Raw genomic sequence first — 51,880 nt, forward strand, 5'->3', positions numbered from 1 at the left:
AACGCGTTCCGCCGGGTGCGCTCGGCCGCGGCGCGGGAGGAGGCCGCGGCGGCGGACCGGCGGCTGGCCGCCGGGGAGCGGCTGCCGCTTCTGGGCGTGCCGGTGGCGGTGAAGGACGATGTGGACGTGGCGGGCGAGCCGACCGCCTTCGGGTGCGCGGGCGCTTTCCCGCCGAAGCGCGCCGACAGCGAGGCCGTGCGCAGGCTGCGGGCCGCGGGTGCGGTGATCGTCGGCAAGACGAACACCCCGGAGCTGGGGCAGTTTCCGTACACGGAGGGGCCGGCCTTCGGGGTGACGCGCAACCCGTGGAGCCCCGCGCACACCCCCGGCGGTTCGTCGGGCGGGGCCGCGGCGGCGGTCGCCGCGGGGCTGGTGGCGGCGGCGCTGGGTTCGGACGGGGCCGGGTCGATCCGGATCCCGGCCGCCTGGACGCACCTGGTGGGCATCAAGCCGCAGCGCGGCCGGATCTCGACGTGGCCGGAGCCGGAGTCCTTCCGCGGCATCACCTGCCACGGGCCGCTGGCGCGCACGGTCGCCGACGCCGCCCTGCTGCTGCACGCGGCGAGCGGCTCGCACGAGGGCGACCTGCACCGGCCGGAGCCGGTGGACGTGCTGGAGGCGGTCCGGCGGGAGCCCCGGCGGCTGCGGATCGCGCTGTCGCTGCGGCCGGCGTTCGCGCTGACCCGGCACCGGCTGGACCCGGCGGCGCGGGACGCGGCCGTGGGGATCGCCGAGCGCCTGGAGGCGCTGGGGCACGAGGTGGTCGCGGAGGAGCCGCGCTACGGGCCGATCGGGCTGACGTTCGTGCCGCGCTCCATGGCGGGGATCCGGGACTGGGTGGACCGGGTTCCGGACCGGCGGCTGCTGGACGCCCGGACGAGGGTGAACGCGCGGGGCGGGCTGCTGCTGGGCGGGGGCGTGCTGCGGGCCGCCCGGGCGGCGGAGGGGCCGCTGCGGTACCGGGTCGGGGAGATCTTCGACCGGTTCGACGTGGTCCTGACGCCGACGACGGCCGTGCCGCCGCTGCGGACCGGCGAACTGAGCGGGCTCTCCAGCCGCGACACGGACGCGGCGATGATCGCGGCGTGCCCGTACTCCTGGCCGTGGAACGTGCTGGGATGGCCGGGAATGAGCGTGCCGGCGGGATTCACGGAGGCGGGGCTTCCGCTGGGTGCGCAACTGCTGGGCCCGGCGGCCGGCGAACCGCTGCTGATCTCACTGGCGGCCCAGCTGGAGGCGGACCGACGCTGGTTCGACCACCACCCGCCGGCTTTCACGACGGCCGCGTAAACGGGGCGGGGGCCGCGGGAAGGGGCGCGGGGAACGGCGCGACGAGCCGCGACGGACCGGCAGGTGAGGCGCGCGGCTGCGGTTGGCGCGCTGAGGCGGACCGGGACCGGCCGGGGACGGGAAGCTGCCGCGCCCGAAGGGGCGCGGGGAACGGCGCGACAAGCCACGACGGACCCGCAGACGACGACGCGCCCGAAGGGGCGCGGGGAACTGCGCGCCCAGCCACGACGAACCCGCAGACGACGACGCACCAGAAGGGCCGCGCGCCCAGCCACAACGGACCCGCAGATGACACACCCGCACCCCAGCGGAGCGCTAGCGCGTCAGCAGTGCCAACACCACGATGGCCACGACCGGAGCGATCATGATCAAGGCGAGGCCGCTGGGGTTGCGGTGGTGGTACACCCAGCGGGTTCCGTACCGCTGGCGCATGAAGGCCGGCTCTTGATCACTGTCGGGTCGCATGACACCAGGCTACGGACGGGTGTTCGGAGATGCGATGTTTTTGTCGTATCTCCGGCGTGTTGTGGCGTAGCTAAGACCGTTTGCCGACCGCTTCGACATGCGAACAGCATGCGAACGGTCATACGAACAGGCGAGCCACCCCCGCAACTACGGCGCGAGAATGTCCAGTTCCGCCATGGCGCCGGCCGTGATCTCGCGGGTCAGCGCCTCCGCGCGGGCCGCGTCCCGCTCCCGTACGGCCTCGGCGACGCGCACGTGCAGGGTGACGGCGGCCGGGTCGGGGTCGGTGAACATCACCTGGTGCTCGGTGCGGCCGGTCAGGACCTCGGCGACCACGTCCCCGAGCCGGGCGAACATCTCGTTCCCCGAGGCCCGCAGGACGACGCGGTGGAAGGCGATGTCGTGGACGAGGTACCCGGCCAGCTGCTGGCCGCGCGAGGTGGCGACCATCCCCAGGGCGTGCTCGGTCAGCTCCGCGCACTGTTCGGGGGTCGCGAGCCGGGCGGCGAGGCCGGCCGCGACGGGCTCCACGGCCGACCGGAGCACGGTCAGCGAACGGAGCTGGCGCGGCCGGTCGGCGCCGGCCAGCCGCCAGCGGATGACCTGCGGGTCGTAGACGTTCCACTCCTCCGTGGGCAGGACCGTCACCCCGACCCGCCGCCGGGAGCTCACCAGGCCCATGGACTCCAGGACGCGGACCGCCTCACGGATGACGGTGCGGGAGACGTCGAAGCGCCCCTCCATCTCGTCGGTGCGCAGCACCGTGCCCGGTGGGTGCTCGCCGGCCGTGATCGCGGGCCCGAGGGACTCCAGCACGCGCGCGTGCAGCCCCTGCCCCTGGTTTTCCATGGGGTCAGCCTACGGTTTCCCGCCTCCGTGAATTAAGTATGACTTTTAAGTCACGGGGTCTTGAATACGTCGTATCAATCGGCTTGAGTGGGCGCATCGCGACGGCGCCGAGGCCGACGCCGAGGTCAACGGAGACAGCGAGGTAGCGATGCAGGCCCCCCACACCCCCCACGTCGTGGCCGTCATGGGAGTGTCCGGCACGGGCAAGACCACGGTCGGCCCCCTGGTGGCCCACGCCCTCGGCGTGCCCTACGCCGAGGGCGACGACTTCCACCCGCCGGCCAACATCGCCAAGATGGCCTCGGGCACCCCGCTGGACGACGCCGACCGCGCCCCCTGGCTGGACGCCGTCGGCACCTGGGCGCACAGCCGCGCCGGACTGGGCGGGGTGGTGAGCTGCTCGGCCCTCAAGCGCGCCTACCGCGACCGGCTGCGCGCCGCCGCGCCCGGCATCGTGTTCCTCCACCTCACCGGCGACCGCGAGCTGATCGCCGGGCGGATGGCCGCCCGCAAGGGCCACTTCATGACGGCCCGGCTCCTGGACTCGCAGTTCGCGACCCTGGAACCGCTCGGCGCGGACGAGGCGGGCGTCGCCGTGGACGTCACGCCCGGCCCCACCGCCGTCGCCGAACAGGCGACCGCCGCGCTGCGCGAGCTCTGAGCCGCACCGGAACCCGGCCGGCACCTCTGAAGACGCGCCCCTCTGAAAGACGCGCACCCGTCAAGACACGCACGCACCGCCCCCGACCTCCTTAGGAAGCCCCCGTGAGCACTCTCAGCGTCGAGATGCTGGCCGCGGCCCCCGCCCAACCGATCACTTCGGCGGGTCACGCACAGCTGGGGATAGCCGTACTCGTCGGCATCGCCACCATCGTCCTCCTCATCACCCGCCTCAAGCTGCACGCCTTTCTCGCCCTGACCATCGGCTCGCTGGTGCTCGGCGCCGCCGCCGGCGCCCCCCTGGACAAGGGCATCGCGAGCTTCACCGCCGGCCTCGGCTCCACGGTCGCCGGCGTCGGCGTGCTCATCGCGCTCGGCGCGATCCTGGGCAAGCTGCTCGCCGACTCCGGCGGCGCCGACCAGATCGTGGACACGATCCTCGCCAAGGCGGGCACCCGGGCCATGCCGTGGGCGATGGTGCTGATCGCGGGCATCATCGGGCTGCCGCTGTTCTTCGAGGTCGGGATCGTCCTGCTGATCCCCGTGGTGCTGCTGGTGGCCAAGCGCGGCAACCACTCGCTGATGCGCATCGGGATCCCGGCGCTGGCCGGGCTGTCTGTCATGCACGGCCTGGTGCCGCCGCACCCCGGCCCGCTGGCCGCCATCGACGCCATCCACGCCGACCTCGGGGTGACGCTCGCCCTCGGCGTGCTCGTCGCCGTGCCGACGGCCGTGATCGCCGGGCCGCTGTTCTCCAAGGTCGCCGCCCGGTGGGTGGACATCGCCCCGCCGGAGAAGCTGATCCCGCAGCGGCCCTCGGAGGAGCTTCAGCGGCGCCCGAGCTTCGCCGTCACCGTGGGCACGGTGATGCTGCCGGTGATCCTGATGCTCGCCAAGGCGCTCGTCGACGTCGTCGTGGACGACCCCCGCAACCACGTCCAGCGGGTCACCGACGTGGTCGGCTCCCCGCTGATCGCCCTGCTCGCGGCCGTGCTCGTGGGCCTGGTCACCCTCGGCCGGGCCGCCGGCTTCGGCCGCGACCGGCTGGCCGCCACCGTGGAGAAGTCCCTGGTGCCGATCGCCGGCATCCTGCTGATCGTCGGCGCGGGCGGTGGCTTCAAGCAGACCCTGATCGACGTGGGCGTCGGCCGGATGATCCTGGACATCTCCGCGGACTGGTCGGTCTCCGCGCTGCTCCTGGCCTGGCTGATCGCCGTCGGCATCCGGCTGGCGACGGGCTCGGCGACGGTCGCCACCATCTCCGCCGCCGGGCTCGTCGCCCCGCTCGCCGCCGACATGAGCAGCTCCCACACGGCACTCCTCGTCCTGGCCGTCGGCGCGGGCTCGCTGTTCTTCAGCCACGTCAACGACGCCGGGTTCTGGATGGTCAAGGAGTACTTCGGGATGAACGTCGGTCAGACGGTCAAGACGTGGTCGCTGATGGAGACGATCATCTCGGTGGTCTCCCTCGGCTTCGTCCTGCTGCTCTCGCTCGTCCTGTGACCGCTCGTCCTGTGACCGCTCAGCCTGTGACCGCCTGTCCTGCGACCGCTCGGCCCGACACGGCCTCCAGGTAGGCGCCGACGTCCGCCGGGTCGTCCGTCGCCAGGCCCACGTAGCCGTCCGGGCGGATAAGGAACAGCCCCGAGCCGTACGCGGCCTTGATGTGCCCGTCGGGATCCGTCAGCTCCGACAACTCCGTCAGCTCCGGCGCCCCGGCCGGGCCGGCCGGGGCGCCGCCCACCCGGTACGCCCGCACCCACCCCGCCTCCGGCAGGGACAGGGGTGCGGGCGTACCCGTGAGGTCCAGCAGGGTGAAGTGCGGGCCGCGGAAGACATCGAAGAGGCGGACGGCCGCGCCCGAGGTGTCCACGCAGGGCGCGTCGGGCGCCCGGTCACCCGCGCGCAGGGCGTCCTCGGGCAGAGCGCCGCGCCGCTCCCGGGCCAGCGGGCTCTCCCGGTAGTTGACCCCGAGCTGGAGCGTCTCGCGGCCGCGCAGGGACAGGCCCCGGTGCGAGGCGCGGTCCTCCACGTGCGTGCGGGAGGCCAGCCCCAGCACGTCGGCGGCGACCCGCACCCGCTCGGCGTCGTAGGTGTCGAGCAGGGCGGCGGGCGCGCCGTGCCGCAGCACCGCGCCCAGCTTCCAGCCGAGGTTGTACCCGTCCTGGACGCTGGTGTTCAGCCCCTGGCCGCCCGCCGGCGGGTGGACGTGCGCCGCGTCCCCCGCCAGGAAGACCCGGCCCGCGCGGAAGCGCTCGGCCATGGCGGCCCGCGCCCGGTAGACCGAGGACCAGCGGACCTCGGTGACCCGCAGCCCCGGCCACCCGGTGCGGCGGACGAGCAGCTCCGTCAGCGCTCCGGGGGTGGCGTCCCGCTCGGTGGTCGGCTCGTACGCGGCGTCCTCGAACCTGACGGCGAGCTGGAACGCCTCCGTGCCCTCCAGCGGCCGCAGGGCGACCAGCCCGGCTTCCGCGTCGGGCCACATGTGCCAGTGGTCGCGGTCGAGGCCGTCCAGCACGACGTCCGCCACCAGCGCCGGGAGCGGGTCGGCGGGGCCGCCGGTGAACGGCACGCCGAGGGCCCGGCGGACGGTGCTGCGCCCGCCGTCGGCGGCGACGAGGTAAGCCGCCCGGACGGTCTCGGTGGCGCCGTCGGCGTGTTGCAGGGTGGCGGTGACGCCGTCCGCGTCCTGGGTGAAGTCCGTCAGAGCGGTCCGGAAGCCGACCTCGCCGCCGAGCTCCACGAGGCGCTCGTGGAGCAGCTCCACCGTGCGGTACTGAGGCACCATCAGCAGGTCGGGGCAGGGCACGGCGGGCGAGGGCTCGGCCGGGGTGACGAGGTCCCACACCCGGCCGCGCGTGGTGCCCTGCCACGTCTGCATCCGCTGGCAGGGGCCCCCGGCGGCCCGCAGCGCGGGGAGCACGCCCAGGTCGTCCAGGAGCTCCTGGGTGCGGGGCTGGATGCCGGCGCCGCGCGAGCCGGGGAAGCCCTCGGGGGAACGCTCGAAGAGGCGGTGGCGGATGCCGCGCCGGGCCAGGTCGACGGCGAGTACGAGACCGGTGGGGCCCGCGCCCGCGATCAGAACCTCGGTGTCCATGGAGACCGTCCTTAACGTTGTTAAGTTCGCTGTGCCCCCAGCGTGTACTGAACACCGTTAAGCTGTCAACGTGGCTACTCGCATCGACCGCGCCCTGGTGGCGGACACCGCACTGCGCCTGCTGAACGACGTGGGCCTCGAAGGGCTCACGCTGCGCAGGATCGCCAAGGAGCTGAACGTCCAGGCCCCCGCCCTGTACTGGCACTTCAAGAACAAGCAGGAGCTGCTGGACGAGATGGCCACGGAGATGTTCCGGCGCATGGCGCCGGACATGGCGGCCGTGGCGGACACGGCGGGGATCTCCTGGCAGGAGTACATGCGGCGGACCGCCCACGTGGTGCGGCGCGGCATGCTCGGCTACCGCGACGGCGCGAAGGTCTTCAGCGGCACGCGCTTCACCGACACCTCCTACGGCGGCGTGGTGGAGGACATGCTGCGCGTCTGCGTGGCGGCGGGCTTCACCGCGCGCGGCGCCGCCCGCGGCTGGTTCACCGTGAACACCTACACGATGGGCTACGTCATCGAGGAGCAGTCGGTGTACCCGGTGCCGGGGGAGCGGGACCCCGCCTACGACCGGGCGCTGCGGGAACTGCGCCTGGGCAGCACCCCGCTCGCCGCCCGGGCGGGGGACGAGTTCTTCGGCGACCTCGACGCCGGCTTCGAGGACGGGCTGCGCGCCGTCGTCGCCGGCGTCGAGGCCACGCTGCTACCGGGTGCGGACCGCCGTCAGTGACCGGCGCAGCAGGGGCGTAAGACGCCGCTCCACGTAGCGGTGCAGCAGCCAGGCCAGGCCCAGCATCAGCGCGATCGTCAGCGGGAACGTGACGGCGGCGGGGATGCCCAGCCCCCGGTGCAGCCCCCCGATCACCACCCAGCCCAGGTGCTCGTGCACCAGGTAGAAGGGGTAGGTCAGCGCCCCGGCGACGGTCAGCCACCGCCAGTTCGCCCGGCGTGCCTTGCCCAGCGCGATCGCCGCGACGGCGGCGTACCCGGCGGCGACGACGGCGATGATGACGTACGGGGAGCGGTAGGAGAAGTACTGCGGGCCCGGCGGGTGCCACAGCCCCGCCACCGCGTAGTGCTGGCCCACCAGGAAGCTCACCGCCACGATGCCCCAGGACAGCGCGTCGTGGCCGAAGCGGTGCACCAGGTACAGGCCGATGCCGCCGATGAAGTACGAGGAGTACTCGGGCATCACCACGACGCGCAGCACCTCCACGTGCGAGGCGGTCGTCACCACCGTCGCCAGGGTCCACACCGCGCAGAAGAGCACCACCCGGCGGCGGGTGGCGCCCGGCAGGACGACGAACAGCGCGAAGAGCGCGTAGAACCGCAGCTCCGCCCAGAGCGTCCAGCACACCCCGAGCACCCTCCGGGCGCCGATCGGCTGCTGGAGCATGGTGAGGTTGACGAGGGTGTCGCTGGGCGAGACGGTCTTGTACGCCACCCACGGCAGCGCGAACGCCAGCGTGACGAGCACGATGGCCGCCCAGTACGCGGGGTAGAGGCGGGCGACGCGGGAGGCGAAGAAGGAGCGCAAGGGCCGCCCCCAGCCGCTCATGCAGATCACGAAGCCGCTGATGACGAAGAAGATCTCCACGCCCAGGCAGCCGTAGGCGAACACCTCCGACAGGGTGGGGAATTCGCGCCGCGGTGACGCCCCCCACGCCCGGCTGACGTCACCGCCCCGCCCGCCGTAGTGGTACAGCGCGACCATCAGCGCCGCGACCAGCCGCAGCCCGTCGAGCGCCCGCAGGCGCCCCGGGCCCTGCTCCTGAAGGGGCTGCTTCTGAAGGGGCTTGGTGGCCGCCGGGGCTGTGCGGACGCCGGGCAGCGGCGGCGCCGTCACGCCGACACCGTGCTCTTCGCGGGTTTCGCGGGTTTCGCCGGCTTGGTCGCCCTGAGCGCCTTCCGGGCCAGCCGCCGCTGTACCGCCCGCGCCCGGCGGGCCACCTTGCGCACCGTCGGGTTGCGCGGCAGGAAGGCCAGCTGGGAGGGGACGGCGCCGGGCAGGGCCAGGGCGGTGAGGCGGCGGCGCTTGAAGTAGCGGCGGGTCCGGGCGTCGAGGTGGGCCGCGAGGTAGCGCTCGGCCGCCTCGCGCAGCGCCGGGTAGATCTGCGGCTGCATCGCGAAGCCGACGGCGGCCAGCAGGCCGGTGAGCTCCCCGCCCGCCGGCGGGGCCGCCGCGGAGCCCTCCGGGGCCTCCAGGTCGGGCAGGAGCGCGTCCACGAGCGTGACGGGGACGCGGTTGCTGTTCTGGTACGGGGTGAGCCGCTCCAGCAGCAGGTCCGTGCCGGTCCGGGCGACCGGCAGCCCGTAGAGGGCGCGCGCGGTCAGGAGCGCGGTGGAGTAGCAGCCGGCCACGAGCGCGGGCCGGGCCCGCTGGTACACCACTTCGGCCAGCATCGGCGTGTCCAGGACGGTGAGTTCGACGCCGAGTCGCTCCGCCTCGTCCTCCAGCATCCGCGACCAGCGCGCCGGCGCGGAGGGGTGCGGCTTGAAGACCACCGCGCGGTGGCCGCGCCCGGCGGCGCCGCGCAGCATCCGCAGGTGCAGCCGCTCCTCCTCCTCGGGGGTGAGGATGTCGAGCGCGGACAGGTACTGGCCGAGCAGCAGCGCGGCACCCGCGGGCGCCTCGATCTCGGGAGCCGCGGCGGCGAGTTCGCCGAGCACCGCGGTGAACGCCTCCGTCGGCACGAGCTCCGCTTCGACCCCGAACTCCGTCAGCAGCAGCGGCACGAGCCCCGGCACCAGGTCCAGGTGGAGCAGGCGGCGGACCCGGGTGCCGACGAGCGGGTCGAGCTTGTTGCGCGTCGGCCCGTAACTCATCAGCCCGTCGGCGTAGACATCCAGCGGCGCGTCGGGAAAGCACAGGGCGAGCGCGTGGGCCGGGCTGACCTGGAGGGACTCCACGACAAGCTCCACGTCGTCGGACCCCAGCCCCCACAGCAGCCTCAAATGCCGCTCCCACAGCGGCGCGTCGTCCGGGCGCGGCGACCAGCCGGAGGGGTGGAAGGGGCTGATCGTCTCGTTCCAGGACAGCACCCCGTCGAACCGCTCCCGCAGCAGCTCGAAGCCGGGCGCGGCGTCGAGGGACGGGGTGGTCTCGGGGACCGCGGCGCTGTTGGCGACGAGCAGCAGCCTGCGGCCGGCGGGGGAGAAGCACCCGGCGTCCAGCGCGGCGGCGAGCGTCGCGGCCCCGTACAGCGTCGACGCCAAAAAGATCTGGGTGCGCGGGCGGCCGGGCATCACAGCGCACCGCCCACGGGGCGCGGGGCGGCGGGCCGGCGGCGGAGCCTGCGCAGCCGGGCCGCGCGGTCGTAGTCCATGGAATGCAGTGCGTCCTTGACGAGGTCCGGTGGCATCCGCCGCAGAGCGGACGCGCTCATCGACCGCAGCGCCCGGGCCACGTCGGGTTCGAATCGTTCGAGGGAACCTAGATGGTGGGAAATGATTGCGCAATAGGTGCGGACGGCTTTCGGGAGCAGCCGGTCCGCGTCCGGGTCTTTCGCCGTCTCTTCGATGACCTGATCGAATGCGCGCAGGAAATCCAGCTGCCGCACATCGCCGATCTGGGTGAGCGACGTCGGCACTCCGCGCCGGTAGAAGACGCCGAGCAGGCCGGCGACGGCGAAGGTCCGCGCCTCGCGGTGCAGCCGCCAGATCCACGGCCGGTCCTCGGCGGTGCGCAGGCCGGGCGTGAAGTGCAGCAGGCCCTCCTCCAGCAGCCGCCGGTGGTAGACGCCCGCCCACGCGAAGGGGTAGTCGACGGAGGTCGAGCGGTCGGCGGGGAGGATGGCGGCGCGCGGGTCGAGCACCACCCCGCGCCGGCCGTGCGGCACCCGCTGGACGGTCCGGGCCCGGCCGGTGCACTGCACGTGGTCGGTGCGGACGAAATCGACCGCCAGCTCCTCGATCACGGCCACGAGCCGCTCGAAGTGGCCGGGCGCCAGCCAGTCGTCGCCGTCGAGGAAGGTGAGGTACTCGCCTCGGGCCGCGTCCAGCCCGGTGTTGCGGGCGGTGGCGAGGCCGCCGTTCACCTCGTGGCGGACGAGCACGGCGCCGGGCACCTCGCGCTCGGCGCGGTCCAGCAGCTCCGGCGTACCGTCGCTCGAACAGTCGTCCACGAGAATGATTTCGAAATCTTCACGGGCATTCGCACACAGACTTCTCAGTGTGTCCGGCGCATACGTCTGCACATTGAAGAACGGCACGATAACGGAGAGCTTGACCACCTCGGTGACATTAGGCGGCCCCCCGGCATTCGTCTTGACGCCGGGCGGGCGCGAAGGTGAACGAAGCACGGCGGAATGATGAACCCGGCACGCTGCCGGGCCGATTCCCCGATCGTCGGTGTGCTGTTTACCGGTTGTTGCACTCGCGTTGGGCAACGAAACCGAATGGATTCCTATCGTCGGCGACGTGCCATCACGTACCGAGAAACCGCTGCGCGTCGCCGTGCTCGCCGACTCCGACACCCGGTGGAAATGGGGCGCGCTCACCGCGCACCGCCTCGCCCCCGGAGCCCGGCTCGACGGCTGCCTGCTGCGCGGGCGGGCCACGCCGACGGGCCGGCAGCTCGCCGAGGTCGGGGTGCGCGCGGAGACGCTGCGCGAGGTCACGATGACGGAGTTCGTCCGCACGGCCGACCGGAGCCGCTACGACGTCGTCGTCCTGGCCTGCGTCGGCGGAGCGGTCCAGGCCGCGCTGCACGGGCTGGCCCACGCCTGGGGAACCGGCCCCGCCCGCCCGGTCGTCGTCACCGGCTACGTCGGCGTCGTCTACGAGAAGCTGGCCGACGGGCTGCTGCTGCGCCACGGTGCGGACGTCGTCCTCGCCAACTCCCCCGACGATGCACACCGGTTCCGCGCGGTGTACGAGGGCGTGGGGGCCCCTGCGGACAGTGTGGCGGAGTGGGCCCTGCCGTTCCTGGCGGACACAAGCGACGCCGGCGACAAGGTGATCGACGCCGAGGGAGCCCGACTCGGCCCGTTCACCGTGGTGTTCGCCGCCCAGCCCTCCGTACCCGAGCGCCGCGCCGACCGCGCCTACCTCCTGCGCCGCGCCGCCGCCCACGCCCGGCTGCACCCCGGCCGCGAGGTCCTGATCAAGCTCCGCAGCAAGCCCGGCGAGCACACCACCCACATCGAGGAACACCCCTACCAGAAGCTCGCCGCGAAGCTCCCGGGCGGCCTGCCGCCCAACTGCCGCCTGGTGTACGGGCACATGGGCGACGTCCTCGACCGCACCGACCTCCTCGTCACCGTCAGCTCCACCGCCGCCCTGGAGGCCCTCCACCGGGCGATCCCCACCGCCGTCCTCACCGACCTCGGCATCCGCGAGGGCCTCGGCAACCACCACTTCCTCGGCTCCGGCTGTCTCGCCTCCTGGGACCGGCTCGACGCCGGCCACCTGCCCGTGCCCGACCCCGGCTGGACCGCCCGGCAGGGCGTCGCCACCGACGGCCCCTACGCCCACGGCACGGCCTTCGACGCGGCCCGCCGCCGCGTCGCCGCCCTCGCCGCCCGCCCCGGCCTCCCGCCGCTCGCCCCCTACTACACGGCACGGACCGCCCCCGGCTACCTCCCCGGCATCCTCGCCCGCCACGGCCTCGACCCCGAGGGCCGCCCCCTCCCCGGCCGCGCCGGCGCACCCGCCGAGGCCGGCGCCCTGCGCCGCGCCGTGCGCGAGGCCGCGCGCGGCGCCTACCGCCACGGCGTCCAGCGCGTCGCCCCCGTCATCCGCCGCCTGGGGGAGCTGTGAGCACCGGCGCCCGGCCGCCGGCGCTCACCGGCCCCCACGAAGGAGCCAGCATGCCCGCCCGCCCCCCGGCCGTCCTGGCCGTCATCCCCGCCCGCGGCGGCTCGAAGGGCGTCCCCGCCAAGAACCTCGCCGAGGTCGGCGGCGTCCCCCTCGTCGCCCGAGCGGTCCGCGCGTGCCGGGCCGCCCGCCTGGTCACCGACGTCGTCGTCTCCACCGACGACCCCGCGATCGCGGCGACGGCCCGCGGCGCGGGAGCGGTGGTCGTCCACCGCCCCCCGGCCATCGCGGGCGACACCGCGACGAGTGAGGCCGCGGTGCTGCACGCGCTGGACGCCTTCGAGGCGATGAGCGGCACCCCGGTGGGCACCGTGCTCCTCGTGCAGTGCACCAGCCCCTTCCTCACCGGCGGGGACATCGACGCCGTGGCCGCGGCCGTCGCCGAGGACGGCGCGGACAGTGCGCTGACGGTGGCTCCCTTCCACGGCTTCGTGTGGCGCGCGGGCGAACCCGACGGTGCGTTGCCGGGTGAGTCCTGGCGCGGGGGCGAGCCTGCCGCCGCCCTGCCGGGTGCGCGAGGGCGCGAGGACGCCGAGTCGCTGCCGCTGGGCCGTCCGGCGGAGAGCGGGGCCGCTGCCCCGGCGTGCGCCCCGCGGCGTGCGGGGGATCGGGCCGCAGTCGAATTGCCGCCGCCGGCCCGCGTTGCGGAGGGGTGGACGGGCCTTCGCGAGGGCGGCTCCGTCGGAGCCGAGTCGCTGCCGTCGGCTCGTCCGGCGGAGGGTCGGGCGCCCCGAGGCGAGTTCGCCCCGGCCGAAGGCGAGCCGTCGGCGGCTCGTTTGGCGGAGAGCGGGGCCGCTGCCCCGGCCGACGCCCCGCGCGCAGGGGGCCGCGCAGCGCAGGGCGGCGGCACGGCCCCGGCCGGCGCCCCCCGGCGCGAGGCGGGCCGGGCGGCCCACCAGGCCACGGCGCCCCCCGCCGGAGGCCACGGCGTCAACCACGACCGCTCCCACCGCCCCCGCCGCCAGGACCGCCCCCAGGACCTCCTGGAGACCGGCGCCGCCTACGCCATGCGCGCCGACGGCTTCCGCGCCGCCCGCCACCGCTTCTTCGGCCGCACCGAGCTCGTGCGCACCGACGCCGCCCGCGTGCTGGAGATCGACGATCCGCACGACCTCGCCCGGGCCCGCGCCCTCGCCCCCCTGCTCGACCCCGCCGCCGACCCCGCCCGCCCCCCGGGCGCCCTCCCCGACCGCGGCGCGATCGACGCCGTCGTCATGGACTTCGACGGCACCCAGACCGACGACCGGGTGCTCATCGACGCGGACGGCAGGGAGCTCGTCGCCGTCCACCGCGGCGACGGGCTCGGCATCGCCGCCCTGCGTGACGCGGGCCTCGCCCTGCTCATCCTCTCCACCGAGACCAACCCCGTCGTCGCCGCCCGCGGCCGCAAGCTCCGGGTGCCCGTCCTGCACGGCGTCGACCAGAAGGACCGGGCGCTCAAACAGTGGTGCGACGAGAACGGCATCGCGCCCGACCGCGTGCTCTACGTCGGCAACGACGTCAACGACCTGTCCTGCTTCGGCCTCGTCGGCTGGCCCGTCGCGGTCGCCACCGCCCACCGAGCCGTCCGCGACGCGGCCCGGGCCGTCACCACGGCCCCCGGCGGCAGCGGCGCCCTCCGGGAGATCGCCTCCTGGATCCTCGGCCCGACCCTGGCCCGCTGAGCCCTCCCCCTGCACCCCAGCCCGTCCCTCCCGAACCGAAGGAACCACCCCACATGAGCCTCGCCCTGCGCACCCGGCCCCTCGGCACCAGGACCGCCGGCCCCGGCCACCCCGTCTACATCACCGGCGAGATCGGCATCAACCACAACGGTGACCTCGACAAGGCCCTCGCCCTCATCGACGCCGCCGCCGACGCCGGCTGCGACGCCGTCAAGTTCCAGAAGCGCACCCCCGAGATCTGCACCCCCCGCGACCAGTGGGACGTCGAGCGCGACACGCCGTGGGGCCGGATGACCTACATCGCCTACCGCCACCGGGTGGAATTCGGCGAGGCGGAGTACCGCAGCATCGACGAGCACTGCCGCACCCGCGGCATCGCCTGGTTCGCCTCGCCGTGGGACACCGAGGCCGTCGCCTTCCTGGAGAAGTTCGACGTCCCCGCCCACAAGGTCGCCTCCGCCTCCCTCACCGACGACGAGCTGCTGCGGGCCCTGCGCGCCACCGGCCGCACCGTCATCCTCTCCACCGGCATGTCGACGCCCCAGCAGATCCGCCACGCCGTCGAGGTCCTGGGCAGCGAGAACATCCTGCTCTGCCACGCCACCTCCACCTACCCCGCCAAGGCCGCCGAGCTCAACCTCCGGATGATCCACACCCTCCAGGCCGAGTACCCCAACGTCCCCATCGGCTACTCCGGCCACGAGACGGGCCTGCAGACCACCCTGGCCGCCGTCGCCCTCGGCGCCACCTTCGTCGAGCGGCACATCACCCTCGACCGGGCCATGTGGGGCTCCGACCAGGCCGCCTCCGTCGAGCCGGGCGGCCTCCAGCGGCTCGTGCGCGACATCCGCGTCGTCGAGGAGTCGCTCGGCGACGGGGTGAAGAAGGTCTACGAGAGCGAGCTCGGCCCGATGAAGAAGCTGCGCCGGGTCCCGGGCGTCGTCGCCCAGGCCGGCGCCCGCGAACCCGTCACGGTCTGACGGCACCCCGGTGACCCCGCCCCCACCGCCCCCGCCGCCCCGTCCACCTGCCGGCGCCCGCACCCTGGCATTCGTCGAGAGCCCCGTACAGCTCCTGAACGTCCTCGAATGGGCGTACGCCGCCGGGGCGGACGACCTGGTGGTCGTCGTCCTCGCCCCGCACGACCCCATGACACGCGGTCAGCTGCGCCGGATGGCCGAGCTGGCCCGGGGCCAGGGGTACCGGGTGCGCTGGGAGGAGGCCCGGGGTGGGCCGGGGGCGCCGGTGCGGACGGTCGGGGGGCTCGCCGGGTCGCTGCGCCGGGCGCGCCGCGTCGTCATCGGCGACCCGTTCTCGCGCTATGTGCAGCTGCTGCTGACCATCACCCGGGCGCCCGATCTGGTCGTCGTGGACGACGGCACGGCCACCATGGAGTTCGTCTCCCAACTCGCGCGCGGGGAGCGCCTCGTACGGTGGCACCGCCGGGGCAGTCGAGGGGCGCGCGATCTTGCCTTCGCGCCTGTGTCCGCTTCCGCGCGCCGTCGGCTCACTCCGAACAACCGCCGGAGCGTTGCGGTGTTCACCTCGATGCCGGTCCAGGCCCCGCCCGGGGTGGAGGTGCTCCCCAACGACTTCGCCTGGACCCGCGCCTCCTTCGGGCCGCCCCGGCTCACCCGGGGGACGGACCTCGTCGGCACCTCCCTCGTGGAGACCGGCGTCGTGGACCCCGAGCGCTACCTGGAGGCCGTCGCGGCCCTGGCCCGCGCCCACGGCGCCACCCGCTACTTCGCGCACCGCCGGGAGAGCGCGGAGAAGCTGCACCGCATCGCGGCCCGCCTCGGCCTGGAGGTCGTCCGCCCCGACCTGCCGCTGGAGCTCATCGCGCGCCGCGGCCCGATCGGCCGTACGGTCCTGAGCTTCCCCTCGACCGTGGTCCACACCCTGCCGCTGGCCCTCGCCGGGACCGGTGTCACCGTGGCGGTCTGCGGCGTCGACCCCGGGTGGCTCACCGAGCGGGCCTCGCCCCGGGCGGAGGGATTCCTGGCCGAGGTGACGGACACGGCCCCCGGTGTGCGGCGACTTCCGGTCAGGCCGCTGACGGCTCCCTGAGCCGTAAATACTGGTCATACCCTTCGGATGGCCCATCCATGCGGCTGAACTTTTCTTGATCTGGGGGCAGTTGCATGGCCCGGGGCTCTACGCTTCAGTTCGTGAACCATCTGATGCCGCTGGACGCCGAAGCCGAGACCGCCGACCGTGAGCTGCCCGGTGCGCTCCCCGCCGCGCTGCGCGATGAACTCATCGCCTTCCGCCGGGACTTGCACATGCACCCCGAGCTGGGGAACCGCGAGTTCCGTACCACCGCGGCGGTCAGAGCGAGGCTGGAGAAGGCCGGGCTCACCCCCCGCCCCCTCTCCACCGGCACCGGGCTCTTCTGTGACATCGGCCGGGACGTCGTCCGCGACGGCGGCGGCGGGGGAGCGGCGCGGCGCAGCACCAGCGCCCGCGGCATCCTGGCCATCCGGGCGGATCTGGACGCCCTGCCCATCCCGGACACCAAGTCCGTCCCGTACCGCTCGACCGTCCCCAGGATGGCCCACGCCTGCGGCCACGACGTGCACACCACCGTCGTCCTGGGGGCCGGGCTGGTGCTGGCCTCCCTGGCCGAGCAGGGCAAGCTGCCGCAGCCCGTCCGGCTGATCTTCCAGCCGGCCGAGGAGGTGCTGCCCGGCGGCGCGCTGGACGCCATCGAGTGCGGCGCGCTGGACGGCGTGGGGCGGATCATCGCGGTGCACTGCGACCCGAAGGTCGAGGTCGGCCGCATCGGGCTGAAGCAGGGCCCGATCACCTCCGCCTGCGACCGGCTGGAGATCTCGCTGGACGGCCCCGGCGGCCACACCGCGCGTCCGCACTTCACCACCGACCTGGTGACCGCCGTGGCCCGGGTGGCCACGGACGTCCCGGCGGTCCTCGCCCGCCGGGTGGACGCCCGCGCCGGGCTCTCCCTCACCTGGGGGCGGATGGAGACGGGCCACGCGTGCAACGTCATCCCCCAGCACGCCGAGCTCTCCGGCACCGTGCGCTGCCTGGACCTGCACGCCTGGCGGGACGCCCCCGACCTGGTGCACGCCGCGATCGACGAGGTCGCCACCCTGCACCGCGCCAAGTCGGAGATCAATTACGTGCGCGGCGTGCCGCCCGTCGTCAACGACCCGGACGTCACCAGCCTCCTGCGGCGCGCCATGACGGCGCGCCGCGGACCGTACTCCGTCGAGGACACCGAGCAGAGCCTGGGCGGCGAGGACTTCTCCTGGTACCTGGAGCACGTGCCCGGCGCGATGGCCCGGCTCGGGGTCCGCCCGGTGGGCGACAACACCCGCCGTGACCTGCATTGTGGCGATTTCGACGTGGACGAGGGCGCCATCCAGGCCGGGGTCGAGTTCTTCACCGCCGCGGCATTGCTCGACGGACGCCACCTGTAGGCAATCCGGCGGCATTCGGGGCAAGGCGGCTTCGCGACGATCCGATAACGGCTTTGAAGCACCCCTTTTATCTGCATCTACGCGCGTTACGATGCCCGCGAACCAGCGCCGACGGAGGCGCTTCGAGTGAAGGGGCCCCTTCGTGCGCCGGGTATCCACAATCACTGTCGCGGGCATCACCACCGCGGCTCTCGCATTCACCCTCACCGCTTGTGGTGAGTCCTCGACCGAATCCGGTGGAGACGGCGGCAGCAAGGGTGTCGGCCTTGCGTTCGACGTCGGTGGCCGTGACGACCACTCCTTCAACGAGTCCGCCGCCCGCGGTCTCGACCGGGCCGAGAAGGAGCTCGGCATCAAGAACCGGATGATGACCGCGAAGAACGGCGAGACCGAGGCCGAGCGCGAGCAGCGCCTGACCTCCCTCGCCGACGCGGGCTACAACCCGGTCATCGGCGTCGGCTTCAACTACTCGAAGTCGATCGAGAAGACGGCCAAGGAATTCCCGAAGACCACCTTCGCGGTCGTCGACTCGGTTGCCCCGGGCAAGAACGTCGACAGCATCACCTTTGCCGAGCACGAGGGTTCCTACCTCGCCGGTGTCGCCGCGGCGCTGAAGTCCAAGACCGGCAAGGTCGGTTTCATCGGCGGTGTGAGCAACGAGCTGATCAAGAAGTTCGAGGCCGGTTTCGTCCAGGGCGCCAAGGCGACGAACCCCAAGATCGAGGTCTCGCCCGAGTACCTGTACACGAGCAACGACAAGGGCTTCAACGACCCGGCGGCCGCCAAGGACAAGGCCAAGGGCATGCTCGACCGTGACATCGACGTGATCTACACCGCGGCCGGCCTCTCCGGCAACGGCTCGATCGAGGCCGTCGCGGCCAAGAGCGGCGCCTGGGCGATCGGCGTGGACTCCGACGCGTACCAGCAGCCGGGCCTGGCCAAGTACAAGGACTCGATCCTCACCTCGGTCGTGAAGAACGTCGACGTCGCGGTGTTCGACCTGGTCAAGAGCGTCAAGGACGGCAAGCCGCTGACCGGCCCGCACGCCTACCTGCTCAAGGACGGCGGCGTGTCGCTGTCCACCTCGGGCGGCCACATCGACGACATCAAGGCCAAGATCGAGGAAGCGAAGAAGAAGATCGCGGACGGCGAGATCAAGGTCAAGTCCACCCCGTGACCCCGGGGCCGGCCCCGGCCGGCCGATACGGCTCAGCGTGACCCCGGGCCCGGTGGCGAGGGAGACCCCCTTGCCGCCGGGCCCGCCCACGCGAACGATAGCTACGCGCGTAGCTTCCCGCCGACGCGGTAGCGTCGCCCCCGCCCAGCCGGAGTCCGCCGGTCCCCGCCCGGCCGAACCCGGCTTCCTCCCGCTCCCTTCCCCGAGGAGAGTGCGCCATCAAAGCGTCCAGCAGTACCGCCCCCGCAGTAGAACTCGCGGGCATCACCAAGCGGTTCCCCGGTGTCGTGGCCAACCACGACATCCACCTCACGGTCCGCCGCGGCACCGTCCACGCCCTCTGCGGCGAGAACGGCGCCGGCAAGTCGACCCTGATGAAGATCCTCTACGGCATGCAGAAGCCGGACGAGGGCACCATCACCCTCGACGGTGAGCAGGTCACCCTGCACACCCCCGGCGACGCGATCTCCCGCGGCATCGGCATGGTGCACCAGCACTTCATGCTCGCCGACAACCTGACGGTCCTGGAGAACGTCGTCCTCGGCGCCGAGAAGCTCCACGGCATCGGCGGCAAGGCCCGCACGAGGATCAAGGAGATCTCCGACTCCTACGGCCTGGGGGTCCGCCCCGACGCCCTGGTCGAGGACCTCGGTGTCGCCGACCGCCAGCGCGTGGAGATCCTCAAGGTCCTCTACCGCGGTGCCCGCACCCTCATCCTCGACGAGCCCACCGCGGTCCTCGTCCCGCAGGAGGTCGACGCGCTCTTCGACAACCTGCGCGAGCTCAAGGCCGAGGGCCTGACGGTCATCTTCATCTCGCACAAGCTCGGCGAGGTGCTCTCCGTCGCCGACGACATCACCGTCATCCGGCGCGGCACCACCGTCGGCACCGCGGTGCCCAGCGAGACCACCCCCAAGCAGCTCGCCGAGCTGATGGTCGGCAGCGAGCTGCCCTCGCCCGAGACCCGCGAGTCGACGGTCACCGACACGCCGATGCTCACCGTCGAGGGCCTGAAGCTCTCGGCCACCGACCCCGACGGCGTCGTCCGGGCCGTGCTCGGCGGCATCTCCTTCACCATCCACAAGGGTGAGGTCCTGGGCATCGCGGGCGTCGAGGGCAACGGCCAGGCCGAGCTCGTCGAGGCCATCATGGGCATGCGCGACCCCGACGGCGGCACCGTCACCCTCGACGGCACCGACATCAGCCACACGCCGACCCGCAAGCGGCGTGAGGGCGGCATCGGCTACATCCCCGAGGACCGCCACCGCCACGCCCTGCTGCTGGAAGCCCCGCTGTGGGAGAACCGCATCCTCGGCCACGTCACCGAGCGGCCCAACAGCAAGCGCGGCCTCCTCGACCTCAAGGCCGCCCGCGCCGACACCGAGCGCATCGTCGAGCAGTACGACGTGCGCACCCCCGGCATCGAGGTCACCGCGGCCTCCCTGTCCGGCGGCAACCAGCAGAAGCTGATCGTCGGCCGCGAGATGAGCCACCTGCCCAAGCTGCTCATCGCCGCGCACCCCACCCGGGGCGTGGACGTCGGCGCGCAGGCCCAGATCTGGGACCAGATCCGCGAGGCGCGCCGGGAGGGCCTGGCGGTACTGCTGATCTCCGCCGACCTGGACGAGCTCATCGGGCTCTCCGACACCCTGCGGGTGATGTTCCGCGGCCGCCTGGTCGCCGACGCGGACCCCGCCACCATCACCCCGGAGGAGTTGGGCTCGGCCATGACCGGCGCCGCTACCGGCCACCTCGAACACGCCGAGGACGCCGCCGGGGACACCCCGGCCGACGAGAGCCGCGAAGGGGGCGACTCGCAGTGAAGAAGCTCGACAAGAACAAGCTGATCCTGGGCTTCGCCGCCCCGGTCCTGGCGATCGTGACCGCCCTGGTGATCACCTCGATCATCATCGCCGCCACCGGCAAGGACCCCTTCCACGCCTACCAGGTCATGGTCGACTTCGGTTCGAAGAGCGACTCCCAGGTGTGGATCGTCAACAAGGCGACCCCGTACTACCTGTCCGCGCTGGCCGTCGCCATCGGCTTCCGGATGAACCTCTTCAACATCGGCGTCGACGGCCAGTACCGCATCGCGGCCTTCTTCGCCGCCGTCGTCGGTGGTGCGCTGACCCTCCCGGGCTTCATCCAGATCCCCGTGATCATCATCGTCGCCATGCTGGTGGGCGCCGTGTGGGCCGGCATCGCCGGTCTGCTGAAGACCACCCGCGGCGTCAGCGAGGTGATCAGCACCATCATGCTGAACGCCATCGGCGGCGCGGTGATCGTCTACTTCCTCCAGGACGGGCGGCTCGGGGAGAAGGAGGGCAACTTCCTCCACACCCCCTACCTGCCGGACTCCGCGCACTTCTTCGAGATCCCGACCGAGCCCAAGCCCCTCTACGGCTTCGTCGTCGTCGCGGCCCTCGCCGGACTCGCCTACTGGTTCGTCCTCGGCCGTTCCCGCTTCGGCTTCGACCTGCGCACCGTCGGCCGGTCCGAGTCCGCGGCGCAGGCCAGCGGCGTCAACGTCAAGCGCATGGTCATCACCTCGATGGTGCTCTCCGGCGCCATGGCGGGCCTCGTCGGCATGCCGACCCTGCTCGGCGTCTCGTACAACTACGGCACCGACTTCCCCACGGGCATCGGCTTCACCGGTATCGCCATCGCGCTGCTGGGCCGTAACCACCCCATCGGCATGGCGCTCGGCGCCCTCCTCTGGGGCTTCCTGGACCGCACCGGCACCCAGCTCGAATTCGAGGGCTACGCGCAGGAGATCGTCGGCGTGATCCAGGGCGTCATCGTCCTGTGCGTCGTCATCGCCTACGAGATCGTCCGCCGGTACGGCCTCAAGATGCAGCAGCGCAAGGTCGGCGAGGAGCTCGCCGCCCAGGCCCGTAAGAGCGACAAGGCGGAGGTTTCCGCGTGAGTACGAGCTTCACCGCCGCCCTCGCCTCCCTTTCCGGGGGCCTCAGCGGCAAGAACAAGCCGGAGCGCCGCAAGCTCTCCTACCCGGTCGTCCTCCTGATCATCGCTGGTGCGCTGATCCTGCTGTCCGCCCTGCGGATGCTCACGGACGCCAACGACCTGACCTCCTCGGGCCAGTACAGCTCCGCGCTGGGCGCGGCCGTGCCGATCGGCCTCGCCGGCCTCGGCGGGCTGTGGGCCGAGCGCGCGGGCGTCGTCAACATCGGCCTCGAAGGCATGATGATGCTCGGCACCTTCAGCGCCGGCTGGATCGGCTGGCAGCACGGCCCCTGGGCCGCGGCGCTCGCCGGTGTCATCGGCGGCGCCCTCGGCGGGCTCGTCCACGCCCTGGCGACCGTCACCTTCGGCGTCGACCACATCATCTCCGGTGTGGCCATGAACATCCTGGCGCTCGGCGTCACGCAATACCTCGCCAAGCTGTGGTTCGGCGCGGAGGGCAGCGAGGCCCAGCAGGCGGGTGGCAACGACAAGCAGTCGCCCGTCATGGAGAACATGCCGAACTTCTCGATCCCCGGCCTGTCGGACTGGCTGAACGACATCGAGAAGCACCACTGGTTCCTGCTCTCCGACCTCGCCGGCATCCTCGACGGCCTCGTCACCGACGTGTCCTGGCTGACGATCGTCGCCGCGCTGCTGTTCATCGGCACGTTCTACGTGCTGTGGCGCACGGCCTTCGGTCTGCGCCTGCGCTCCTGCGGCGAGAGCCCCGTCGCCGCCGAGTCCCTCGGCGTCAACGTCTACAAGTACAAGTACGCGGCCGTGGTCGTCTCCGGCGCCATGGCGGGCCTCGGCGGCGCGTTCCTCGCCATCGGCACCCACATGTACTCCGACGGCCAGACCGGCGGCCGCGGCTACATCGGCCTCGCCACGATGATCTCCGGCAACTGGCGGCCGGGCGGCGTCGCGATGAGCGCCGGCCTGTTCGGCTTCATGGACAGCCTCCAGCTGCGCTCCGGCGGCCCGACCGTCCACGCGCTGCTGCTGCTCCTCGCGGTCCTGCTCGTCGGCCTCGCCCTGTGGCGGCTGCGCGGCGGCAAGCCCCGCGCCGCGATCATCTCCGGTGCCGTCGGCGCCGCGCTCGTCATCTGGTACGCGCTCACCAAGACCGTGCCGCTGGAGCTCGTCGACGCCACCCCGTACGTGGCCACGCTGCTGGTCCTCTCGTTCTCCGCACAGCGATTGCGGATGCCGAAGGCCAACGGCAAGCCCTATCTGAAGGGCCAGGGCAAGTGACCTCTCCCATCCCCTGGGAGGACCTGCGGACGCAGGCCCGGGACGCCATGTCCCGGGCCTACGCCCCGTACTCGGACTTCCCCGTCGGCGCGGCCGCCCTCGTCGAGGACGGCCGGACCGTCACCGGCTGCAACGTGGAGAACGCCGCCTACGGCGTGACCCTCTGCGCCGAGTGCGGCATGGTCTCCGCCCTGATCGCCTCGGGCGGCGGCAAGCTCACCGCCTTCACCTGCTGCGACCGCCACGGCAACGTCCTCATGCCGTGCGGCCGCTGCCGGCAGCTGCTGTGGGAGCACGGCGGGCCCGAACTGGCCGTGGACACGACGCAGGGCGTCCGCCCGCTGTCGGAGCTCCTGCCGGACGCGTTCGGCCCCGCCGACCTGAATCGCTAAGAATGTCCTTGAACGCCGGATGGGCTCGTGAACCGGGCCCATCCGGCCGTTGTGGACACATCACACGTAAGGAAGTCTGCCGATGGACGCCATTTCCGTAATCCGCACCAAGCGCGACCGCGGCCGCCTGACCGACGAGCAGATCGACTGGGTCATCGACGCGTACACGCGCGGCGCGGTCGCCGACGAGCAGATGTCCTCGCTCGCCATGGCCATCCTGCTCAACGGCATGGACCGCGCGGAGATCGCCCGCTGGACCGCGGCGATGATCAAGTCCGGCGAGCGCATGGACTTCTCCTCCCTGCCCGTGCCGACCTCGGACAAGCACTCCACCGGCGGCGTCGGCGACAAGATCACCCTGCCGCTGGCCCCGCTCGTCGCCGCCTGCGGCGCGGCCGTGCCGCAGCTCTCCGGCCGCGGCCTCGGCCACACCGGTGGCACGCTCGACAAGCTGGAGTCCATCCCCGGCTGGCGCGCGCTGCTCTCCAACGACGAGATGATGGACGTCCTGCGCAACGTCGGCTCGGTCATCTGCGCCGCGGGCGACGGCCTCGCCCCGGCCGACAAGAAGCTCTACGCGCTGCGGGACGTCACCGGCACCGTCGAGGCCATCCCGCTGATCGCCTCGTCCATCATGTCGAAGAAGATCGCCGAGGGTACGGGCTCGCTCGTCCTGGACGTCAAGGTCGGCTCCGGCGCCTTCATGAAGAACATCGAGGACGCCCGCGAGCTGGCCTCCACGATGGTCGGCCTGGGCACGGACCACGGCGTCAAGACGATCGCCCTGCTCACCGACATGTCCACCCCGCTCGGCCTCACCGCGGGCAACGCCCTGGAGGTCCGCGAGTCGGTGGAGGTCCTCGCGGGCGGCGGCCCGGCCGACGTCGTCGAGCTCACCCTCGCCCTGGCCCGCGAGATGCTCACCGCCGCCGGCCTGCCCGACGCGGACCCGGAGAAGGCCCTGCGCGACGGCACCGCCATGGACCACTGGCGCCGCATGATCCAGGCGCAGGGCGGCGACCCGGACGCGCAGCTGCCCGTGGCCCGCGAGCAGCACGTGATCAACGCGTCGGAGACCGGCGTGCTCACCACGCTGGACGCCTACGCGGTGGGCGTCGCGGCCTGGCGCCTGGGCGCCGGCCGCGCCCGCAAGGAGGACGCGGTCCAGGCCGGCGCCGGTGTGGAGCTCCACGCCAAGCCGGGCGACAAGGTCGTCGCGGGCCAGCCGCTGATGACGCTCCACACGGACACCCCGGAGAAGTTCGCGTACGCGCTCCAGGCGCTGGACGGCGGCGTGCTCGTCTCCCCGGAGGGCACGGACTTCACCCCGAACCCGATCGTGCTGGACCGTATCGCCTGAATCGACTGAAGCGCCTGAATCGCGCCTGAACGAGGCGCGCACCGGTGGAAGGCCCCCGCTCCGGCGGGGGTCTTCCGCGTTTTCCACCGTCCCGGCGCGGTCAGGCGACGACGGCCTCGGCCAGCGCCGAGGAGAGCGGCTCGCCGCCGAGCGCGTCCCGCAGCTCCGCCACCCCGGCCCGCCGCTGGGCCGGGGTGAGGGAGACGTAGCGCTCGATCCGCTCGTTGAACGTCCGCCGGAACCGGGCGTAGAGCCCGTCGTCCTCCCGGATCCGGCCGGCGATCTCCACCAGGGCCGCGGTCCCGGCGACGTCGTCCTCGGGTATCCGCTGCTCCGGCAGGACGTCCGCGAACCGGCCGGCCGTCCGGCCGAAGAGCGTGCCGCCGAGCCGCCGCACGGTGAAGACGTGCGCGTAGTGCTGCTCGTGGAGCGCCAGGGGCAGCCGCCCGAGCGCCACCGCCTCGTGGAGCGCCGTGAGCCCCGGAGTGAGCAGGTAGTGGGGAGTGCCGGCCACCTGCCGCAGCAGGGCGCGCTGCGGCAGGAAGCGGCAGGTGGCGTGCCGTCCGGCGGCCGAGATGTCCTGCTCCCGGTGCTCGCCGAAGGGGCCGCCGCAGACCAGCACGCGCGGGAAGCGGGGCCAGTCGCGCAGCAGATCGCCGGTCCACCGGTGGAGCAGCCGCAGGTAGTCGTTGTTGACGTCGAAGTCCAGGAGGAAGTTCTTGAACCCGCCGATGTTGACCAGCAGGTCGTACTCGGGCTCCGCCCTGCTCCGCGCCGTGTGCGGGAGTCCGCGCAGTCCGTCGACGTCGATGATCGGGCCCGTCACGTGCACCACCGGGCCGGTGCCCCCGGGGCCGGCGAGCTCGGCCGCGCGTTCCCCGACCCCGGGGAAGTTCTGCACCACGCTGTGCGTGGCGAGCAGGTGGGCGGCGATGACGCGCTCGTGCGCCGAGAGAGAGCTCAGGTGCCGGTCGGCGGCGTGAAAGGAGGAGCGCGGCATGCTCGCGCACAGGGCGCGGATCCCGGCGAGCGGGCGCGTGAGCTGCCAGAAGCTCAGCAGGCTGTCCACCATGACCACCGGCCGGCCCGCCACGACGGCCCGCAGGGCCAGTGCGGCGTCCATGACGGAGACGACCCGGTCGCTCGTCCTCAGCAGCTCGTCGATCGCCGCGGGCCCGGCGCCCGCGGTGTCGCGGACGGCGTCGAAGGCGTCCGCGTTCCGGCGGGCGAACGCCGCCGCCACGCCGTCGCCGACGAAGATCCGCTCGTGCCCGGCCAGCAGCCGGGACACCGCGACGAGCCCGGCCGCCGGACCGAAGCCGCAGTTCTGGGCCCCCATCACGATGCGCATGACGTCAGCCTCCGGGTCCGCGTGCGGGTCCGCGCGCGTGCGGGACCGCCGCGGGCGCGGCGGTCAGGACGCCGTCGAGCCGCCGGGCGAACTCGGCCGGGTGCTTCGCGTAGCCGGCGTGCCTGCCGGGGAACTCCGCCAGCTCACGGCCGAGCAGCTCGGCGAGGGCGGCCGCGGGCCGGTGGATGACCTGGGCGCGTGAACCCCGGCCGCCCGCCACGACGACCCGGTCCGCGACCGCCGTGAGCGCGGCGAGGTCGGGGACGAAGCGGGTGGACGGCCGCATCATGTGGGCCAGGAAGAAGGCGCTGTTGTCGTACGCCTCCGGCAGCGCGGGCGCCGGCCGGCCGCCGAACAGGGGCTGGAGCTTTCGCAGGGCCGGTCCGACGCCCTCGCGACGGTAGTCCTCGTGGACGTCCTCGAAGAACGCCCGGTAGCGGGCGGCGTCCGGAAGCAGCTCCATCGCGGGCGGTTCGTGCGCGACGACCGACCGCACGAGGCCCGGATGGCGCGTCATCAGGGCGAGCGCGACGAGCCCGCCCGAGCAGCTGCCGAACACCTGCGCCGATCCGTCCGCCCCGCCCGTCGCGGACAGGTGGTCCAGGAGGCGGCGCGCGTCGTCGGCGTGCACCTCGATCCGCTGATCCGCCGGCGGGCCGTCGAGCGGGCTGCGCGAATAGCCCCGCGGATCGTAGGTGACGACGCGACGGCCGGCGGCGAGGGCGACCGCCAGGCCCTCGAAGACGGCCGCGTCGGAATTCCCGCCGGGAATGAGCAACAGGAGCGGCCCGCTGCCGCGCACTTCGAAGTAGAGCCTCGCACCCGGCACCGCCAGGGTGCCGATCTCCAGGGCGTTCATCCCTGGCCACCCTACGGACGGTGCGGGCGGTGGGGAACCGCCCCGGTCGGGTCCGCGGGCGCCTGTGGGGTGGTTTCCGCGGGGGCGGGGGCGCGCCTCCGCGGATGCGCGCCTCATCGCGACCGCCCCTGCCGATCCATCACCCCCGCGAGCGGGTCTCACGGCCGGGCGGGCGGGGCATCGCACACCTCACGCGTACCGCTTACCGCGTACCGCTTACCGCGTACCGCTCACTGTGAAGGAGACCGATCATGGCCGTCAGCAGATCGTGGACGCGTTGCGCAGCCGTGGCGGCAGCCGCCCTGCTCGGTGCGGCCGCGCCGGGTACGGCCCCCGCCCACGCCGGCTCATCGACGGCTGTGCAGTGCAAGGGGACGGAGTCCGTCACGTACCGGCCGGGGGTCACCTTCGCGCCGCGGAACGTCGAGATCACGACCGAGGGAAGGTTCACGACCTGCGCCGACAGCGCGGGCGAGGTGACGAGCGGGGCGTACGGGGAGCGGTTCACGGTCTTCGCCGGCTGCAACGACCTCCTGGGCGACTTCAAGGACCGGCGGACCGTCAAGTGGAGCACCGGTGAGAGCAGCGTCATCGACGCCACCGGCAACAGCACCGCCGTGGCCGGCCAGGTCATCACCACGATCACGGGCACGGTCGAGAAGGGCCGTTACCAGGGCCGGTCCGTGGTGCAGACCGTCACCCTCCCGCAGCCCGACCTGCTCCAGTGCCTGAGCACGGGTCTCACGGGGGCCACCGGAGTGACCACCCTGTCGATCGGCTGAGGCCGGCCCCCGGCCCGCCCCCCGGCCCGTTCACCGGCCGGCAGGAGGGCCGCCGTCCGCCGCCAGGGACTGGTGGGCCGGGGCAGTGGAGCGCACGAACTCCGTCAGGTCGTCCACGGTGAGACCGATGTGGGCGGCCCGGTGGACGGCCATGAGGAGAAGGTGGGCGGTGATCTGCTCGTTCCACTCGCCGTTGAGCCACTCCTGAGGCTTCTCGACCCCCGCGTCGTTGAGCAGCACGCCGTGCTTCCCGGCGACCTCCGCGACGACGCTCGCGATCGCGTGGAACCGGGTCGGCGCCTCGCGGCTGCCGGTGACGCCCGGGTACTCACCCCAGGTCGTGTACGAGAACGTGAAGCCTGCGGGTGGGTCGGCGGCGAGAGAGGCGAAGTAATCAGGCTGCTTCTCGGGCCAGTTGTCGTGAACCAGTGTCACGTCGTGGGTCTTCATGTGGCGAGCATCGCAGCGACCACTGACAATCGGCCGCCGGGCTTTCGCGGCCACGGAGCCGGTACGGGCCCCTTCTTGCCCGCGGCGTGCCCGTCTCCTCGATCACGGGCCGAAGTCGGGGCCGATGTCATGCACGGGCCTGCCGAGCGGGGCAGGGCAGGTCGGGGGCAGCGCGGTTCGGGGAGCACGTCACGAGGGCGACCGAGTGGTAGACAGTGCCCTTCAGATAGTGGCCAAGGGACACGTCTCCTCCCCATGTCAGCCTGTCGGCTGCGGCCTGCACCAGAAGAGCCAATCTGGTCACATCCCGGTCCTCCTCAGAGGCGAACCGGGGGGCGAATTCCGCTAATTGGTTGCCCAGCCATTCGCCGGCTTCCTTGGGTTCCTCCCATGTCCCTCGGATCATCGAGGGCGGCTTGATGAGCCAGTGCGCCGTCTGGATCGGGGGCACGTCGGAGGTCGGGAACACAGCCAGGGCTTCCCGGTAGCGGTCATGTACTTCCTTCTCGCTGCTCGCCGTCGGGGCCTGGCCGGGAGGTCTGCGGATGCTCTCCTTGTCAAACGCCTTCTTCTCCCCGAGCCATGCGTAACCGTGGTGGTGCACCGCTGCTCCGTCCCATGGGATGACGACGGCCCCGCCCGTCGGCGTGAGGGCGGGGCCGTCGGTTCAGGTGGTGCCGTGGTCAGGCGGAGAGGTCGAAGCGGGCGGGGTCGATGCCTGCCGCGTCCAGCTCGGCCGTGGTGAAGCGCAGCGGATCGGCGTCCGGGCGCTTGCTGTCACCCATCGCCCACGCGTCCGGTCCGATCTTCGCGAGCGTCACGCACGACTCGCCGTCCGGGTGCGTGTTGCCGCCGCACGCCTTCGAGAACTCGGCTCCCCCAACGGGGAGTCCGTACAGGTCGGTCATCGTGGTGCCCCTTCCTGATCTGCTGACGGCCCCGAGAAGGCCGTCCCCCGCCCCTATCGGGCGGAAGTTTCCGTGACCCTCATGGCCTCGGCTATTGCGCACAGAGGCAGACCGGGCACCTCTCCCGGGGGCGCGTGGGTCACGTACTCCCACTCATCGGTCCCGGTGCCATCGCGTACCCCTTCACCGCGGCTCGGTGTGCTGATGACGTTAGGGAGGGGGCCGACTGTGCATCCACGTTGTTGCACGCCGTTGCATGGATTCACCCGAGCGCGGCCAATGCTTTCGTGATGAGGGCTCTGGCGGGTGCTCCGCGTACGGCCGTCTGTGACAGCTCGGCGAACGCACGGAGGTACGTACGGATTTCTCCGGGCGTGGTCAGGTTGATCTCTGCGGTGAGGGTCTCCACCGCTACCTGTTTGTCGTCGAAGGCGTAGAAGGCTTCGAGGGGCCACACGGTCCGCTGTGCCCTGGCGGGGAGGATGCCGAGCGAGACGTTCGGCTGCCCCATGATCGTGAGCAGGTACTCCAGCTGCTCAGCCATGGCCGCATCGTCGCTGACCCGGTAGTAGAGAACCGTCTCTTCAAGGAGCAGCGCGAAGCGGTGGTCGCCTTCCCTGATAACCCGGGAACGGGCCTGCCTCGCCTGTACTGCGTCGGCCACATCGTCGGGGGTCCCCTGAAAGTTGGTGATGGCCTTCAGGAGTCCCGTGGCGTAGCCGGAGGTCTGGAGCATGCCCGGTATTACGTTCGAGGCGTAGACGCGAAACGAGCGCGTGCGCTGGTAGAGCGGGACCGTCCTTTCATGGATACGGCGCATGCCGTCGCGGTGGATCTGCTTCCACTCGACGTACATCGACTCTGCGTTCCGGGAGGCGGCGATAATGTCGGCCGCCTGGTCCTCGGAACCGCAGGCCGTGCACCATGCCCGGATGTCTGCATCCGAGGGGGCCGTCTTGCCTCGGGCGATGCGGGACGACTTCGACTTGTGCCAGCCGCACCTGGCGGCCAGCTCATGCCCTGAGAGCCCGGCGTCCTTCATGAGCCCTTGCAGGCGAGACGCGACAGCGGCGCGCGCGGCTTGGGCACTGGAGAGCGGAGAGGTGGGCATGGACTGACCGGCCAGGGATCAGATGGTGTACTTCTCGTGCGGGATGCCGCGCTCCCACACCGCTTCGAACGCTGAGGTACAGAACGCCGCTACGGCGGGGGCTTCCGTCTGGTCGGTGTGCACCCACCGGCCGTCCCCATCGAAGATGTTGAACTGGACCAGGCGGCCGTCGAAGAGCCAGAAGTCGTTGCCCGGGAGGGCGAGGTCCGAGGCACTGCGGCGGGGAAGCCAACGGATCTGTTCCCCGGCTGCCAGGTTCGTGAAGGTGCCGGAGTGCTCGAATGCGATGTAGTCGCTGACAGGCTCCGAGATGATCCGGGCCCGCCGGATGAGGACACCTTTAGCCGTGACCTCTTGCACGAGGTCGAGCCAGGGGCGCCACCATGAAGCACGGTCATCGGGATTGAGCCGGTGGCCCTGCTTCCATGCTGCGAAGCCTTCGATCTCGTTGTCGACGCCGTATCCGTCGCGCATCTCCAGATGAACGGCTGACTCTTGAACGGACCTGATGAGATTGGAGAAGTCAGTCAGACTCTGCGACACGAAGCGCCTCCCGGAGAAGCGGGATCATCCGCTTCGGAACCCTGATCACTGACTCGTGGTCCGGGATCGGAACATCTTTCGAGCTCTCGCTCGTCGTCTGATCGTCTGCCGTCCGCCCTTGAACGAGAAGATCCTTCGTGTCCTCGTCCACCCATACAGCGGGTGATCCGTGATCTCCGGACTCGGGATCTTTACCGATGAACCGTAAGGCCATGGGGTCCTCCCCGTCGAGCGCGTTGCGCCTGGTTCCACGACCTTCACTCTGCCGGACAACGCTGGTCAAGGGGGCGGGAATGTCACGTCGTGGCGGTCACTCGCTGTTGGTCGCACCAGGGTCTGACAACCGGCCCGGGGTCTGGGCCGATCAGGCTGTACGCCGGGCCCACTCGTTATGCCGGTGAGCCGACGATCCGCCGCCCACGGGTCCGCTGCCGGAGCCACCCGAGGTGGGTGAACCCTCGGGAGTCGACGGCGGCCTGTGCGATGTTCACGGCGGCCGCCCGATCAGCGGCGCGCCGGTGCGCCCTGGACGGGGTGAGCGCGGACGGCAGCCCCGACGGCCGGACGGCGCCGTAGCCGGTGAATCGCCGCACCCCGCACCCGTCGCACCGGGATTCGCCTCCCTAGTGCGTCCAGCCCTCCTGATGAAGGCACCGGGTCATCAGCGCGTCACCGCCGGGAGGATGTGGACGCTGCGGAAGTGACTGCGGACGGCGACGGTCGCGTCCGTGATCTGCTCCTCGTCCCCGCCGTCCACGGCCCGCTGCCGGGCCGCGCGCAGCGCGACGCACTCACCGCAGGGACCCACCGCTTTCGGCTCGTCGCCCAGGACGAACCACATCGCTTTCCCCGGCCCCGGCCCGTGCGCGCACACGCCCCAGGCGTCGGAGCCCGCCGCGATCAGGGTGAGGCCGCGCCCGGACTCGTCGTCCAGCGAAACGGAGGGCCGCCGCACGGGCAGCCCGCCGGCCCCGTCGTGGACGGAGACGCGCAGCCGGCCGGTGTCGGTCCACTCGGCGTGGAGGGTGACGGGGCTGGTGCAGTGCTTGGCGCGACAGGCGTTGACGGCGTTGGTGACGGCCTCGGAGGTGAGGGCGACGGCGGTGTCGGTGAGGTCGGTCCGATAGGAGGAGAGGAGCAGGGTCCGGACCGCTTCCCGGGCGGTACGGACCCAGGCGGGGTGCGGCGGGAAGGCGAGGGAGCAGGTGGAGGGTGGGAGGGGGTGCATGGGGTCTCCTGGGGGGCGGGTGCGGTGGGGCGAGCGGAAGGACGCGGTGGCGTTGCCGGGCCCAACTCGCGTTGGGTCAGGTGCACTTCCGCGTATGGGGCGTGGCGGAGGGATCGCACCGACGGTATGGGCAGGAGTGCGTAGGGTCCAACCGTGTCCCGGGAATGCCACCCGCAAGGGTGACGCGGGCGTGAGCTGATGGACCGGCGTGTGCCCTGAGCGCAAAACTGCGCGCATCCCTCACGCGAAGGAAGCGCATGCCACCCAGGAACAGCCCCAGTGAACGCCAACGCCGTCTCGGGGCAGAGTTGCGGAAGTTGCGGACTCGGGCGCGGATGTCCGGCGACGATGTCGCCGCGCTGATCGACGCGGACCGCTCTCGTGTCAGCCACATGGAGGCTGGACGGGTGGATGTGCCGCGAAACGGCTTGTACAAGTTGCTACGTGCTTATGGGTGCGAAGAGGGCCCGCTCTTCGAGGCGCTGATGGAGATGGCCCATGACCGGGGCAAGGGGTGGTGGGACGAGTACAAGGACACTCAGAGTCGTCGAGCCCTTGACCTGGCGGAGCTAGAGTCGCGGGCGGTCAGCATCCGATCGCATGAATCGGCGGTCATCCCGGGCATGTTCCAGACCGAGGACTATGCGCGTGCGGTGATCGCAAGCGTCGAAAGCGATCACAGGAAGCTCGACGGATGGGTGAGCTTCAGGATCGACCGGCAGCGCGTCCTGACTGAACTGCAGAGTTACCACGCCATCATCCCTGAGTCGGGGCTCCGCATGCGGGTCGGTAGCGCAAAGACCATGCGCGATCAGTTGCTGAGACTTATCGAGATCGCTCGGCTGCCGCATGTGACCGTGCAGGTCTTTCCCTTCGAGATGGGCCCGTACTCCACCTTCGTCCGCTCGTTCGTCCTCCTAGGCGGTGGGATTCCGGAACTGGACACCTTGTACCGGGAGCACCCGACGGGTGCGGACTTCATTGGGGATGGAGAAACCATCGCTGACTACGCCAGAATGTTCGAGCGACTCTCATCGTTGGCCCTCGCCCCCATCGACCCGGAGGCGGCGCCTGAGCGCGTGGAGACCCAGGACTCGTTGCGCTTGCTACAGCACGTCTTGTACGAACTGCGATAGGCGGCGGTATGACTCAATACGCATGGCGTAAGTCCTCATACAGTGTTGGCGGGGAGGGCTCCTGCGTCGAAGTCGCCCCCGCCCCCGGCGGTCTCATACGCCTCCGTGAGAGCGATGACCCCGCCCGCGTCATCACCACGACCCCCGCCACCCTGGCCACCCTCCTCAGAGCCGTCAAGGCCGACCGGCTCCCCGTACGGGTGAACGGCATCGGTGGACCTTCGCCGACCCCGTTCGGCATGCTGGGGTCGGTGATGTACCGATAAGGAGACCGCCATGAGCGCACTCACCATCGACTGCTCGGAAGGCCCCAGCGCCGAGTGGGACGAGCTGGTCCGGATCTGGGAAGAGACGGACGCCCCCGAGGGCTGCAAGGTGGAGATCATCGAGGGGATCATCACCGTGTCACCAGCTCCGGCCAACAAGCACAACGTGATCGCGGGAAAGCTTCAGCGCGCTCTGTACACCGTGATCCCCGAAGATTGGGGTATCTACCAGACGCTCGCAGTATCCGTGCCTTCGCGTAGCGGCCTCTTCATCCCCGACCTGGTCGTCGCGCCGGAGTCCGAACTCGTCGAACTGTCCGAGTCCGAGCAATACATTCCGGCGGCAGCTGCGACTTTCATCGCTGAGATCACCTCGAAGTCCAGCCTTCGTCACGACCGGGTCAGCAAGCCCGCGGCGTTCGCGCACGCCGGTGCGTCGCTGTACCTCCTGATCGACAGGTGGGCGAACGGCGGCCCGACCGTCACCCTTTACGGCGAGCCCAAGGACGATGTCTACCGCGTCCTTCAAGCCGGGAAGTTCGGCGACGCGATCCACCTCCCCGCCCCGTTCGACCTCGTGATCGACACAGGCCCGTTCCCCGGCTGACCGGGGAGGGGGAACAACGAAGAACCCGCCCCCCGCCAGGGGACAGGTGGCGGGGAACGGGTCCTTCGGGTCAAAAACCCGGGCTACGCCCGGACCGGCATGCGGCGGCGCTCCGCGAGCGCCTGCCGCGTCGCGTACAGCGTGATCGACGCCGCCGTGATCATCGCGATCAGGCCGAGGACGACCGCGCCGTCCCACCCGCCGTAGTGGAACGCGATCGCGCCGACCGTGCCGCCGACAGAGCTGCCCAGGTAGTACGCCGTCTGGTACAGGGCCGACGCCTGGGCGCGGCCCGTCTTCGCGGCGCGGCTGACCGAGGACGACGCGACGGCGTGGCCCGCGAAGAAGCCGGCGGTGATGAGGACCAGACCGGCCAGCACGGCCGTCAGCGACGAGGACAGCGACAGCAGCAGGCCCGCCGTGGTCGTGCCCACCGCCAGGTACAGCGCGCCGCGCCGGCCGAGGCGGCCGACGAGCTGTCCGGCCGCCGCCGAGGAGGCCGTGCCGACCAGGTAGATAAGGAAGATCGAGCCGACGACACCCTGGGGGAGGGAGAACGGCGCCTCGGCCAGCCGGTAGCCGATCACCGTATAGACCGCGCCGAAGACGGTCATGAACAGCCCGCCGATCAGGTACAGGCGGCGCAGCAGCGGGTCGGAGAGGTGGCCGGCGACCGTGCGGGCCAGGTCGCGCGGGGAGACGGCCGTCGGGGTGAAGTGCCGGGCCTTGGGGATCAGCGCGCGGAAGACCACCGCGCAGATCACGGCCAGGATGCCGACGGCGGCGAGCCCGGCCCGCCAGCCCCACGCCTGGGCGACCCAGCCGGCCAGGATGCGTCCGGTCATGCCGCCGAGGCTGTTGCCGGCCACGAACAGGCCGATCGCGCCGACGAGCGCCTTCGCCCGGACCTCCTCCGAGAGGTAGGCCATCGCCGAGGCGGGGAGGCCGGCGAGGGCGGCACCCTGCACGGCGCGGAGCGCCACGAGCCAGCCGAGGCCGGGGGCCAGGGGGACGAGCAGCGCCACGAAGGCGGCGACACACAGGGAGGCGGTCATCATCGTGCGCCGCCCGAAGCGCTCGGACAGGGCGCTCAGCGGAACGACGGCGAGGGCGAGGCCGCCGGTCGCGGCGGAGACCGTCCAGCTCGCCTGATCCGGCGTCACCCCGAGGTCGTCGGAGATCGCGGGGAGCAGGGCCTGCGTGGAGTAGAGCAGGGCGAAGGTGGCGACACCCGCGGCGAAGAGCGCGAAGCTCGTGCGGCGGTAGCCGGGCCCGCCGGGCACCAGCTTGCGGTCATCGGCCGAGGAGGAGGGAAGGGACGACAGGGCAGAGGCACCCGAACGCGCGATGACGACGGATGCCCTGGTATCGGCAGGAGGCATGTCTTGACCGTATGCACGTACCGCTCATGCGTCCAATGCACAAAATCGCGATAATCGTTCCCATGCAGCATGACCGCAGGCCAGGGCCGTCTCTGTCACCAATTGGCAACGGAAGCGTGACGAGGAATTTTGACAACTCGGTAACACCCGACACTCCCGGCATCGAGGCGGATTCGTGGGCGGCGACCCTCACGCCGCGCCTCGCGCAGTTCGTGGCGGTGGCCCGGCACGAGCACGTCACGCGGGCGGCACAGCAGTTGCGGATGCCGCAGTCGACGCTGAGCCGGTCGATGGTCCGGATCGAGAACGACCTGGGCGTCGCGCTGTTCGCCCGGCACGGGCGCACGGTCTCGCTCACCGCGGCGGGCCGCGCGTTCCTGGCCTCGGTCGAGCGGGCCCTGTCGGACGTCGAGCGCGCCGCCGAGTCCGTCCAGGCCGACGCCGACCCCACCACCGGCAAGGTCGCCTTCGGCTTCCTCCACACCCTGGGTTCGGAGACCGTGCCCGAACTGATCCGCGCCTTCCGGGCCGACCACCCGCGCGTCCGGTTCCAACTCGTCCAGGGCTACGGCGAGGCGATGCTGGAGAGACTGCGGTACGGCGACCTCGACCTGTGCCTGACGTCCCCACTGCCCGACGCACCGGACCTCGCGGCCCGCCGGCTGGACGAACAGAAGCTGCGCCTCGTCGTCCCCGAGGAACACCCGCTCGCGAGCCGCAAACGAGTCCGCCTGGCCGAGGCCGCGGCGGAACTCTTCGTCACCCTCGAACCGGGCTACGGCCTCCGCCGCATCACCGACGCGCTGTGCGCGGAGGCGGGCTTCACCCCGAAGGTGGCGTTCGAGGGGGAAGACCCCGAGACGCTGCGCGGCCTGGTCGCGGCCGGCCTGGGCGTCGGCCTCCTGCCACCCCCGGCGGTACCCCGCCCGGGCGTGGTGGAACTGACGGTCACCGCGCCGCGCGCGTTCCGCGAGATCGGCGTGGCCTGGCTGGACGGCCACCCGGACACCCCACCGGTAGCAGCCTTCAAACGCTTCCTACTCTCCCGCCGGGGGCAGCTGCTGCCGCGGTAGCGCGAACCGTCAGGTCCGCGGCGGCCCGTATTCCGGTCGCCGCTCACCGAACCGCCCGCCGATCAGCGCCAGCCAACCGCTGGGGGAGTACGGCGCCGGAGGCTCCACCTCCATACCCAGCTCGACCAGGGCGAGCGCGTAGTCCGTCTCGTCCAACGGCAGAGCCAGCAGCTCCGTCACCTCTCCCGCGACGCGCGCCACCAGCGAGGGGTCCGTGGACTCGGCGTAGTCCGCGAGGGCCGCGTCGTGGTCCGCGAATTCATCCGGCATGTCCTGGGAGAACCAGCCGCCGAGCAACTGGGCGAGCTCGGGATGAGGATCACCCGCGCGGCGCGTACGTCCGACGGGCCGCGACCGGCGAGCGTCATCGCCTGCAACAGCACGCGACGGACCGGCTCCTCCCGGGAGAGCCAGGCGGCCTCGTTGGCCAGCCGCTGCCGGACGCCCTGGGCGAGCCAGCGGTGGATGACCTGTTCATTGCGGGTCACGACTTGCTGGGTACACCGCTGGGCGGTCTCCCGGTCGGGATAGGTGGCGGTTCAGGTGCGCATGGGGGCGGCTTGCCCTCCCGCTGCCTCAGTGCTGCTCGGCGATGTGCTCATTGACCCTCCGCAGAACGTCACGGAAGGTGTCGGCACAGGCCCAGTCGATCCCGGGCTTCAGCGCGGTCTTCATCTGTTCGGAGTCCGGGAAGAGGATGAGGGCCTCCTGAAGCTCTCCAGCGAGGGCCGGAAGGAATTCATGACAGTCGGGGTGCTCGCTCTCGACCCCTTCCTGAATGCCTTCTGCCAAGGAATCGTAGATGCCCCACGACACCCACGCACTGAAGTGGTAGAGGCGCGGAAATTTCACCTTGATTTCCCACGGTGACATCGGCAGGGTCTGGAAATCAGGCAGTGGGTGACGGCCGAGGACGCGAATCATCTGGGCGACGAGTCGCAGGAAGTCCGGCCCGGACTGCTCGCCGGCGGCCCGCTCCAGCTTCGCGGTGAAGCCTGCCGGGGCCGTGTCGGCCGGCAGGGTGGAGGCGAGGTCGAGCATGGCCGCGACTGCCGACAAGGGCATGGACCATGAGGCGGAGGAAGAGCCCTCGACCGTTCGGCAGTAGCGGGTCAATTCATCCTCGAAAGGCGGCGCTCCGACCTCCTGGCATCGGACGGATATATCGAGAACTCGCGACATCGCGCCGTCGTTGAAAAAAGCACCGGTGTAAATGGCCACCGCTGTCCCGTACCTCTTCTCCATTTTGCCGTCGATGGCGGCGCCGGGGGTCGGAAGGAAGTCGACGGCGTTCTTCAGCCCGCCACTTCCTTCAGCTCGCCCTCGTCCGGACGGCTACGCCGCCGGCGCTCACCAGACTCGCCGCCCACGCGCCGAGGAATGCCTTGGCGACTTCCGCGTATGCCGCCGCGAAGGCGTCGGCTCCGCTGCCCTGGCCAGCCAGCTACTGGTGGCCGTCGAGCTTCTCGACAAAGGTCCGTGCACCGTCGTAGCCGGGTCAGCGGTGCGTTGGGGACGTTGAGACCCCGGCCGCAGGGCGTTTCGGTGTCCCGAACGTACCCGAAGCGCTCAGTACCCCGGCAACGTGCCGAAGCGGAGGCCCGCGAGGGCTGATCCAGCCCGTCCGGCGGTTGAGGACACCGCGCAGGGCGGCCCGGGGGCGCCGGCGCGTACCCGAAGCGCTCAGTACCCCAGCGACCCCCCGAAGCCGGAGGCCAGCGGCATGCGCAAGCCCAGCGGTGGCGGGGCCGCCAGCGCGTCTGCCACCGGGCGGGCGTAGTGGCGGCCGAAGAGCGAGCCCAGGATGAAATCCGTGGCCAGGCAGTGGACTTCGGAGCGGTGCTGGCGCAGGCCGTGGCCGTCGGAGTGGACCTCGAAGCGGCAGACGTCGCGGTTGACCTTCTTGGCCCGCTCGGCGAACCGGAAGGAGAGGTCGGGGTCGGTGTGCTCGTCGTTGGTCCCGTGCGCGAGCAGGACCCGCCGCCCCGCGAGCTGCCGCACCGGTTCGTCGGCCGCGGAGCCCTCCGGCAGCCAGGGGGCCAGCGCCAGCACGGACGTGACGGCCGGGTGTCCGCCGGCGTGCAGCGCGGCCCGGCCCCCCATGTCCGTGCCCACCAGGCACACCGGCACGTCGCCGTAGCGCCGCACGGCCTCGTCCGCCGCCCACTCGGCGTCCCGCACGGGGTCGGCCGCCGGGCCGTTCCAGCCCCGGCGGCGGTAGTGGACGACGTGGACGACGAGCCCCTCCGGCCCGCCCGCCCGGGCCAGCCGGCGGGCCAGCGGCCGTTGGGCGGCGAAGGAGAGGGCCGACGGGCGGCGCGTCCCGTCGGGGTGCCCCCCGGGGAGCAGGAGGGCGACACCGTGCACGGAGTGCCCGGCGCCGAGCGGCTTTCCGAGGCGCGCGGCTCCGCTCGCCGGCCGGTCGGGGTCCCGCTGCGGCAACGCTTGCTGAGACATGGCAGAAACGATGGCAGAAGGCCGTGCGGTGTCCACCCCGCCTACGGGTCACCGTTCCGTATCGTTCGCCGACATCTACGCGCGTAGGGGCTAGAGTGCCGAGATGACGACCGAGACCACCTCCCAACCCACCCCCGAGCAGATCCGCCGCGCGCCCAAGGTGCTCCTGCACGATCACCTCGACGGCGGACTGCGCCCCGGCACCGTCGTTGATCTGGCCCGCGCCTCGGGCTACGACGGTCTGCCCGAGACGGACCCGGACAAGCTGGGCGTCTGGTTCCGCGAGGCCGCCGACTCCGGCTCGCTGGAGCGCTACCTGGAGACGTTCGCCCACACCTGCGCGGTCATGCAGACGCGTGACGCCCTGGTGCGGGTGGCCGCCGAGTGCGCCGAGGACCTGGCCGAGGACGGCGTCGTCTACGCCGAGGTGCGCTACGCCCCCGAGCAGCACCTGGAGGGCGGTCTCACCCTCGAAGAGGTCGTCGAGGCCGTGAACGAGGGCTTCCGCGAGGGTGAGCGCCGGGCGAAGGCCAATGGTCACCGCATCCGCGTCGGTGCCCTGCTGACCGCCATGCGGCACGCGGCCCGCGCCCTGGAGATCGCCGAACTGGCGAACCGCTACCGCGACTCCGGCGTGGCCGGCTTCGACATCGCGGGTGCCGAGGCGGGCTTCCCTCCCACCCGCCACCTGGACGCGTTCGAGTACCTCAAGCGCGAGAACAACCACTTCACCATCCACGCGGGTGAGGCGTTCGGCCTGCCCTCGATCTGGCAGGCGCTCCAGTGGTGCGGCGCGGACCGGCTCGGCCACGGCGTCCGCATCATCGACGACATCGAGATCGCCGAGGACGGCACGGTCAAGCTCGGCCGGCTGGCGTCCTACGTGCGGGACAAGCGCATTCCCCTGGAGATGTGCCCGACGTCGAACCTCCAGACCGGCGCCGCCGATTCATATGAGAACCACGCGATCGGCCTGCTCCGCAAGCTGCATTTCCGGGCGACGGTGAATACCGATAATCGTCTGATGAGCGGCACCAGCATGAGCCTGGAATTCGAGCACCTGGTGAAGGCGTTCGGCTATTCGCTGGACGACATGCAGTGGTTCACCGTCAACGCGATGAAGTCCGCGTTCATCCCCTTTGATGAACGTCTGGCCATGATCAATGACGTGATCAAGCCCGGCTACGCGGAGCTGAAGTCGGAGTGGTTGTTCCGTCAGACGGTGACGCAGACCGCCTGACCAGCCATTCTGGCTCCGCTCGCGACGGATGGTGAATCCGCGGGTAATGCAGTGCATACGGCCGGGACTTCATTGTCCCGGCCGTGTCATTGTTTGCGGCCCCCCTGGTGTCATGACTAGGTTGCAGTGCCGCTCAAAATTCCCCCGTCGCGAGGAAAGAATTCAGATGAAGCAGGGAACCATCAAGACCCTCGGTGCTGCCGTCCTCGGTGTTGCCTTTGCCGCCACGGCGGCGGGCAGCGCGTCGGCGGCCGGCACCGCGGGCGCTGTCGAGTCGGTCACCGGTACCACCGCGAGCACGATGGCCGGACTGCCGGTCCAGCAGGCGGCCAAGCTCCTCCCCGCGGGCGGCCCCGTCGTCGCGGCCGCGGACCACGCGATCGAGTCGGGCCTCCTCAAGGCCCCCTCCCAGGCCGTCGACAAGGCCCTCGCGCCCAACCTTCCCAAGCTTCCGCCGGCGACCGCGGCCCCGGCCGACACCAAGGGCAACGGCGGCCTGCTCGGCGGCCTCCCGCTCGGCAACCTCTCGGTGCCGAACCTCGGCGGCAGCTGACCCCGCCGCGATCCGCGCGACGGCGGGCCGCTCACCCCGTGCCGCGGGGGTGGGCGGCCCGCCGTCCGCGCGTGCGGGGCGTCACCAGGAGGTGGCCGCCTTAGGGCTCTTCTCGGACGGCAGCAGCAGCCACAGCGCGAGGTAGAGCACGAACTGCGGGCCGGGCAGCAGGCACGAGACCAGGAAGATCACGCGCATCGTGGTGCGGGAGGTCCCGTAGCGCTCGGCGAGGCCCGCGCAGACTCCGGCGATCATCCTGTGGTTGCGGGGCCGGACCAGGGGAGCGGACATGGCGGCGACTCCTCGTCGTCGGGGCGGCTGCCGCCGGTGCGGCGGCCTGCAGGAACCGTTTTCCTGATGGCTCCACGCTACGGCCGCGAGATGAGGCAAAGCGTCGCTCTACGGGGCGATCCCGACCCTGGGGATCGTCGGGGTCAGACCCTGGGGGCACTCCTCCCGGCGGAGGGCCTCCGGTCGCGTTCCGTCACCCTTGCGGCGGAGCCGGGCCCGTACCGCCGGCACCACCGCGAGATGCGTGACCGTCACGCCCGTCACGTTCAGCAGCAGCGCGTCCACGTCCAGGACCTGGCCCACCACACCGCTCTGGATCACCTGAAGGCCCAGCGAGACCATCGCGCCGGTGAACACCGTGCGGGTCAGCGAGCCCAGCGGCGACGCGACGATCCGGCCCCGCGCCCACGGCAGCAGCACCCCCAGCGGCGCCAGCAGCACCAGCCCGGCACCGATCGCCCGCGCCGCGGCCCAGGGGCCCAGCTCCAGATCGGCCCGGATGCTCGCCAGCGGCTCCAGGTGCGCGGCACTGACCCACGGCGCTGTCAGCGGGCGCAGGGCCAGCCAGCAGACAGCCAGCAGATGGGCGACGAGCAGCACGCACCCCGCGACGCGGTAGCGGTATCGGAGGGCGGGCGTACCGCCGTAACCATGACCCTGCACGCCCCACAGGACGCGGTGCGCCCGGCGCGCGGTTCCGCCCTCGGCACCCCGGCCTCACGACCCGGGTGTGGTGACGGAGGGTGGCGACGGGCGCCCGGGGCGCCGGACGCCTTCAGGACACGGGAGTGCCGCTGATGTCCGCGGCGTCCGGGTGCGTGCGCATCTCCTCCGTGCACCGGTAGCTCTTGGGCCGGTCCTCGCCCGGGCCGGCCAGGACCACCGACCGCTTGCCGTCCGCCGCGGCCGTCCCCGCGTACGTGCACACCAGCTGGGCCAGGGCCAGCTGGCGCAGCTCACCCGGCTCCCGGCTCAGCCGCAGCGTGCCGGCCGGGTCGCCCGGCCGCGGCCCGTCGACGGTCAGCCGCTGCGACACCGCCGTGGAGAGCCCCGCCCGGATCTCCTCAGGCGTGGGCGTCTTGCGCAGCTCGTCGAGGAGGACCCGGGCGACCACCACGGGATCGTCCTGCTTCTCGGGCAGGGAGACCGCCCGGGCCACGGGCACCAGCTGCGAGGTGCACTCCATCAGCACGGTCACGCTGTCGCGGCCCCCGGCGCCCGGGGACGGGTGGACGACGCAGGACGCCCGGGAGGGGGCGCCGCCGGCGTCCACGGGCACGGCTGTGCCCCGGATCCCGCACGCCGTCAGCGCGCAGAGCGGGCCGAGCAGCGCGAGCGCCACGGCGGTGGCCTTGAACCGCACGGTCATCGGCTTCACTTTCTGTTCTCCCCGTCGTCCCCGTCCCCCTGCGCCCCGCCCCCGAGCCCGGAGACGTCACGGGGCAGGGTCAGGGTGAAGACCGCGCCGCCCTCGGGGGAATTGGCGGCCGTGATCTCACCCCCGTGGATGTGCGCGTTCTCCAGGGCGATGGACAGGCCCAGACCGCTGCCCTCGGAACGCGGGCGCGAGGCGCTCGCCTTGTAGAAGCGGTCGAAGACGTGCGGCAGGACCTCCTCGGGGATGCCGGGCCCGTGATCGCGCACGTCGATCCGCAGCACGTCGTCCAGCGTCCGCACCGACACCCGCACGGGTGAGCCGCCGTGCTTGAGGGCGTTACCGATGAGGTTCGCGAGGATGACGTCCAGGCGCCGGGGGTCGAGCAGGGCCACGATGCCCCGCTCGGCGTCCAGCTCCACGGCGTCCAGCCAGGCGCGCGCGTCGATGCAGGCGGTGACCTGATCGGCGACGTCCACGTCGTCCAGGACCAGCCGGGCGGTGCCCGCGTCGAAGCGGGTGACCTCCATCAGGTTCTCCACCAGGTCGTTCAGCCGGCGGGTCTCGCTCACCACCAGCTGCACCGCGGGCGCGATCATCGGATCGAGGTTGTCCGCCTCGTCCTCCAGCACCTCGGTGACGGCGGTGATCGCCGTCAGCGGCGTCCGCAGCTCGTGCGACATGTCGGCGACGAACCGGCGGCTCGACGCCTCCCGGGCGCTCAGCTCCTCGACCCGCTTCTCCAGCGACTCCGCGGTCCTGTTGAACGTGCGCGACAGATCCGCCAGCTCGTCCGTGCCCGACACCTGCAAGCGCGTGTCCAGCTTGCCCTCGCCGAGCTGCCGCGCCGCGTCACCGAGCCGCTGCACGGGCCGCAGCACCGTGGAGGCGGCCACCTGCGCCAGCAGCGCCGAGCCGATCAGCGCGAGACCGGTGGCGATGCCCAGCGACCAGGCCAGGGAGTTGAGATCCGCGCGCTCGTTCTCCAGCGACTTCAGCAGATAGCCCGTCGGGCCGCCGCCGATGACCTTCGCGCCGCCCACCAGATAGGGCTTGCCGTCGAGCGTGATCCGCTGCCAGTACAGGTGGTACGCGTAACGGTTGGAGTCGTCGACCCGCCGCTCGCGGTTGACGGCCGCCTGCAGTGACGCGGGCACCACCTTCAGCGAGAACAGATCGCGGTTCGACGGCGCCGCGCAGCCACCGCCGGCCCCCGACGTGCCGATCAGCAGCACCTCGTACTTCTGCGAGGTCGCCGCCATCCGGTCCGCCGCCGCCTGGAGCTCCTGGCACGTCGGCGCCAGCGGCAGGGAACCGGTGTTGTCCTGCAGGGACTTGCGGAAGTCGTCGAGCGCCGCGTCCTGGGTGCGGGTGAGGACCGCGTCCCGGTTGAGCCAGTACGCGATGGCCGACGCGGAAACGGCGGCGGCGAGCGCCACCAGCGCGAAGACCAGCATCAGCCGCAGCCGCAGACTGATCCACCGCATGCTGAGGCGGGTGACACCGGCGGCCCCCGCCCAGCCCCGTGCCCGCCCGGGCTCTTGTGTCACAGTGCGCTCTCTGTGCTGTTGTGGGATACCGGATTCATCACTGCGGGGCGTCCAGGCGGTAGCCGACACCGCGGACCGTGCGGATCAGGGTCGGCGACGACGGGACGTCCTCGACCTTGGCGCGCAGCCGCTGCACACAGGCGTCCACCAGGCGGGAGTCGCCCAGGTAATCGTGCTCCCACACCAGCCGCAGCAGCTGCTGCCGCGACAGCGCCTGCCCCGGCCGCCGGCTGAGCTCCAGCAGCAGCCGCAGCTCGGTCGGGGTGAGCTGGAGGTCCTCACCGTTCTTGGTGACCGTCATCGCGGACCGGTCGATGACCAGCGAACCGAACGACGCCGAGTCGTTGGACTCCCGCTCACCGCGGCGCAGCACCGCACGGATCCGGGCGTCCAGCACCCGGCCCTGCACGGGCTTGACCACGTAGTCGTCCGCGCCGGACTCCAGCCCCACCACCACGTCGATGTCGTCGTTGCGCGCGGTGAGCAGGATGATCGGCAGCTGGTCGGTGCGCCGGATCCGCCGGCACACCTCGAAACCGTCGATACCGGGCAGCATGACGTCCAGCACGATCAGGTCCGGCCGCTGCTCACGCAGCAGTTTCAGGCCGTCCTCGCCCGTCGCCGCGGTCACCACTCGGTGACCCTGGCGGGACAGGGAGAACTCAAGAGCCGTGCGGATGGCGTCGTCGTCCTCGATCAGCAACAGGAAGGGCACGCGGCCATTCTGGCCTACGACTGGCCGGTCGTTCGACCGAAGACGCCCGCCGCCGGGGCCCCGGCCTGTTGCAGGGCTGTGACAGTCGGCGGACAACGCGATGAAACTGGCCCGGCAGGCTTTGGGTCAACGGGCAGCTCCAGGCCCGGCGACATCAACGGACCGAGCTGGCTCCACCGACGGGGGGCGCGAGATGAACACACTGCACAGCACCACGACCAGCGCAGTCATTCGCACGCGCCTGCACGACGCCGGGCGGGGCTCGGAGAAGTCCGGTGCCGTGGGCGGGCGGGGGTGCGCCCGCGGCACCGGACGTGTGCGGCCGCCTTACATGGTGGCGATCGACGCAGTCGCGTACGGGGAGGCCACGGGGGAGAGCAAGGGCGCGCCCCGGACCGGGCGGACGGACGCCGAAGCGGCGTTCACCGCCTACGTCCAGGAGCGCCGGGCCTCCCTGTACGCGACCGCCTACCACCTGACCGGTGACCGGCACGAGGCGGAGGACCTGCTGCAGAGCGCGCTGTTCTCCACCTTCCGCGCCTGGGACCGGATCACCGACAAGGCGGCGGTCGGCGGCTACCTCCGCCGCACCATGACCAACCTGCACATCAGCGCCTGGCGCCGGCGCAAGCTCAACGAGTACCCGACCGAGGAACTCCCGGAGACGGTGGGCGAGACGGACGCGATGCGCGGCACCGAGCTGCGCGCCGTGCTCTGGCAGGCCCTCGCCCGGCTGCCCGAACTGCAGCGCACGATGCTCGTGCTGCGCTACTACGAGGGCCGCACGGACCCGGAGATCGCGGAGATCCTCGACATCAGCGTCGGCACGGTCAAGAGCAGCATCTGGCGCTCGCTGCGGCGGCTGCGCGACGACGAGGTCATCGGCTCCGGCCGGGGCGAGCGGGAGTCGTTCGGCGAGCTCGTCGCCTGACCGCGAAAAGACAACAGCGGCCGAAAGGCCGAGGGGGGCCGACGCGAACGCCCGGGGGAGCGCGCGGCGGCCGAGGGGGAAAGAGAGCGGGCGGACAGCCGGGGGGTCTGTCCGCTCGCTCTCGCATGTTCGAGTCGCCCCGCATGTTCGAGCGCCCGCGCCGTCGAGGACGGCGCGGCCCGGGCGAGGGCGGTGACGTCGCGGAGAGCGGCCGGGGCCCCGGCCAGAGGCGCACGCCCTCCCGGGTCAGAGGCGCACGCCCTCCCGCCGGCCGGCGGCCGCGGCGGCGATCCGGCCCATGGCCGTCTCCTTGTCACAGGCGTGGGCGCCCAGCGCCGTCTGCCGGGCCACGATGCCCCGCTCGGCGCGCAGCAGCCGCAGACCGCGGCGGATCAGGGTGGGCACCGGCTTGCGGGCCTCGCGCAGGTCGCGGGCCAGCCGGCGGCGGAACGTGGTGACGGGACGGCCGCGCAGGCACAGGGCGTCGGCCAGGACGCCCGCGTCACGGCAGGCGTCGATGATGTCGGCCGCGAAGATGCCCTCGGCTATGAACAGCGGGGTGCGGCCGATGTCCAGAACGCTCTCGCCGGTCCGCGAGCTGGTCGCGATGTCGTACAGCGGCACGCCCGTCCGGGCGGTGCGGCACAGCTCGTCGATCGCGCGGACGGCCGCCCCGGCGTCCCACGACAGCGGCGAATCCCAGTCGGTCGCCGACCCGTCCGGCAGGAGCGGCAGCGTCGGGTCGTCGCCCTCCTTGTAGAAGTCGTCGAGGTTGAGGACGGGCAGCCCGGTGCGGACCGCGAGGGACGACTTGCCGGAACCGGAGGGGCCGGACAGCAGGATGACGCGCGCGGGGGTCAAGTGGGGAGTCACGGGACACCAGTGTGAGGCATTGGGCCGCATGGGGGATCCCTCCGGGTCGAAGGATGCGCACACTGTCACCATGCAACTACGGTGTGTTGTCGTTCGATCCGGCAACTCTCTACCCGGCAGGTGGCCATGGCCTCGCACGCACGACACGCACGCCCCTCTCCCCCCTCCCCGGTGGCCCGCGGCCTGCTGCGCGTCGGTCTGAGCCTTACCGCGGGGGCGGCGGTGGTCGCAGGTGCTGCGGGGTCGGCGGGCGCCGTCGAGGCGCCGCAGGCCGTGCTCGGGGAGACGGACATGGGCGCGGCCCTCGGCGGGACGCAGTCCGCCCTCGGCGGGGCGAACACCGCACTGGGCACTTCGTCGGAGGCCACGTTCGACGCCCTGCGGCAGCTGCGGCTCAACCCGCTCGCCGGTACGGGCAGCGATCCGTTCGACAACGCCGTCGGCACCCAGGTCGCGGACTTCGAACCCGTGAGCACCTCTCTCCTGACGGCCCCGCTGTCCCGCGGAGGGGCCCTCCAGGACATCGCGGAGACCGAGACGCTGAGCGGGCTGACCGGCCCGCCGCAGGGGGCGCAGAGGCCCGCACGGGCGGAGAGCCGGGCCCGTACGCCGGACGTCGGGGAAGCCGTGTCGAAGCTGCTGGCGCCCCGGCCGCCGGCGGGGGCGAAGGGGCCTGCCGCCAAGGCCGCGAAGCGGCCCGAACTGACGGAATCGGTATCGACGCTGCTGGCCCCCTCGCCACAGGCGCGGACCCGGGTCGCCAAGCCCCTCCGGCCGACGGACGTCACGGACTCCGCGTCCACGCTGCTGAGCCCGCCGCCGGGGCACGTCCGGCCCTCCAAGTCCCTTCAGGCGACGGACGTGACGGACGCCGCTTCCACGCTGCTGAGCCCCGCGCCTCCGGTGCGGACCCGCGCCGCGCAGCCGCTCCGGGCGTCGGACGCGACGGACGCGGCCTCGACGCTGCTGGACTCGCCGCCGTCCGGCCGGGCCCCCGCCCCGAAGGACGGCCGGGCGTCGGACGTGGCGGCGCCGCTGTCGTCACTGCTCGCGCCGGGCCTGAGCCTCTAGCTTCGCCGACGGGTCGTGGGGGCGCACCGCCGCCGCACGGCGGTGTCCCGAACGCCGGACGGGCCGCGCGAAAACGGCGGCTCCCCTCGCTGAGGGGAGCCGCCGCCTTGTGCCCGGAGGACTCAGTAGGACGAGCCGCCGGCGCCCAGGGAGCCCGTCGGGTGCCACACCGTCCGGGTCTCCAGGAAGGCCGTCATGCGGTCCGTGCCCGGGTCCGCCGTCCAGTCCGCGGGGCGCGGGCGCAGGACGCGCTTGAGGTTGTCGGCCGCGGCGATCTCCAGCTCCTTGGCCAGCTCCGCGTCCGCCCCCGTGAGGTCGATCGCGTTGACGTCCTGGTGCGCGGCGAGCGACGGGGCGATCTCGGCCGTACGCCCCGACAGGACGTTGACGACGCCCCCGGGGACGTCGGACGTCGCCAGCACCTCGCCGAGGGACAGCGCGGGCAGCGGAGCCTTCTCGGAGGCCACCACGACCACGGTGTTGCCGGTGGCGATCGCCGGGGCGATCACCGAGACCAGGCCGAGGAACGACGACTCCTGCGGCGCGAGCACGGCGACGACGCCGGTCGGCTCGGTGGCGGAGACGTTGAAGAACGGGCCCGCGACCGGGTTGGTGGAGCCGGTGATCTGGGCGATCTTGTCGGTCCAGCCCGCGTACCAGACCCAGCGGTCGATCGCGGCGTCCACCTGGGCCGCGGCCTTCGCCTTGGACAGGCCCTCGGCGTCGGCCACCTCGCGCACGAACTGGTCCTTGCGGCCCTCCAGCATCTCGGCGACGCGGTAGAGGATCTGGCCGCGGTTGTACGCGGTCGCGCCGCTCCAGCCGCCGACGGCCTTGCGGGCCGCGACGACAGCGTCCCGGGCGTCCTTGCGGGAGGACTGCGGGGCGTTGGCCAGCCAGTTGCCCTTGGAGTCGGTCACCTCGTACACCCGCCCGCTCTCGGACCGGGGGAACTTGCCCCCGACGAACAGCTTGTAGGTCTTGAAGACACTCAACCGTGCATCAGACATCGAGGTACGCCTCCAGACCGTGGCGGCCGCCCTCGCGGCCGAAACCCGACTCCTTGAAGCCGCCGAACGGCGAGGTCGGGTCGAACTTGTTGAACGTGTTGGCCCAGATGACACCCGCGCGCAGCTTGCTCGCGACGGCCAGCATCCGCGAGCCCTTCTCCGTCCAGATGCCGGCGGAGAGGCCGTACTGCGAGTTGTTCGCCTTGGCGACGGCCTCGGCCGGGGTGCGGAAGGACAGCACCGACAGCACCGGGCCGAAGATCTCCTCGCGGGCGATCCGGTGGGCCTGGGTGACGTTCGTGAACAGCGTCGGCGCGAACCAGTAGCCGGCCGAGGGCAGCTCGCAGGCCGGGGCCCAGCGCTCGGCGCCCTCCGCCTCGCCGCTGTCGGCCAGCTCGGTGATCCGGGCCAGCTGCTCGGCGGAGTTGATCGCGCCGATGTCGGTGTTCTTGTCCAGCGGGTCGCCCAGGCGCAGGGTCGACAGGCGGCGCTTGAGGGAGTCCAGCAGCTCGTCCTGGATCGACTCCTGGACCAGCAGGCGGGAGCCCGCGCAGCAGACCTGGCCCTGGTTGAAGAAGATGCCCTGGACGATGCCCTCGACGGCCTGGTCGAGGGGCGCGTCGTCGAAGACGATGTTGGCGCCCTTGCCGCCCAGCTCCAGGGTGAGCTTCTTGTCCGAACCGGCGACCGTACGGGCGATGGCCTTGCCGACCGCCGTGGAACCGGTGAACGCGACCTTGTTCACGTCCTCGTGCGCGACGAGCGCGGCGCCCGTGGTGCCGTCACCGGTGACGATGTTGACGACGCCCTTGGGCAGCCCGGCCTGACGGCAGATGTCCGCGAAGAAGAGCGCGGACAGCGGGGTGGTCTCGGCCGGCTTGAGGACGACGGTGTTGCCCGTCGCCAGCGCCGGGGCGATCTTCCACGCCAGCATCAGGAGCGGGAAGTTCCAGGGGATGACCTGGCCCGCGACGCCCAGCGGGCGGGGGTTCGCGCCGTAGCCCGCGTGGTCGAGCTTGTCGGCCCAGCCCGCGTAGTAGAAGAAGTGCGCGGCGACCAGCGGGAGGTCCGCGTCGCGGGTCTCCTTGATCGGCTTGCCGTTGTCCAGCGTCTCCAGGACGGCCAGCTCGCGGCTGCGCTCCTGGATGATCCGCGCGATGCGGAACAGGTACTTGGCGCGCTCGGCGCCCGGCAGGGCGGACCACTTCTCGAACGCCTTGCGGGCGGCCTTCACCGCGCGGTCCACGTCCTCCGCGGAGCCCTGGGCGACCTCGGAGAGCACCTCCTCCGAGGAGGGGCTGACCGTCTTGAAGACCTTGCCGCCGGCCGCCTCGGTGAACTCGCCGTCGATGAACAGCCCGTAGGACGGGGCAATGTCGACGACCGCGCGGGACTCGGGTGCGGGTGCGTAATCGAAAGCCATGGTCAGTCCACCGTGACGTAGTCGGGACCGGAGTAGCGCCCGGTGCTCAGCTTCTGCCGCTGCATCAGCAGGTCGTTCAGGAGGCTGGAGGCACCGAAACGGAACCAGTGGTTATCCAGCCAGTCCTCGCCCACGGTCTCGTTGACCAGGACCAGGAACTTGATCGCGTCCTTGGTGGTGCGGATGCCGCCAGCCGGCTTCACGCCGACCTGGACGCCCGTCTGCGCGCGGAAGTCGCGCACGGCCTCCAGCATCAGCAGGGTGTTCGCCGGGGTGGCGTTGACCGCGACCTTGCCGGTCGAGGTCTTGATGAAGTCGGCGCCCGCGAGCATCCCGATCCAGGAGGCGCGGCGGATGTTGTCGTACGTCGACAGCTCACCCGTCTCGAAGATCACCTTGAGGCGGGCCTTGTCGCCGCACTCCGCCTTGACGGCGCCGATCTCCTCGAAGACGTCCATGTAGCGGCCGGAGAGGAACGCGCCACGGTCGATGACCATGTCGATCTCGTCCGCTCCGGCGGCGATCGCGTCGCGGGTGTCCGCGAGCTTCACCGGCAGCGCGGCGCGGCCGGCCGGGAACGCGGTGGCCACGGACGCGACCTTCACGTCCGTGCCGGCCACCCCGGCCTTGGCGGTGGCCACCATGTCGGGGTAGACGCAGACCGCGGCGGTGCGCGGCGTCGTGCGGTCGATGGGGTCGGGGTGGACGGCCTTGGCGGCGAGGGCCCGGACCTTGCCCGGGGTGTCCGCGCCTTCCAGCGTGGTCAGGTCGATCATCGAGATCGCCAGGTCGATGGCGTACGCCTTCGCCGAGGACTTGATCGAACGGGTGCCGAGCGAGGCGGCGCGGGCCTCCAGCCCGACCGCGTCGACGCCCGGGAGGCCGTGCAGGAAGCGGCGCAGCGTGCTGTCGGAGGCGGTCACGTCCGCCAGCTCCTTCAGCCGCCCCGCGGCGTCATTGCCGTGTGCGGGAACTGTGGTGGGCATGGTCACCAGATGAGCATATCTACGCGCGTAGCGCGTGTCACCCCCCTGTCTGCGGCCGGGCCTGCCGCCCGCCGCCTGCCGGCGGGCCCGGCCCCGTGCGTTCCCAGCTCGTGCTTGCGGTTGCGGTCTCTTCGCGGCAGCCGCCCGTGCCGGGGCGTGCCGGCTGTCGGCGGGTCCGTCTGCGTGCCGCCCCGGCCGGTCCTTTGTGCTTGCGGCCCCCCTTGTAGCAGCCGCCTCCGCCGGGGCCTGTCGGCGGGACCGTCTCCGTGCGTTCCCGGCTCGTGCTCTGCGCTCCCGGCTCCCTGCGTCAGTCACCCCCACCGGGCCTGCCGCCTGCCGGCGGGACCGTCTCCGTGCCGGCCCGGCCTGTCTTTTGCGCTCGCGGCTCCCTTGCGGCAGCCACCCCCGCCGGGGCGTGGGGCAGAATCGGCGCCATGACGAGCCCGGACGACTCCTCCGCCCCACGGTCCCCGCAGACGCCGGACCAGGAATACGCCGAGCGGTGCTACCGCTCGCCCGCCGGGATCGGCAGCGGCGTACTGCTGCTCGGCCTCGTCGGCTGGCTGGGCGGCGACGCCGTCGTGCGGGGCTCGGGACAGACCCCCTGGCTGGCCCTCGCTGGCCTGCTCTGCGCCGTCCCCCTGATCATCGCCTTCACCCTGCGCCCGGCCGTGTGGGCCGGCCAGGACCGGCTGCTCGTCCGCAACCCCTTCCGGACGATCACTCTGCCCTGGGCCTGTGTGGACGCCGTCCGCGCCGGCTACTCCAGCGAGGTCCTGGCGGGCGGCGCCAAGTACCAGCTCTGGTCCATCCCCGTCTCCCTGCGCAAGCGGAAGACCGCGGCGCGGCGGCAGAACCAGGCGGTGGCCGAGGGCCTGGCCGGGTCGGCCGCGGCGTCCCTCGGCGCGGAGTCCTCCCTGCGGGCGCCGTCGGATCAGGCGATCGAGGACCTGCGGGAGCTCAGTGAGCGGAACGCTCGGCGTGACGGGGCTCAGGGGTCCCCTGCGGTGCGGTGGGCTTACGAGCTGATCGTGCCGTCTTTGGTGGGGCTTGTGCTGCTGGTGGTGCTTTTTCTGGTCGGTTAGGTGGTCGGCCCGGCGCTGTTTCGCCTCCGGCGCGGTTTCAGGGCGGCCCGTTCGCCGGGTGCCGCGCCGTTCCGCCTTCGGCGGGTGTGGGGCCGGACCGTCGGCCCCGCCGCGTCGTGATGCGGGGCCGTGCCGCTCCGGGGGGGGGTTTTGGTGGGGGTTGGTGTTTGTGCGGTTAATGGGCCCCCC

51 protein-coding genes and 3 pseudogenes (1 of these 54 running past the window's edge) are annotated in these 51,880 nt (G+C 72.1%); 25 read left to right on the forward strand and 29 right to left on the reverse strand.

What is annotated here, in order from left to right:
- Positions 1 to 1,290: the 3' portion of an amidase gene (locus ABZ951_RS03730; RefSeq protein WP_344090608.1), read on the forward strand. It extends 123 nt beyond the left edge of the window; only the last 1,290 of its 1,413 coding nucleotides appear in the window; the start codon falls outside the window, past its left edge; its stop codon occupies positions 1,288 to 1,290.
- 315 nt (positions 1,291 to 1,605) lie between these two features.
- Here the strand turns inward: ABZ951_RS03730 and ABZ951_RS03735 are convergent, their stop codons facing one another.
- Positions 1,606 to 1,755 (reverse strand): hypothetical protein, encoded by a 150-nt coding sequence (locus ABZ951_RS03735; protein ID WP_344090610.1) that lies wholly within the window; start codon positions 1,753 to 1,755, stop codon positions 1,606 to 1,608.
- 147 nt (positions 1,756 to 1,902) lie between these two features.
- Positions 1,903 to 2,604 carry an FCD domain-containing protein gene (locus ABZ951_RS03740; RefSeq protein WP_344090612.1) on the reverse strand — a complete coding sequence of 234 codons (702 nt, stop codon included), beginning with the start codon at positions 2,602 to 2,604 and terminating at the stop codon, positions 1,903 to 1,905.
- 148 nt (positions 2,605 to 2,752) lie between these two features.
- Here ABZ951_RS03740 and ABZ951_RS03745 point away from each other — a divergent pair, with 148 nt between their 5' ends.
- Both ABZ951_RS03745 and ABZ951_RS03750 read left to right on the forward strand, forming a co-directional pair.
- A complete protein-coding gene (locus ABZ951_RS03745) occupies positions 2,753 to 3,265 on the forward strand; it encodes a gluconokinase (protein WP_344090614.1) in 513 nt (170 codons plus the stop codon).
- A gap of 104 nt (positions 3,266 to 3,369) precedes the next feature.
- Positions 3,370 to 4,767, forward strand: a complete 1,398-nt coding sequence (locus tag ABZ951_RS03750) for a gluconate:H+ symporter (protein WP_344090616.1) — start codon at positions 3,370 to 3,372, stop codon at positions 4,765 to 4,767.
- 19 nt (positions 4,768 to 4,786) lie between these two features.
- Here ABZ951_RS03750 and ABZ951_RS03755 read toward each other — a convergent pair whose 3' ends face one another.
- Complete coding sequence (locus tag ABZ951_RS03755; RefSeq protein WP_361278805.1) at positions 4,787 to 6,361, reverse strand: FAD-dependent monooxygenase; 1,575 nt, start codon at positions 6,359 to 6,361, stop codon at positions 4,787 to 4,789.
- A 70-nt stretch (positions 6,362 to 6,431) separates the two neighbouring features.
- Between ABZ951_RS03755 and ABZ951_RS03760 the strand changes: the two genes are divergently transcribed.
- On the forward strand, positions 6,432 to 7,094 hold the full coding sequence (locus tag ABZ951_RS03760) for a TetR/AcrR family transcriptional regulator C-terminal domain-containing protein (RefSeq protein WP_344090622.1): 663 nt from the start codon (positions 6,432 to 6,434) through the stop codon (positions 7,092 to 7,094).
- On the opposite strand, the gene ABZ951_RS03765 is transcribed toward ABZ951_RS03760, so the two are convergent.
- The 3 genes from ABZ951_RS03765 to ABZ951_RS03775 form a co-directional block, all read right to left on the reverse strand.
- Positions 7,068 to 8,117 (reverse strand): acyltransferase, encoded by a 1,050-nt coding sequence (locus ABZ951_RS03765; RefSeq protein ID WP_344090636.1) that lies wholly within the window; start codon positions 8,115 to 8,117, stop codon positions 7,068 to 7,070. The two genes, ABZ951_RS03760 and ABZ951_RS03765, sit on opposite strands and share 27 nt — an antisense overlap.
- A gap of 89 nt (positions 8,118 to 8,206) precedes the next feature.
- Positions 8,207 to 9,610 (reverse strand): polysialyltransferase family glycosyltransferase, encoded by a 1,404-nt coding sequence (locus ABZ951_RS03770; RefSeq protein ID WP_344090625.1) that lies wholly within the window; start codon positions 9,608 to 9,610, stop codon positions 8,207 to 8,209.
- On the reverse strand, positions 9,610 to 10,596 hold the full coding sequence (locus tag ABZ951_RS03775) for a glycosyltransferase family 2 protein (RefSeq protein ID WP_344090638.1): 987 nt from the start codon (positions 10,594 to 10,596) through the stop codon (positions 9,610 to 9,612). Before ABZ951_RS03775 ends, ABZ951_RS03770 begins: the two co-directional genes overlap by 1 nt.
- Positions 10,597 to 10,783: 187 nt before the next feature.
- Here ABZ951_RS03775 and ABZ951_RS03780 point away from each other — a divergent pair, with 187 nt between their 5' ends.
- The 11 genes from ABZ951_RS03780 (at position 10,784) to ABZ951_RS03830 (ending at position 24,435) form a co-directional block, all read left to right on the forward strand.
- Complete coding sequence (locus ABZ951_RS03780; RefSeq protein ID WP_361278808.1) at positions 10,784 to 12,124, forward strand: DUF6716 putative glycosyltransferase; 1,341 nt, start codon at positions 10,784 to 10,786, stop codon at positions 12,122 to 12,124.
- A 50-nt stretch (positions 12,125 to 12,174) separates the two neighbouring features.
- Positions 12,175 to 13,845 carry an NTP transferase domain-containing protein gene (locus ABZ951_RS03785; protein ID WP_361278811.1) on the forward strand — a complete coding sequence of 557 codons (1,671 nt, stop codon included), beginning with the start codon at positions 12,175 to 12,177 and terminating at the stop codon, positions 13,843 to 13,845.
- Positions 13,846 to 13,898: 53 nt separating this feature from the next.
- Positions 13,899 to 14,825 (forward strand): N-acetylneuraminate synthase family protein, encoded by a 927-nt coding sequence (locus ABZ951_RS03790; protein ID WP_344088962.1) that lies wholly within the window; start codon positions 13,899 to 13,901, stop codon positions 14,823 to 14,825.
- A gap of 10 nt (positions 14,826 to 14,835) precedes the next feature.
- Positions 14,836 to 15,915 (forward strand): hypothetical protein, encoded by a 1,080-nt coding sequence (locus ABZ951_RS03795; protein WP_344088964.1) that lies wholly within the window; start codon positions 14,836 to 14,838, stop codon positions 15,913 to 15,915.
- Positions 15,916 to 16,028: 113 nt separating this feature from the next.
- The gene (locus ABZ951_RS03800) at positions 16,029 to 17,288 is read left to right on the forward strand and encodes an amidohydrolase (protein WP_344089207.1); all 1,260 of its coding nucleotides are present in this window, start codon (positions 16,029 to 16,031) and stop codon (positions 17,286 to 17,288) included.
- Between the two features lie 142 nt (positions 17,289 to 17,430).
- Complete coding sequence (locus ABZ951_RS03805) at positions 17,431 to 18,465, forward strand: BMP family ABC transporter substrate-binding protein (protein ID WP_344088966.1); 1,035 nt, start codon at positions 17,431 to 17,433, stop codon at positions 18,463 to 18,465.
- A 218-nt stretch (positions 18,466 to 18,683) separates the two neighbouring features.
- Positions 18,684 to 20,288: an ABC transporter ATP-binding protein gene (locus ABZ951_RS03810; RefSeq protein WP_344089210.1), complete on the forward strand. Its 1,605-nt coding sequence runs from the start codon at positions 18,684 to 18,686 to the stop codon at positions 20,286 to 20,288.
- Entirely contained in the window at positions 20,285 to 21,391 is a 1,107-nt protein-coding gene (locus ABZ951_RS03815; protein WP_344088968.1) for an ABC transporter permease, read from the forward strand. The genes ABZ951_RS03810 and ABZ951_RS03815 overlap by 4 nt, the downstream gene beginning before the upstream one ends.
- Entirely contained in the window at positions 21,388 to 22,683 is a 1,296-nt protein-coding gene (locus ABZ951_RS03820) for an ABC transporter permease (RefSeq protein ID WP_344088970.1), read from the forward strand. Before ABZ951_RS03815 ends, ABZ951_RS03820 begins: the two co-directional genes overlap by 4 nt.
- Positions 22,680 to 23,075, forward strand: a complete 396-nt coding sequence (locus tag ABZ951_RS03825; RefSeq protein ID WP_344088972.1) for a cytidine deaminase — start codon at positions 22,680 to 22,682, stop codon at positions 23,073 to 23,075. Before ABZ951_RS03820 ends, ABZ951_RS03825 begins: the two co-directional genes overlap by 4 nt.
- Positions 23,076 to 23,157: 82 nt before the next feature.
- On the forward strand, positions 23,158 to 24,435 hold the full coding sequence (locus tag ABZ951_RS03830; RefSeq protein WP_344088975.1) for a thymidine phosphorylase: 1,278 nt from the start codon (positions 23,158 to 23,160) through the stop codon (positions 24,433 to 24,435).
- A 100-nt stretch (positions 24,436 to 24,535) separates the two neighbouring features.
- Here ABZ951_RS03830 and ABZ951_RS03835 read toward each other — a convergent pair whose 3' ends face one another.
- Positions 24,536 to 25,786 (reverse strand): hypothetical protein, encoded by a 1,251-nt coding sequence (locus ABZ951_RS03835; protein ID WP_344088978.1) that lies wholly within the window; start codon positions 25,784 to 25,786, stop codon positions 24,536 to 24,538.
- Between the two features lie 4 nt (positions 25,787 to 25,790).
- The gene (locus ABZ951_RS03840) at positions 25,791 to 26,645 is read right to left on the reverse strand and encodes an alpha/beta fold hydrolase (RefSeq protein WP_344088981.1); all 855 of its coding nucleotides are present in this window, start codon (positions 26,643 to 26,645) and stop codon (positions 25,791 to 25,793) included.
- Positions 26,646 to 26,896: 251 nt separating this feature from the next.
- Between ABZ951_RS03840 and ABZ951_RS03845 the strand changes: the two genes are divergently transcribed.
- Complete coding sequence (locus ABZ951_RS03845) at positions 26,897 to 27,427, forward strand: hypothetical protein (RefSeq protein WP_344088984.1); 531 nt, start codon at positions 26,897 to 26,899, stop codon at positions 27,425 to 27,427.
- 30 nt (positions 27,428 to 27,457) lie between these two features.
- Here the strand turns inward: ABZ951_RS03845 and ABZ951_RS03850 are convergent, their stop codons facing one another.
- From ABZ951_RS03850 to ABZ951_RS03880, 7 genes and pseudogenes are all read right to left on the reverse strand, one after another.
- A complete protein-coding gene (locus tag ABZ951_RS03850) occupies positions 27,458 to 27,877 on the reverse strand; it encodes a hypothetical protein (protein ID WP_344088987.1) in 420 nt (139 codons plus the stop codon).
- A 127-nt stretch (positions 27,878 to 28,004) separates the two neighbouring features.
- Positions 28,005 to 28,481 carry a hypothetical protein gene (locus ABZ951_RS03855; RefSeq protein ID WP_344088990.1) on the reverse strand — a complete coding sequence of 159 codons (477 nt, stop codon included), beginning with the start codon at positions 28,479 to 28,481 and terminating at the stop codon, positions 28,005 to 28,007.
- Positions 28,482 to 28,560: 79 nt separating this feature from the next.
- Positions 28,561 to 28,785: a DUF397 domain-containing protein gene (locus ABZ951_RS03860; protein ID WP_344088993.1), complete on the reverse strand. Its 225-nt coding sequence runs from the start codon at positions 28,783 to 28,785 to the stop codon at positions 28,561 to 28,563.
- Positions 28,786 to 29,047: 262 nt separating this feature from the next.
- Positions 29,048 to 29,896: a helix-turn-helix transcriptional regulator gene (locus tag ABZ951_RS03865; RefSeq protein WP_344088996.1), complete on the reverse strand. Its 849-nt coding sequence runs from the start codon at positions 29,894 to 29,896 to the stop codon at positions 29,048 to 29,050.
- Positions 29,897 to 29,914: 18 nt separating this feature from the next.
- Entirely contained in the window at positions 29,915 to 30,439 is a 525-nt protein-coding gene (locus ABZ951_RS03870) for a DUF6879 family protein (RefSeq protein ID WP_344088998.1), read from the reverse strand.
- Positions 30,440 to 30,828: 389 nt separating this feature from the next.
- Positions 30,829 to 31,047: pseudogene (locus ABZ951_RS03875) on the reverse strand (DUF6255 family natural product biosynthesis protein); the annotation flags it as partial.
- Between the two features lie 53 nt (positions 31,048 to 31,100).
- Positions 31,101 to 31,667, reverse strand: coding sequence for an ATP-binding protein (locus tag ABZ951_RS03880; protein ID WP_344089000.1), 567 nt, complete (start codon positions 31,665 to 31,667; stop codon positions 31,101 to 31,103).
- Between the two features lie 257 nt (positions 31,668 to 31,924).
- Here ABZ951_RS03880 and ABZ951_RS03885 point away from each other — a divergent pair, with 257 nt between their 5' ends.
- Genes ABZ951_RS03885 through ABZ951_RS03895 form a run of 3 tightly spaced genes read left to right on the forward strand, consistent with a single transcriptional unit; the run spans position 31,925 to position 33,676 of the window.
- On the forward strand, positions 31,925 to 32,803 hold the full coding sequence (locus tag ABZ951_RS03885; protein WP_344089002.1) for a helix-turn-helix transcriptional regulator: 879 nt from the start codon (positions 31,925 to 31,927) through the stop codon (positions 32,801 to 32,803).
- A gap of 8 nt (positions 32,804 to 32,811) precedes the next feature.
- Positions 32,812 to 33,069 carry a DUF397 domain-containing protein gene (locus ABZ951_RS03890; protein ID WP_344089005.1) on the forward strand — a complete coding sequence of 86 codons (258 nt, stop codon included), beginning with the start codon at positions 32,812 to 32,814 and terminating at the stop codon, positions 33,067 to 33,069.
- Positions 33,070 to 33,079: 10 nt separating this feature from the next.
- The gene (locus ABZ951_RS03895; protein WP_344089007.1) at positions 33,080 to 33,676 is read left to right on the forward strand and encodes a Uma2 family endonuclease; all 597 of its coding nucleotides are present in this window, start codon (positions 33,080 to 33,082) and stop codon (positions 33,674 to 33,676) included.
- 83 nt (positions 33,677 to 33,759) lie between these two features.
- Here the strand turns inward: ABZ951_RS03895 and ABZ951_RS03900 are convergent, their stop codons facing one another.
- Positions 33,760 to 35,058, reverse strand: coding sequence for an MFS transporter (locus ABZ951_RS03900; RefSeq protein ID WP_344089009.1), 1,299 nt, complete (start codon positions 35,056 to 35,058; stop codon positions 33,760 to 33,762).
- A gap of 62 nt (positions 35,059 to 35,120) precedes the next feature.
- Here ABZ951_RS03900 and ABZ951_RS03905 point away from each other — a divergent pair, with 62 nt between their 5' ends.
- Positions 35,121 to 36,131, forward strand: a complete 1,011-nt coding sequence (locus ABZ951_RS03905; RefSeq protein ID WP_344089012.1) for a LysR substrate-binding domain-containing protein — start codon at positions 35,121 to 35,123, stop codon at positions 36,129 to 36,131.
- A 9-nt stretch (positions 36,132 to 36,140) separates the two neighbouring features.
- Here the strand turns inward: ABZ951_RS03905 and ABZ951_RS03910 are convergent.
- The 4 genes and pseudogenes from ABZ951_RS03910 to ABZ951_RS03925 all read right to left on the reverse strand — a co-directional run.
- Positions 36,141 to 36,443: pseudogene (locus ABZ951_RS03910) on the reverse strand (contact-dependent growth inhibition system immunity protein); the annotation flags it as partial.
- Between the two features lie 2 nt (positions 36,444 to 36,445).
- Positions 36,446 to 36,682, reverse strand: a pseudogene (locus ABZ951_RS03915) (hypothetical protein); the annotation flags it as partial.
- A gap of 25 nt (positions 36,683 to 36,707) precedes the next feature.
- Positions 36,708 to 37,352, reverse strand: coding sequence for a hypothetical protein (locus ABZ951_RS03920; protein WP_344089015.1), 645 nt, complete (start codon positions 37,350 to 37,352; stop codon positions 36,708 to 36,710).
- Between the two features lie 462 nt (positions 37,353 to 37,814).
- On the reverse strand, positions 37,815 to 38,588 hold the full coding sequence (locus ABZ951_RS03925; RefSeq protein ID WP_344089017.1) for an alpha/beta hydrolase: 774 nt from the start codon (positions 38,586 to 38,588) through the stop codon (positions 37,815 to 37,817).
- A gap of 103 nt (positions 38,589 to 38,691) precedes the next feature.
- Between ABZ951_RS03925 and ABZ951_RS03930 the strand changes: the two genes are divergently transcribed.
- Positions 38,692 to 39,828: an adenosine deaminase gene (locus ABZ951_RS03930; protein WP_344089020.1), complete on the forward strand. Its 1,137-nt coding sequence runs from the start codon at positions 38,692 to 38,694 to the stop codon at positions 39,826 to 39,828.
- Between the two features lie 166 nt (positions 39,829 to 39,994).
- Positions 39,995 to 40,381 (forward strand): ATP-binding protein, encoded by a 387-nt coding sequence (locus ABZ951_RS03935; protein ID WP_344089023.1) that lies wholly within the window; start codon positions 39,995 to 39,997, stop codon positions 40,379 to 40,381.
- An 81-nt stretch (positions 40,382 to 40,462) separates the two neighbouring features.
- Here ABZ951_RS03935 and ABZ951_RS03940 read toward each other — a convergent pair whose 3' ends face one another.
- The 5 genes from ABZ951_RS03940 to afsQ1 form a co-directional block, all read right to left on the reverse strand.
- A complete protein-coding gene (locus ABZ951_RS03940) occupies positions 40,463 to 40,672 on the reverse strand; it encodes a PspC domain-containing protein (RefSeq protein ID WP_344089025.1) in 210 nt (69 codons plus the stop codon).
- Positions 40,673 to 40,780: 108 nt separating this feature from the next.
- Positions 40,781 to 41,335 (reverse strand): VanZ family protein, encoded by a 555-nt coding sequence (locus ABZ951_RS03945; protein WP_344089027.1) that lies wholly within the window; start codon positions 41,333 to 41,335, stop codon positions 40,781 to 40,783.
- Positions 41,336 to 41,447: 112 nt separating this feature from the next.
- Entirely contained in the window at positions 41,448 to 42,041 is a 594-nt protein-coding gene (locus tag ABZ951_RS03950) for a hypothetical protein (RefSeq protein WP_344089030.1), read from the reverse strand.
- A 5-nt stretch (positions 42,042 to 42,046) separates the two neighbouring features.
- A complete protein-coding gene (locus ABZ951_RS03955; RefSeq protein WP_344089033.1) occupies positions 42,047 to 43,534 on the reverse strand; it encodes a HAMP domain-containing sensor histidine kinase in 1,488 nt (495 codons plus the stop codon).
- Positions 43,535 to 43,634: 100 nt separating this feature from the next.
- Entirely contained in the window at positions 43,635 to 44,312 is a 678-nt protein-coding gene (gene afsQ1, locus ABZ951_RS03960) for a two-component system response regulator AfsQ1 (RefSeq protein WP_344089035.1), read from the reverse strand.
- Between the two features lie 193 nt (positions 44,313 to 44,505).
- Here afsQ1 and ABZ951_RS03965 point away from each other — a divergent pair, with 193 nt between their 5' ends.
- On the forward strand, positions 44,506 to 45,243 hold the full coding sequence (locus tag ABZ951_RS03965; protein ID WP_344089038.1) for a SigE family RNA polymerase sigma factor: 738 nt from the start codon (positions 44,506 to 44,508) through the stop codon (positions 45,241 to 45,243).
- 246 nt (positions 45,244 to 45,489) lie between these two features.
- On the opposite strand, the gene ABZ951_RS03970 is transcribed toward ABZ951_RS03965, so the two are convergent.
- Positions 45,490 to 46,146, reverse strand: coding sequence for an ATP-binding protein (locus tag ABZ951_RS03970; protein ID WP_344089041.1), 657 nt, complete (start codon positions 46,144 to 46,146; stop codon positions 45,490 to 45,492).
- A 192-nt stretch (positions 46,147 to 46,338) separates the two neighbouring features.
- Between ABZ951_RS03970 and ABZ951_RS03975 the strand changes: the two genes are divergently transcribed.
- The gene (locus tag ABZ951_RS03975) at positions 46,339 to 47,187 is read left to right on the forward strand and encodes a hypothetical protein (RefSeq protein WP_361278835.1); all 849 of its coding nucleotides are present in this window, start codon (positions 46,339 to 46,341) and stop codon (positions 47,185 to 47,187) included.
- 122 nt (positions 47,188 to 47,309) lie between these two features.
- Here the strand turns inward: ABZ951_RS03975 and ABZ951_RS03980 are convergent, their stop codons facing one another.
- From ABZ951_RS03980 to deoC, 3 genes are read right to left on the reverse strand one after another with little or no spacing between them, the layout of a single operon-like run.
- Complete coding sequence (locus ABZ951_RS03980; RefSeq protein WP_344089047.1) at positions 47,310 to 48,197, reverse strand: aldehyde dehydrogenase family protein; 888 nt, start codon at positions 48,195 to 48,197, stop codon at positions 47,310 to 47,312.
- On the reverse strand, positions 48,190 to 49,626 hold the full coding sequence (locus ABZ951_RS03985) for an aldehyde dehydrogenase family protein (RefSeq protein ID WP_344089213.1): 1,437 nt from the start codon (positions 49,624 to 49,626) through the stop codon (positions 48,190 to 48,192). Before ABZ951_RS03985 ends, ABZ951_RS03980 begins: the two co-directional genes overlap by 8 nt.
- Complete coding sequence (gene deoC, locus ABZ951_RS03990) at positions 49,623 to 50,606, reverse strand: deoxyribose-phosphate aldolase (RefSeq protein WP_344089216.1); 984 nt, start codon at positions 50,604 to 50,606, stop codon at positions 49,623 to 49,625. Before deoC ends, ABZ951_RS03985 begins: the two co-directional genes overlap by 4 nt.
- A 434-nt stretch (positions 50,607 to 51,040) precedes the next feature.
- Here deoC and ABZ951_RS03995 point away from each other — a divergent pair, with 434 nt between their 5' ends.
- Positions 51,041 to 51,691: a PH domain-containing protein gene (locus tag ABZ951_RS03995; protein ID WP_344089049.1), complete on the forward strand. Its 651-nt coding sequence runs from the start codon at positions 51,041 to 51,043 to the stop codon at positions 51,689 to 51,691.
- Positions 51,692 to 51,880: the final 189 nt, after the last annotated feature.

It is taken from the genome of Streptomyces sp. NPDC046215 (assembly GCF_040646215.1).
GTDB lineage: Bacteria > Actinomycetota > Actinomycetes > Streptomycetales > Streptomycetaceae > Streptomyces > Streptomyces stramineus.

What these genes read in the sequence shown, in the direction of transcription:
- ABZ951_RS03785 (WP_361278811.1), top strand. Translation starts at nt 12,175, where the DNA reads ATGCCCGCCCGCCCCCCGGCCGTCCTGGCCGTCATCCCCGCCCGCGGC.
- ABZ951_RS03995 (WP_344089049.1), top strand. Translation starts at nt 51,041, where the DNA reads ATGACGAGCCCGGACGACTCCTCCGCCCCACGGTCCCCGCAGACGCCG.
- ABZ951_RS03880 (WP_344089000.1), bottom strand. Translation starts at nt 31,667, where the DNA reads ATGCACCCCCTCCCACCCTCCACCTGCTCCCTCGCCTTCCCGCCGCAC.
- ABZ951_RS03890 (WP_344089005.1), top strand. Translation starts at nt 32,812, where the DNA reads ATGACTCAATACGCATGGCGTAAGTCCTCATACAGTGTTGGCGGGGAG.
- ABZ951_RS03955 (WP_344089033.1), bottom strand. Translation starts at nt 43,534, where the DNA reads ATGCGGTGGATCAGTCTGCGGCTGCGGCTGATGCTGGTCTTCGCGCTG.
- ABZ951_RS03865 (WP_344088996.1), bottom strand. Translation starts at nt 29,896, where the DNA reads ATGCCCACCTCTCCGCTCTCCAGTGCCCAAGCCGCGCGCGCCGCTGTC.
- deoC (WP_344089216.1), bottom strand. Translation starts at nt 50,606, where the DNA reads ATGCCCACCACAGTTCCCGCACACGGCAATGACGCCGCGGGGCGGCTG.
- ABZ951_RS03965 (WP_344089038.1), top strand. Translation starts at nt 44,506, where the DNA reads ATGAACACACTGCACAGCACCACGACCAGCGCAGTCATTCGCACGCGC.
- ABZ951_RS03860 (WP_344088993.1), bottom strand. Translation starts at nt 28,785, where the DNA reads ATGACCGACCTGTACGGACTCCCCGTTGGGGGAGCCGAGTTCTCGAAG.
- ABZ951_RS03935 (WP_344089023.1), top strand. Translation starts at nt 39,995, where the DNA reads ATGAAGCAGGGAACCATCAAGACCCTCGGTGCTGCCGTCCTCGGTGTT.
- ABZ951_RS03940 (WP_344089025.1), bottom strand. Translation starts at nt 40,672, where the DNA reads ATGTCCGCTCCCCTGGTCCGGCCCCGCAACCACAGGATGATCGCCGGA.
- ABZ951_RS03745 (WP_344090614.1), top strand. Translation starts at nt 2,753, where the DNA reads ATGCAGGCCCCCCACACCCCCCACGTCGTGGCCGTCATGGGAGTGTCC.
- ABZ951_RS03970 (WP_344089041.1), bottom strand. Translation starts at nt 46,146, where the DNA reads ATGCGGCCCAATGCCTCACACTGGTGTCCCGTGACTCCCCACTTGACC.
- ABZ951_RS03895 (WP_344089007.1), top strand. Translation starts at nt 33,080, where the DNA reads ATGAGCGCACTCACCATCGACTGCTCGGAAGGCCCCAGCGCCGAGTGG.
- ABZ951_RS03835 (WP_344088978.1), bottom strand. Translation starts at nt 25,786, where the DNA reads ATGCGCATCGTGATGGGGGCCCAGAACTGCGGCTTCGGTCCGGCGGCC.
- ABZ951_RS03850 (WP_344088987.1), bottom strand. Translation starts at nt 27,877, where the DNA reads ATGAAGACCCACGACGTGACACTGGTTCACGACAACTGGCCCGAGAAG.
- ABZ951_RS03905 (WP_344089012.1), top strand. Translation starts at nt 35,121, where the DNA reads ATGCAGCATGACCGCAGGCCAGGGCCGTCTCTGTCACCAATTGGCAAC.
- ABZ951_RS03740 (WP_344090612.1), bottom strand. Translation starts at nt 2,604, where the DNA reads ATGGAAAACCAGGGGCAGGGGCTGCACGCGCGCGTGCTGGAGTCCCTC.
- ABZ951_RS03840 (WP_344088981.1), bottom strand. Translation starts at nt 26,645, where the DNA reads ATGAACGCCCTGGAGATCGGCACCCTGGCGGTGCCGGGTGCGAGGCTC.
- ABZ951_RS03980 (WP_344089047.1), bottom strand. Translation starts at nt 48,197, where the DNA reads ATGTCTGATGCACGGTTGAGTGTCTTCAAGACCTACAAGCTGTTCGTC.
- ABZ951_RS03845 (WP_344088984.1), top strand. Translation starts at nt 26,897, where the DNA reads ATGGCCGTCAGCAGATCGTGGACGCGTTGCGCAGCCGTGGCGGCAGCC.
- ABZ951_RS03770 (WP_344090625.1), bottom strand. Translation starts at nt 9,610, where the DNA reads ATGCCCGGCCGCCCGCGCACCCAGATCTTTTTGGCGTCGACGCTGTAC.
- ABZ951_RS03900 (WP_344089009.1), bottom strand. Translation starts at nt 35,058, where the DNA reads ATGCCTCCTGCCGATACCAGGGCATCCGTCGTCATCGCGCGTTCGGGT.
- ABZ951_RS03925 (WP_344089017.1), bottom strand. Translation starts at nt 38,588, where the DNA reads ATGTCTCAGCAAGCGTTGCCGCAGCGGGACCCCGACCGGCCGGCGAGC.
- ABZ951_RS03950 (WP_344089030.1), bottom strand. Translation starts at nt 42,041, where the DNA reads ATGACCGTGCGGTTCAAGGCCACCGCCGTGGCGCTCGCGCTGCTCGGC.
- ABZ951_RS03800 (WP_344089207.1), top strand. Translation starts at nt 16,029, where the DNA reads ATGCCGCTGGACGCCGAAGCCGAGACCGCCGACCGTGAGCTGCCCGGT.
- ABZ951_RS03930 (WP_344089020.1), top strand. Translation starts at nt 38,692, where the DNA reads ATGACGACCGAGACCACCTCCCAACCCACCCCCGAGCAGATCCGCCGC.
- ABZ951_RS03885 (WP_344089002.1), top strand. Translation starts at nt 31,925, where the DNA reads ATGCCACCCAGGAACAGCCCCAGTGAACGCCAACGCCGTCTCGGGGCA.
- ABZ951_RS03790 (WP_344088962.1), top strand. Translation starts at nt 13,899, where the DNA reads ATGAGCCTCGCCCTGCGCACCCGGCCCCTCGGCACCAGGACCGCCGGC.
- ABZ951_RS03735 (WP_344090610.1), bottom strand. Translation starts at nt 1,755, where the DNA reads ATGCGACCCGACAGTGATCAAGAGCCGGCCTTCATGCGCCAGCGGTAC.
- ABZ951_RS03830 (WP_344088975.1), top strand. Translation starts at nt 23,158, where the DNA reads ATGGACGCCATTTCCGTAATCCGCACCAAGCGCGACCGCGGCCGCCTG.
- ABZ951_RS03755 (WP_361278805.1), bottom strand. Translation starts at nt 6,361, where the DNA reads ATGGACACCGAGGTTCTGATCGCGGGCGCGGGCCCCACCGGTCTCGTA.